This window comes from Paracoccus sp. (in: a-proteobacteria) (assembly GCF_030538495.1).
In the GTDB taxonomy this organism is placed as follows: domain Bacteria; phylum Pseudomonadota; class Alphaproteobacteria; order Rhodobacterales; family Rhodobacteraceae; genus Paracoccus.
The window spans coordinates 57,399-111,716 of the sequence record NZ_JAUNTW010000009.1 but is presented as its reverse complement, the minus strand read 5'-3'; the positions used below and the strand labels follow the sequence as shown (position 1 = coordinate 111,716).

Genomic DNA, 54,318 nt, shown 5'->3' with positions numbered 1-54,318 from the left:
CTTGTGGCGGTTGCCGATGGAATACAGTTCCTCGCCCGGTCGCAGCATCCCGCGTTCCACGACCTGCCCGAACGGAATGCGCGGTTCAGCGCGTTTCGCCCGCGTCGTGGCGATTGCGTCCGAATCAAAGCGGCGCACGCGGGACAGGCGGCGGGTGGCGACCTCGCGATAGGATTCCTCGCGCTCGATCCCGATGAAATCGCGGCCCAGCATTTTCGCGACCGCGCCGGTGGTGCCGGTGCCAAAGAACGGGTCCAGCACCACATCGCCGGGATTGGTCGTGCCGACGATCACGCGATGCAACAGCGATTCGGGCTTTTGCGTCGGATGCGCTTTGTCGCCCGCCGCGTCCTTCAACCGTTCGCCACCATTGCAGATCGGCAGCACCCAATCGCTGCGCATCTGCACACCTTCGTTCAGCGACTTCAGCGCCTCATAGTTAAAAGTGTATTTCGAATTTTCCGACTTCGCCGCCCAGATCAGCGTTTCATGCGCATTGGTCAGGCGTTTGCCGCGGAAATTGGGCATCGGGTTGGATTTGCGCCAGATCACGTCATTCATGATCCAGAAGCCCTGATTTTGCAGCTCGGCCCCCACGCGGAAGATGTTGTGATAGCTGCCAATGACCCAAATCGCGCCGTTCGGTTTCAGCAAACGCCGCGCCGCCGCCAGCCAGTCGCGGGTGAAGGCATCATAGGACGCAAAGCCCGAAAACTGATCCCAATGATCGTCCACGGCATCGACCTTGGAATTATCGGGCCGGTGCAGATCGCCGCGCAATTGCAGGTTATAGGGCGGATCGGCAAAGATCAGATCGACGCTGTTTTCCGGCAGCGCATTCATCTGTTCAATGCAATCACCCGCCAGAATTTGGTTAAGCGGTAACGTCCGCGCAGCCGGGGCTGCGCGCTTGGTTTCGGTTTTGGTCATCTGCGCCTCATGTCACGCCGACTTTGTGTCGGTCTGCCTGTGGATAAAATGATTCAAACCCGATTCGCGGTCAATTTGTTTTTTGAATCAACCGGTTAGATAAATATCTTTACACAAGATGTTGTGGATAGGTTTGAACGACCGTCTATGATGTGGGGTGATCCCCAGATCTAGCAGCGCGGTTTTATGCGCGGGCGTGGGATAACCGGCGTTCACATCCCAGCCATAGCCCGGATGCTGTTGCGCCAAATCCACCATGATGCGATCGCGCAACACTTTGGCCACGATGGACGCCGCCGCAATCGACACGGAACGGGCATCGCCTTTCACCACAGCTTGCGCGGGGGTGGTCAGATCGCGCGGCAGGCGGTTGCCATCGACCAGCACGAAATCGGGGGCGTGGCGCAGGCCCGCCACGGCGCGGCACATCGCCAGATGCGCGGCTTGCAGGATGTTGATGCGGTCGATTTCGGCCACATCGACATGCGCCACGGCCCAATCGCAATGCGTCATGACCCATTCGGCCAGCATTTCACGCCGCGCCGCTGTCAGCTTTTTCGAATCGTTCAGGCCGGGGGGAATGTTGTCGGGGTCTAGCACGACCGCCGCCGCCGTGACGGGGCCGGCAATGGGGCCGCGCCCGACCTCATCCACGCCGGCGATGCGCTGCGCGCCTGCGGTCAGGGCGGCGGTTTCAAAGCTGAAATCAGGTGTCATCATCGGATCGGTTCATTGCGGCCAGCCCGTCAAGGATCCGCGCCATCAGGTCGCGGCGGGCGGCGGGGTTGCGGAAATGCGCGGCCTCGGATCGGGCGGCGGCGGACATGGCGCGACATTCCGCCGGATGCGCGCGCGCCCATGCCAGTTTGTCCTGAATATCATCGCCGTATCGCTGAATGGGGATGTAATGTTCCCACGGCCGGAACCGGCCCGAATAAAACACCTGCCAGCCGTCATCTTCGACCAAAGCGACGCCTTGGGTGTCGATGGCCTGCATGAAGTTCGACGGGTGGTCATATCCGGTCAGGCACAGCTGATAGCGAAACTGATGGAAAAACGCGCGGTCCTGACGCGGCACACAATAGGGGGCCAGCCACGGATCGCGCGCCGCCGCACGAAACCCCCACGCCATCACCACCCCCAGATCAAAGTCAGGATGCTGCCACAGCCGCCGGATCAGCGCGAATCGCGACGTGCGGCACAGCCCGGCCCATGCCGTCGCGCGCCGGTCCACATTGCCGCCCGCAGCCATCAGCCGTTTCAAAAACACATGCGAGGCCGGGCCGGGCCGCACACGATTGCGCCGTTCGCTGCCCGAAATCATGCCGCGCCAGACCACGCGGTCGGCTTTGTCATCCCACGCCACGCGGTCGGCCACGCCGTCAAAGCCGGGCTGGCCGACCTCATGCTGGCCGGGCAGAGGCCACAGCACCACATTTTCCGCGTCCTCGCGCCGGTTGTGACCGATCACGGGTGCGGGCAAGGTCGCGTCATGGGGGGATCCGATCCAACGGGAATCCTCCATATCCATCCAGACGGGGTCGCGGCGGTTCAGGCGCAGGATGTCGTTAATCACGCCTTCGACGCGCAGAGTTTTCGGATGGCGGTCCCCCCGCATCAGGCCGACCGGGCCATCCGCCACGACAAAGGGGCGAAAATGCCCGCCGCGATGCTGCACAAACGCGCCGCCATCCCACGCCCCGGCATGATCCGACAAGGGCGGTTTCGGGGGCATCGCGCCAGCCCGCACCCCACGCAGGCAAAACGCGGCCACATCATCCGCCCAGCCATCGGGAACCGGCGGAGGCTTGGGCGGGTCCAGCATCGCCATATCGGGCAGAGCATCGGCGGGGTCATACCAGCCCTGCGGCACCGCCGGGAAGCTCATCCATTCCGCCAACCGCGCCGCCAGATCGGCGGGGGGCTCGGTCGTCAGATCCACCCGGATCAGGCGCGGGTCATCGCCAAACAGCGCCGTCACCGCCTCCAGATGCGCGGTCAGGTCCGCGTGCCACCGGTCGGCCAGAGCGTCCGGAGACAGCCCCAGATGATGCGTATAACACCGCAACGCCGCGCCATCATCCGCCGCAACCCGGCGCAACAGCCAGTCATCCACATCCGGCACGGTCAGGATAAACACCGCGTCCGGGAAATGCGCGCGCAGGTAATCGGCGTGGTGCCAGCCTTCGATCGGGGGGCGCCAGAAAGGAGTGTGGCGATACAGCCCCGCGATCAGCGCCTGATCCACCTGCCGCAAAGGGGCCGCCCGACAGGCGCGCGCATACAGCACATCCGCCGCCAGCCGGCCTTTTTCATGGCAGGCCACGCCCAGACCCGCCGCGCGGAACATCCGGGACAGCGCCCATTCCCCCGATTGATCCGGCCCGATATGGATAAAGCGCGGCGTCATCCGGCACGCATCAGATCACGGCGGCGCGGCAAAAACGCGGTCAGCACGCCCAGCACCGGCACGACCGACACCCAGACAAACACCGTGCGGATGCCATAGGCATCGGCCAGAACCCCAATCGCCGCCGCCGCAATGCCGCCCATGCCAAAGGCAAAGCCGAAAAACAGCCCCGCAATCATGCCGGTGCGCCCCGGCACCAATTCCTGCGCAAACACCACAATCGCCGGAAAGGCCGAGGCCATAATAACTCCAATGACAAAGGCCAGCCCGCCGGTCGGGATCAGCCCCACATGCGGCAGCGCCAGCGTGAAAGGCAGCACCCCAAGGATCGACACCCAGATCACCGTCAGCGCGCCCACCCGGTCGCCGATGATGCCGCCCAGCATCACCCCCGCCGCCATTCCGGCCAGAAACAGAAACAGCATGATCTGCGCGCCCTGCGGACCCAGCCCGAACTTTTCGATGCTGAAAAACGTGAAATAGCTGCTGATCGCGGCGGTATAGATGTTTTTCGTGAACACCAGAATCGCCAGCACGACAATCGCCCTGATCACCACGCCGCGCGGCAATGGCAGGGCGGTGTCGGGGCGGGCGGTGACGGCGCGGCGGCGTCCCTCGGCCCATTGGCCCACATGCCACAGCGCGGCGGCCCCCAAGGCAGCGGCGACCGCAAACCACGCCGCCGCCGGTCGCCCCAACGGCACCACGATAAACGCCGCCAGCAACGGCCCCAGCGATTGCCCGAAATTGCCGCCCAGCTGGAACAGCGATTGCGCGGTGCCGAACCGCCCGCCGGATGCGATGCGCGCGACGCGCGAACTTTCAGGATGGAACACCGCCGATCCGAAACCAATCAGCATCGACCCCACCAGCAGCGCCCAATAATCAGCGGCATAGGCCAGCAACAGCACCCCGCAAAAGGTGGACGCCATCCCAAAGGGCAGCGACCGCGGTTGCGGGTGGCGGTCGGTCACCGCGCCGATCACCGGCTGCAACAGCGATGCCGTCACCTGAAACGCAAAGGTCAGCATCCCGATCTGCGCATAACTAAGCGAAAATTCCGCCTGCAACAGCGGATAGATCGCCGACAGCATCGACTGCATCACATCGTTCACCATGTGACACAGGCTGATGGCGGTCAGGATGCCCCAGGACACAGGCACCGCGCGCGAATCCGTATGGTGATTGTTCAAAGCCATGCCCGCCACGATAGACAACAAAGGTTAACGAATTGCACCATAAATTCCACGTTTCGCGCCTTTTTTTCGCCCGACCCTGACCATTTCGACAGGTAGTCATACGCATAAACCGCAAGCAAAATAGATACCGTGTTAATAGGTAAAATTTGTTACAATTATGATCAAAATTCCGACCCCAATGGCTCAGTCATTGCGCCCCGCAACAACCCGCCCCGGAGGACGTGGTCTGAACACCTGGCAATCCGTCCGGACCGAAGTTCTGCGCCGCATCCGTTCCGGCGAATGGGCGCCCGGTTCGATGATCCCCACCGAACAGGAACTGTCGGCGGAACTGAAATGCGCGCGGGCCACGGTGAACCGTGCGCTGCGCCATCTGGCCGAAAGCGGCATCATCGAACGCCGCCGCAAGGTTGGCACGCGCGTGGCGATTGCGCCTGAACATCGCAGCACGCTGGACATGCCCGAAATCCGCGACGAGATCGAGGCGACGGGCGCGGCCTATACCTTTCGCATGACCAGCTTTGGTCTGGCGCGGGCAACGCCTGCGGCCATGGACGCGCTGCATGTGGATGCGGGACAGAATCTGTTGCTGATCAAAACCCAGCATCTGGCCGATGGCCGCCCGCATTGCTGCGAAGCGATCTGGCTGAACCCCGATGTGCTGCCCGACATAACGCAGGCAACTTTTGCCGATCTGCCGGTGCGCGAATGGCTGCGTCAGAACATCCCTCTGACCGAGGGGCGCTTTGCCATTCTGGCCGAATCCGCGACCGGGGACTGCGCCACCAATCTGATGGTGGACGAAGGCACCCCGGTGCTGACCATCGAGATGGTGAAATCGCGTGACGCCACGCCCATTGCCTTTGCGCGGCAGTTTTACCCGCCGAATCATCGGCTTGTGTCGGATACCTAAGGTTTTGGCGCGGCTGCGGGGCGAAACACCCCCGTGGCCGTGGCGATCAATGTGCCATCCTGATGGTGCAATTCGCCCGCAATGAACATCGTGCGGCGACCGCCTCCGGTGACGCGGGCCAAGGCTTCGACCAGACCGGGGCGACCGGGCGCCAGAAAATTGACCGTCAGCGAAATGGTGAACAGCGGCGGCAGCGTCGCGCGGTCGATATGCAAGCTGCCCGCCGCGCCCATGCCGCTGTCCAAGAGTGTGGTGATGATCCCGCCATGCAGCACGCCCGCGCGGTTCAGGTGCTGATCGCCCACCTGCAAATAACAGCGCCCCTGCCCGTCCGCGCGCCCGACATCCAGAACAAAGCCGATGTTCCGCTGCGCCCCGGTTTCGTCCTTGATTAACATCTTACATCCCCATCATCTGCGGCAGGCATAACGACAACGCCGGAAACAGGATCAGCGCCGCCAGCACCGCCAGATCGGCCAGCAGAAACGGCACTACGGCGGCGAATATCGCACCATCCCGCCCCGGCAGAGCCGCGCGCGCCACCACAAACACCGCCAGCCCGACCGGAGGCGTGACCAGACCAATTTCCAACAGCTTAATCGTCAGCACCGCCAGCCAGACGGCGGCGGCCCCCTGTGCGTCAATCATCGTGGCCAAAAACGGCATCGCCAGCACCAGCACCGCCAGCGGCTGCATCACCATGCCCAGCCCCAACAGCGCGACGACAACGCCCATCAGCCACAGCCCCGGACCAACGGGCAACAGATCGAACAGCCCCGTCATCGGAATCAGCGTCATCATGACCCGCGCGGCCAGCAGCACCGCCAGAAAAATGCCGCTATGGCGCAGGCTTTGCATCAGGACCGCGCCCCAGCGTTCGGGGGGCAAACGGCCTTGGACCACGCCGATGACCGCCATCAGCGCCACCCCCGCCAGCATCGCGACACCCGCGCCAACGGTCAGCAACCCAATCAACAGCGCGAACACCGCAACCGCTGGCAGCGCCGCCGCAATCGCGTGACGCCGCGCGCCGGGTTCGGCGGGGCTGACCGCTCGGCCACCCCGGCCCCAGATCAGCGCGACGGCCACCATCACCGCCAGCGACATCACCCCCGGCACGATCCCCGCCAGAAACAGCGCCGCCACCGGCGCGCCGGTCAACAGCCCGAACAGCACCAACAGGACGGATGGCGGGATCAACGCGCCCAGCGTGCCGCCTATGGCGACGGATGCCCCCGCCACGCCGGGGCGAATCCCCGCCTGCATCATATCCGGCACGCAGATGCGGCCCATCGTGGTGGCGCAGGCGACCGACGACCCCGACAGCCCGGCAAATCCGCCGCATCCCAGCAGCGCCGCGATCACCGCGCCCCCCGGCATCCCGCGCATCAGCACCGCCGCCGCGTCGTAAATCCGCGTGGACAGCCCGGAATACAGCGCCAGATTGCCGAACAGCGCGACCAGCGGGATCAGCGCCAGCTCCGGCCCCGCCAACCCCGCCAGATCGCGCCAAAACGCCGCGCCCGCATCGGTCAGCGTCACCGCGCCCTGCGCCGCCAACACGCCCACCGACAGCGCCGACACCGCGACTGCCACGGCCAGCACCGGCACCCGCAGGATCAGCAGCACCCCCGCCGCCAGCATTGCCGCCGCACCTGTCACGCCTGTCCCCCCTTTTTTCCCTGCTATGGGTTTAGGTTGACGCGATGGTGAACTCAATCCCGCGTTGATGGCAAGGTTGTGGCGCTTTGCTCTGGAACAGCGCCCTTAAATCCGCGATGTTGCGCGCATCACGAACCGCCCGAGGCCCCCATGACCCCCACCCGCATCACCGGCATTGCCCTGATGGCGTCGCTGACCACCGCCCTGCCCGTCATGGCGCAGGACCGCCCCTTTAGCGCCGCTGATATTCAGGCCGCGCAATATGACGGCGGCGATCTGCCCAGCGGGCGGTCCGCGCTGACGGCCAAGGTGCAGATTCTGCTGGATCGGTCCGGCACCTCGCCCGGCGTCATTGACGGCATCAAAGGCGGGATGAGCCAGTCCGCCATCCGCGCCTTTGAACGCCGTGCGGGGCTGCCGATTGACGGCGTGATGGACCCGCATGTGTGGAACCTGCTGCAAGCCTATGACAGCCGCCCCGTGACGCAAAGCTATACCATCACGGATGCCGACGCGCAGGGGCTGGTCGATTCGATCCCGACCGATTACGCCGAAAAGGCGCAGATGGCGCATATGTCCTATACCAGCGTGGCGGAACGGCTGGGCGAACGGTTCCACATGGACGAACACTTTATCGGATTTCTGAATCCGGGGGTGTCGCTGGTGCCGGGGGCCACAATTGACGTGATGGCCCCGAACCCGCCGCTGACCGCGCAGGTCACGCGCATCATCATTGACCGCGATAACCGCCGCGTCGCCGGATACAATGCGCGCGGCAATATGGTGGTGGATTATCCCGCAACCATCGGATCGGCGGCCACACCGTCGCCATCGGGCAACCACAATGTCGCGAATGTGGCGATTAACCCGAACTATACCTATAACCCTAACGTCAACTTTCAGCAGGGCGACAACACCCGCGCCTTGATCGTGCCGCCGGGGCCGAATGGGCCGGTGGGGACCGTCTGGATCGGGTTGACCAAGCCGACCTATGGCATCCATGGCACCCCCACCCCGTCGCAGCTGTTTCGCAACCAATCCAATGGCTGCGTCCGCTTAACCAATTGGGACGCCGAGGAATTGGCCAAAATGGTGCGCATCGGCGGCACAACGGTTGAATTTCTGCCCGCGGGCACCAGCATTGCCGATGTGACAGGCAGCACGCCCCCCGCGCCGACGCCGCAGCTGAGCCTGCCCGACACGCAGCCCGCTGATCCGCAGCCCGATGGGTTTGTGACCCCGTTGTCGCAATGATCCGGGCGGCGGTTTTTGTGTTGGCCCTGTCCGCCGGGGCGGGGCTGACCGACCGCCCGCCGCAACGCAGCGCACCCATCCCACCAGCCGCAACCCCCGCATGGCAGGATTTGCGCGAATCCGATGCGGATCATGCCGCCTGCCTGCTATCCCTGCGGATTTTAGGTGCGACGTTTCGCGAAACCGATCCGATCCGCGACGACACCGACCCCGATTGCGGCATCGCGCAGCCTGTGCAGATCAGCCATATTCTGCCCGGCCTGCGCCTGACCGGCGATCCGGTGATGCGCTGCGATACCGCGCGGGCCTTGGGCTTTTGGGCGCGCGATTTTCTGCGCCCGGCGGCGGCGACCCTGCCCGGCGCGCCACGCCTGACCGAGATTCAGACCGGAGCCGGATATGACTGCCGCGCCCGCGTCGGCACCGGGCAGGACCGCCCGCGCCTGTCGCAGCACGCCTTGGGCAACGCGATTGATGTGATGGGGTTTGGGTTCGACAGCGGCGACCACTGGCCCATCATCCCGCGCCAAGACAGCGGCGATCTGGCCGAAGCGTATCAAGCCGCCGCCCGCGCCTCGGCCTGTCTGTTTTTCACAACCGTTCTTGGCCCCGGCGCGAATGATGCGCATGACGACCATCTGCATCTGGACGTGATCGCGCGGAACCGTGGCTGGCGCATATGCCAGTAATCAGCGGCTGTGCCGTTCCAGATCCAGATAAGTCGGATCAAAGCGCGCCAGATTGGTCAGCCCCGCCCAGTCCAAAATCGTGACATCCGCACCGGCCCAGCGGATCAGCCCGCGGTCGCGCAGATCGCGCACGGCTCGGTTCACATGGATCGGCGAATAGCCCAGGATATCCGCCAATTCGCGTTGTAATAACGGCAAGGAAAACTGCTGATTCGTCGCTGCCCCTACGGCGTTCAGGCGGGTGTAAATCTCGCACAGCAAATGCGCCAGATGCGCACTGGACCGCAGCGACGCCGCCGCGACCAGCCATTGCCGATGCACCGCCGCGTCAATCAAGGTGGCCAGCCACAACAGCCGCGTCAGATGCGGAAAGTTTTCGGTGATTTCCGTCAGTTCGGCATGGTCGATAAATTCAACCTCGGTCGGGCCGACGGCGACGACGGAATGTTCCAGACCCGCCAGAACAAAGCCGTGCAGATCGACGAAATCCCCCGGCACATGCAGCGCCGTGATGACGCGTTCATCAGGGCGTCCGACCAGTTGATGCGACCGAACCGACATGCCGCGCAGCATCAGACAGCTGCGCCCGATTTTTCTGTCAACGGGGATAATCACCTCGCCGGGGGCGAATTGGACCTGTTCGGTCTTGATGGCCCGCAAACGCGCAAGATCATCGTCACGCAAACTGTCGCGACGTTGCAGGTAGCGAATAAAGTATTCTGTGATCGCCATTCTGCACCCTTCCTGAATCGACTGCGAGACAGTCGCAAATCAGATTTTTTTCTGCAATGGGAACGGCTTGCGTTCTAACATTGATTAAGTGGTCGCTGCCGTCATTTGTTTATTGCGCCCCATTTCACCGCAGTGGCACCCGCAACGCCTGACCCAACGCGGTGAAACTGGCCGCGGTTCCCGGACTGCGCCCGGCGACAAAGGCATCCAGCTGGGGATACAGCTTGACCGCCTCATCCAGTTTGGGGTCCGATCCCGGCGAATACAGCCCCGCGCGAATCATCAATTCCGATTCGGCATAGGCGCCCAATGCCGCCCGCGCCCGCGCGATCATGGCGTTTTCCGCATCATCCGCCGCATCGGGCAGCGACCGCGACACCGACCGCACCACATCGACCGCCGGAAAGCGTCCGCGTTCGGCAATCGCCCGGTCCAGCACCACATGCCCGTCCAACGTGCCGCGCAGAACATCGGCCACAGGTTCGTCCATATCCGATCCCGCGACCAGCACGCTGAAAATCGCAGTAATATCGCCCGCCCCGTCCGGCCCCGGCCCCGACCGTTCCGCCAGCGACATCACCAGATTCGACATCGACGGCGGAAAGCCGCGAAAGCTGGGCGGCTCGCCCCCGGCCAGTGCGATTTCGCGATGCGCTTCGGCAAAGCGGGTGATCGAATCGGCCAGAAACAGGACATGCCGACCCTGATCGCGGAAATATTCGGCCACCGTCATCGCCGCCCATGCACAACGCCGCCGCAGCAATGGCGACTGGTCCGAGGTCGCCGCCACGATCACCGCCCGCGCCATCCCCGACGGTCCCAGCGTTTTTTCGACAAATTCCCGCAATTCGCGCCCGCGTTCGCCAATCATCGCGATAACGACGACATCGGCCTGCACGCCCTTGGCCAGTTGCGACAGCAGCGTGGATTTCCCCACGCCCGACCCCGCGAACAGACCGATTCGCTGACCCTGCACCAGCGGCAACAGCGTATCGAACACCGCCAGTCCCGTGGACAGCCGCGCGCCCAGCCTGCGCCGCGTGGCCGCAGGCGGGGGATCGGCGCGAAACGGCATCGGCATCCGCCCCTGCGGCAGCGCCCGCCCATCCAAAGGCCGCCCCAGAGGATCAACGATTCGCCCAATCCACGAATCACAGGGCGCAATCGACGGCGCGAACAACAATTCCACCTGCGCGCCGACCGACAGCCCGTCAACCGATCCTTCGGGCAGCACTTCGATATGGTCGGGGGACAGGCCGATCACCTCACCCCAGGCCATGCCATTTTGCAGCGAAATCAATACCCTGTCGCCGACCGATGCGTGACCATCCAACCCCTGCACATGAATAATACCCGCGCGGATCGCCTGCACCCGGCCAAAATACCGCGCCATCCGCATCTGGCTGATTTGCAGGGCAATTGAGTCAATCTTGTCCATTTTTTGTCCTTTTCGGCAGGAAATCCGCCCGTCGAAACGGTTTGTAAACCAATAGGGGTTAAGACCGGGTTTATGCAGCAGAGGAGAAACCTCATTGTTCGATAAAATTGAAATGATGCGAATGGCCCGTGCGATGGGTCACCATGTGGCGCAGCGGCAAACCGTTGTGGCGCGCAATATCGCAAACGCCGACACGCCGGGCTATCGCGCCCAAGATATGGCCGCGTTCGAAGACAGCTATCGCCGCACCGCGCCCGACATGCGCGTGACGCAGCCGCGCCACATGACCACGCCCGACTGGGCCAGTCCCGCGCGCCCGATGAATGACCAGACCGCCATGTCGCCCAACGGCAACAGCGTGTCGATTGAAGACGAAATCGTCAAAGCCGCCGAACTGAAACGCGATCACGACCTGTCGCTGGGCATTTACCGTTCGGCGCTGAACCTGATGCGGACCAGCATCGGGCGGCGCGGCTAACAGAAAGGACCGCAGATGACCGACCCTATTTCCCCCCTGCGCCTGTCCGCCTCTGGGATGCGCGCCCAATCCGAACGCCTGCGCCACACGGCGGAAAACATGGCAAATGCCGACACGCCGGGTTATCGGCGCAAGCTGGTCAGCTTTGAACAGGAAACCCGCATGGGCCGCGCCACGGGCGGCGTGACGACGGGCCGCGTTCATCTGGACCGCAGCGAATTGCCCCAGATTTTCAACCCCAGCCACCCGATGGCCGATGCCAACGGCTATTACGCCGGATCCAACGTCGATCTGGTCATCGAACTGGCCGACAGCCGAGAGGCCAGCCGCAGTTACGAAGCCAATCTGCGCATGTTCGAACAAACCCGCCAGATGGGCAGCAGCCTTCTGGATCTTCTTCGCCGCTAAGGAACCGCCATTATGATGAACAGCATCAACGCCGCCAATGCCTATTCCGCCGCCCGCAATGCGGTGCAACCGGGCGCCCCCACCCAATCCGCCGTGCAACGCGCGGGCCAAGCGGCCGAGGATTTCGCCGCCCATATGGCGCAGGTGGACCGCGCCGCCACCGGCGCCATGACCGGATCGGTGGAAACCCACCAGCTGGTCCAAACCATCGCCGAGGCCGAACTGGCCATGGAAACCGTCGTCGCCATCCGTGATAAAGTCGTCGAGGCGTATCAGGAAATCCTGCGGATGCCGGTCTGACCATGACCGAGGCCCTTCTCTTCGACATGTTGCGTCAGGCGCTGTTGATCGCGGTGCGCATCTCTGCGCCGCTGCTCGCAGTCGCGCTGATTACCGGGGTGGTGATCGGCCTGTTTCAGGCCCTGACCTCGGTTCAGGAAATGACGCTGACCTTCGTCCCCAAGGTCGGCCTGATGCTGGTCGTTTTTTGGGTCAGCATGAGCTTTATGACAACCGCCCTGTCGGATTTTTTTCTGGGGCAAATCATCCCTTTGGTCGCGGAGCGTTGAAACATGGATAACGCAATTTATGCCACTCTGACCCGGCAATCGGGGCTGATGCGCGAAATGGGCGTCGTGGCGAACAACATCGCCAATGCCAACACCACCGGCTTTCGCCGCGAAGGCGTGATTTTCGCCGAACATCTGGCGGCTTTGGACCGGCGCGGGGATACTCTGTCGATGGCCCATGCGCGCGGGCGGCTGTTGGATCTGGGTCAGGGGGTGATGACGCAAACGAACGGCACCTTTGATCTGGCGATCGAAGGCGACGGGTTTTTCATGGTCGAAACCCCCGACGGCACGCGCCTGACCCGCGCCGGTGCGTTCATCCCGTCACCCGAAGGTGAATTGATGACCGCCGACGGGTTCCGTCTGCTGGATGATGGGCAGGGGCCGATCATCATTCCCGACAACGCAACATCGGTTGCGGTGGGCGCCGATGGCACGCTGTCCGCGAATGGCGTCGTCTTTGGCCGCGTGGGGGTGTTTGCGCCCGCAGATGGCGCGCAACTGCATCATCAGGGCGGCACCACCTTCACCACCACCGACGACGCCGAGGCCATCGAAAACCCCCGCATCCGCCAAGGTTTTCTGGAAGAATCCAACGTCGATCCCGTTTTCGAAATCACCCGCATGATCGAGGTTCAGCGCGCATACGAACTGGGCCAGTCCTTTCTTGACCGCGAAGACCAGCGCATCCGATCCGTCATCGCCGCGCTAACCCGCTGAGGAACCACATTATGAGAGCTTTGCAAATCGCCGCCACCGGCATGAGCGCGCAACAAACCCGCGTCGAGGTTATTTCCAACAACCTCGCCAACATGTCCACGACCGGTTACAACGCCCGCCGCGCTGAATTTGCCGACCTGCATTATCAGCAGGCGACGCGCCCCGGCACCGTCACCGCCGCCGATGGCACGGTCGTTCCCGCCGGTGTGCAGCTGGGGCTGGGCGTGCGCGCGACCGCCGTCACCGTCAATCTGCAACAGGGGTCGCTGGTCGCCACCGGCGGCGATCTGGACATGGCCATCGACGGGGACGGTTATCTGGAGGTCACGCTGCCGTCGGGAATGTCCGCCTTCACTCGCGACGGCGGGCTGAAACGGTCGCCCGATGGGCTGATCGTGACATCGGACGGCTATCAGGTCGCCCCCGGCATCACCATTCCCGACGACGCGCGTTCCATTTCGATCAACGCCGCGGGCGAGGTTTACGCCTATTTCGGGGATCGGGTGGAGCCGGAAAATCTGGGCCAATTCACGCTGGCCGGTTTCACCAACGAAAAGGGGCTTGAGGCGATTGGGTCGAACCTGTTCATCGAAACCTCTGCATCCGGCGGGGCGCAGGTGGTGACGCCCGGTCAAAACGGGCTGGGAACGCTGCGTCAGGGCTATCTGGAGGAAAGCTCGGTCGATGCGGTGCGCGAAATCACCGAATTGATCAAGGCGCAGCGCGGCTACGAACTGAACGCCAAGGTCATCACCGCCGCCGATCAGATGATGGGCGCAACCGTGCAGGTGCGCTGATGCGTGTGCTGGCAATTCTGGCGCTGCTGGTGCCGGGGCTGGCCGATGCGGGCGTGCTGGCCGCCGCCCGCACCCTGCCCGCTGGCACCGTTCTGACCGCCGCCGATCTGCGCGCCGTGGACAGCACCCGCCCCGGCCTGACCGACCCCGCACAGGCCATCGGTCTGCAAACCCGCATCCTGATTCAGGAAGGCCGCCCGATCCATGCCACGCTGTTGCAGGCCCCGCGTCTGGTCAGCCGCAATCAGATCGTGCGCCTGTCCTTTCAACGCGGCCCGCTGCGGATTGAAACCGAAGGCCGCGCCATGTCCGAAGGCGCGGCAGGCGACCTGATCCGCGTTATGAACCTTGAATCCCGCTCCACCATCACCGCCCGCGTGATGGAGGACGGCACGCTGGCCGTGCTGAACTGACCCAAAGGAAACCCGATGAAACCGCATTACCTGCTGGCCTTTCTGCTGGCGATCAGCGCCTGCGCGCGCGTCGATCATCTGGGCAGCCCGCCCAGCCTGTCATCCCCCCGCGACACCGCAGAGTTTGACGCCATCATCAACCCGCCGATTGATATTCCCGTCGATTCCGGCCGCCCCGAGGCGGCGGCGTCGCTCTATGCCGGGACGCAATCCTCGTTGCTCAGCGACCGGCGGGCGGCGGTGCGGGGCGATATTCTGACCGTTGTGATCCAGATCGACGACCGGGCGGAAATGCAAAACACATCCGGCCGCAGCCGTCAGGCAAATGACACCGCCAGCATGTCGCAGATGATGGGCATCCCGCAACGTCTGTCGGATAAACTGCCCGACGGCGCCAGCTTTGATACGCTGGCCGAGGCGTCGTCAGGATCAACCTATCGCGGCACCGGCAACACGTCGCGGCGCGAACGCCTGACCCTGCGCGTGGCCGCAACCGTGATCGACCGCCTGCCCAACGGCACGCTGCACATCCAAGGCACGCAAGAGGTGCGGGTCAATTTCGAACTGCGCGAACTGACGGTCAGCGGCTTTGTCCGGCCCAGCGACATCGGGCGGAACAACGAAATCGCCTATGACCGAATCGCGGGCGCGCGGATTTCCTATGGCGGGCGTGGCCAGATTACGGATGTGCAGCAACCGCGCATCGGCCAGCAAATCGCCGATATGATCCTGCCCTACTAAGGTTTTGTTATCGTGAAAAAACTCATCCCCATCCTGCTGCCGGTCATCGCGCTGATCGGCGGCGCCTTTGCCGGCGACCACCTGCGCCCCGCCCCCCAAGTGACCGAGGACGCCGAACCCGAAACCCCGCCGCCACCATCCGACACGCCCATCAATGCGGGGTATTTCAAATTCCCGACGCAGTTTTTCGTCCCCCTGACGCGAAACGGCGATATGGGCGCGGTGATGGTGCTGACGGTGACGCTGGAAACCGAAGACGACGCCCTGCCGATGATGCAGAAACAGGAACACCGCCTGCGCGATGCGTTGCTGCGCGAATTGCTGATCCACGGCAATACCGGCGGCTTTGACGGCAACTTCACCGCCGAACGCAATCTGCGGATCCTGCGCGAACGGCTGATCCAAGCCGCACGCCGCGCCACCGACCAGCCCATCACCACCGTGCTGATCGAAGACATCGCCCGCCAAGGCCGCTGACCTATTGCACGCCCCCAACCGGCGCGGCACAAAGGGGCAAAAGGATACCCCATGCCCCAGACCGCGCCCGTTACCATCGTCATGGCGACCTATAACGGGGCGCGGTATATCGGCACGCAATTGGACAGCATCGCGGCGCAGGATGATCCGCATTGGCGGCTGATCGCATCCGATGACGGGTCAACCGACGAAACACCCAACCTGCTGCGCGATTTTCAGCGCCGCCGCCCCGATGGTCAGGTGACGCTGATCCCCGGCCCGCGCGCGGGGGCGACGCAGAATTTCCTGCATCTGGTGGCGCAGGCCCCGGATGGACCCTTGGCGTTTTGCGACCAAGACGATCAGTGGCGGCCCGACAAACTGCGCCGCGCAATAGGCTGGCTGGCCACACAAACCGGCCCCGCGCATTACGCCGCGCGCACGATCATCACCGATGCCGATTTGCAGGTGCTGACCGAATCGCGCCACTTTCTGCGCCCGCTGTCCTTTCGCAACGCCTTGGTGCAGGCGATTATGGCGGGCAATGCCTCGGTCTTTAACGCGGGGGCTGTGGCGCTGTTGAAACGCGCAGGCCCGGCGGCGCAGGCGGCGGGGATTTTGTCGCACGACTGGTGGGCGTATCAGATCACATCGGGGGCGGGCGCGGCGCTGCACCACGACACCACGCCCTGCCTGATGTATCGCCAACACGGCGCGTCCGAGGTCGGCCGCAACGACACCGCCGCCGCTATGCTGTCCCGCTGGCGTCAGTTGATGGCGGGCGATTATGGCGGCTGGCTTGGCCAGAACATCGCGGCGCTGAACGGCGCGCGGGATCTGCTGACGCCGGACAACCGCGACCTGCTGGACCGTTTCGCACGGATGACCACCCTGCCCGGCCCCGCCGCGCTGACCGCCGCGCGCCGGATGGGTCTGTATCGCCAAACCCGCGCGGGAACGGCGGCGCTGTATCTGGCGGCGTTGATGGGGCGGCTGCGGATCACCTGATCGCAGACCGCACGCCCGTTACTGCTGCCGCTATCTGAGTATTTATGCACAGAAGAAACGGCAGGCACCCCTCATTATCTTCTGTGTGCAAATATCCCGCGGGGGTCCGGGGGCGCGAAGCCCCCGGCGGTCGCGGGACGCAGCGGCGCCGAGTGAGTCACGAAAACTTCACACAAACGATAACTTGCCGTCACGCAGCGCGCGTAAAGCCCCTTTGTCGATACAAAGGGGTTACCATGCTGGACGTCAAAAACGTCACGAAAATGTTCGGTCAAAAGGCTGCGGTGGATGATGTCAGTTTCCGCATTGACGGACCGGCCTTCGTGGGGATCATCGGGCGATCCGGCGCGGGGAAATCCACGTTTTTGCGCATGATGAACCGCCTGACCGACGCCAGCAGCGGCGAAATCCGGGTCGAGGGGCGCGATATTCTGGCCTTGCGCGGCGCCGATGCCCGTGCGTGGCAAAGCGATTGCGCCATGATTTTTCAGCAATTCAACCTGGTGCCGCGTCTGGATGTGGCGTCGAATGTCATGCATGGCGTGCTGAACCGCCGTTCCACGCTGCAAACCATGTTTAACCTGTGGTCGCGTGACGACATCGTAAAGGCCTTGGAAATTCTCGACCGTCTGGGCATCGCCGAACAGGCCCCCAAACGCGCCGAAGCCCTGTCCGGCGGCCAGCAACAGCGGGTCGCGATTGCCCGCGCACTGATGCAGGATCCGAAAATCATTCTGGCCGATGAACCGATTGCCAGCTTGGACCCGATGAATGCGCAGATCGTGATGGACACGCTGAAACGCATCAATGTCGAAGACGGCCGCATGGTCATCGCCAACCTGCACACGCTGGACACCGCGCGCCGCTATTGCGACCGCGTGATCGGGATGCGTGACGGGCGCGTCGTCTTTGACGGGCGGCCCGACCAATTATCCACCGGCGTTGCGCGCGACATTTACGGCGCTGATGCCAGCTTTAACGAAGCCGCGACCTCGACCGCGATTCCCACCGACACCCTCGCCGACGCTGATTTTCAGGCGCGGATGATGGCCGACTGATCCAACACCCGGAGAGAACACCATGAAAAAACTGCTGATTGCCCTGACCGCCACCACCGCAATGGCCGGTGCTGTTTCGGCCCAGGACCTGACCGAATTTCGCATCGGCCTGCTGGGCGGCGAAAACGTGCAGGACCGCCTGAACTCGAACGAATGTTTCCGCGCCTATGCCGAAGAAACGCTGGGCGTTCCGGTGCGTCTGTTCACCCCCGCTGATTACAACGGCGTGATTCAGGGCCTGATCGGCGGTTCGCTGGACATGGCGTGGCTGGGCGCGTCGGGTTACGCCGCCGTTTACGTCAACGACCCCGAAGCGGTCGAGCCGGTGATGGTGAAAACCAATCTGGACGGTTCCTACATGTATTATTCCATCGGCTTTGCGCGCGCGGATGCGGGCATCGCCTCGATGGACGACATGAAGGGCAAAAGCTTTGCCTTTGCTGACCCGAACTCGACCTCGGGCTATCTGATCCCCAATGTCGAACTGCCCGAGGCTGGCTATTCGATGACCGAGGGCGAATATTTCAGCAAAATCGGTTTCTCGGGTGGTCATGAACAGACCATCATCGCGGTTCTGAACGGCGATTACGATGCGGGCGTCGTCTGGGCCGATGGTCAGGGCGAATGGGAAGACGGCTACAATTCGGGCGCGCTGCGTCGTGCGACCGATGCGGGCATCGTGGACATGAACGACATCGTGGAAATCTGGCGTTCCAAACCGATCGCCGAAGGCCCGATCGTTCTGCGCAAATCGCTGCCGCAGGACGCCAAAGACAAAATCATCACGCTGCTGGCCGGTCTGCACGAAAACGACCCGCAATGCGCCTATGGCGTGGCGGCGGGCGAAACCGCGGGCTTTACCCCGATTGGTCACGACGCCTACACCACGATCATCGAAATCCGCAAAGCGGAAATGAACTGATCTGACGGGCCACAGGCCGGACCCTGCCACGCGCGGGGTCCGGCTTTTTCATTTGGGGAACGCTGATGACCGCTTCGGCCGGGATTTCGACCATTCGTGATGATTATCTGGCGCTGACACAGCGGCGCCGCATGTATTCGGGCATAACGCTGCTGCTGTTTCTGGTGGTGTTTATTTCCGGCTGGCGGATTGCGGATGGACGCAATGCGGGCGGGTTCTGGGCCGGGATCGGCAAAGTGTTCGATTTCCCCAGCGAACTGGTGTCCGAAGCCTATGAAAAGGCGGGCAATATGCCGCGCCATATGGCGAACGCCTTTCCCGCGCTGATCGAAACGCTGAACATCGCCATCGTCGCCACGCTGCTGGGCTGTATTCTGGGCACGCTGCTGGCGCTGATGGGGACGCGCGGGCTGGCCTATTGGCCCAGCATGGTGCCGGTTGCGCGGCGGGTGTCGGATATTTTCCGCGCTGTGCCGGAAATCGTTATCGCGCTGATTTTGATCTTTATTCTGGGCGGCGGGCCGGTGCCTGCCGTGATCGCCATTGCCATTCACACCGCGGGCGCCCAAGGCAAGCTGTTTTCCGAAGTCAACGAAAACGTCGATCTGAAGCCGGTCGAGGGGCTGGCATCCGTCGGCGCGAACTGGTCGCAACGCATGTGGCTGGGCGTGATCCCGCAGGTGGCGCCAAATTACATGTCCTATTCCCTGCTGCGGCTTGAGGTGAACATCCGCGCATCCGCCATTCTGGGCTTCGTGGGCGCGGGCGGGATTGGTTACGAATTGCGCAACGCGATGACCTTTGGTCAGGGCAAATTCGACGAAGCCGCCGCGATTTTCCTGATGCTGTTTGCCACCATCGTCATTGTTGACCAACTCTCCAGCGTGTTGCGTCACCGCCTGACCCACGGAGCCGCCCAATGACCGCCGCCACCCTGTCCCCCGCACTGGAAACCCGCGTTGTGGATGCATTCCGCCGCAAGCGGTTGTTATCGCTGTCGGTTCCGGTGATTATTCTGGCTTATCTGGCCTATGTCGTCTTTGCCTTTGACCTGCCGGGTCTGGCGCAGCGCGCGCGTCTGGACAACGCCGCGATCATGATGGCCGATGCGGTCAGTCACAAAATCCACGTCACCCGCGACAATCGCCGGGAAACCACATCCGTCAGCATCGAGGGCAGTTCCCGCGCCACTTTTGGCCCCCATCAGATCCCGGAATGGGTGCAGATGCAGGGCGATCACACCGATATTGATCTGGGGTCGGGGCATCGCGTCACCTATGACGGGCCGGTGGTGACCTATGACATTGCGGGTTACGGCGCGGCGGTGATCACCGTGGGCGACCCGATCACGCTGTCCCTGCCCGACGCGCCGTTCCCCGGCACCGTCAATGCGGGCGATAACCGCGTGACGCTGACCACCGATGCGGGGCGCGTGACCGTCACCCGGTCGCGCACAGAAACGCTGCGGTATTTTTATGGCTGGGAAATGTTCTTTTTCGACCTGTCCAGCCCGTTTTCGGGGATGAGCGCGGCGCAGGTTCTGGGGACCGTCATCTCGGGCGATCAACTGGTGGCGGGGCAGTCGAACCTGTCGCTGATGCTGGACAATTTCTGGAACAACAGCATCTGGCGCCACAAAGAGGTGTTCTGGGCGATTCTGGAAACCATCCTGATGGCGTTTCTGGGGACGTTCGGCGCGGCCTTCATCGCGCTGCCGCTGGCATTTTTTGCCGCGCAGAACTTTGCGCCGTCCCGTTGGGTGCGATTCGCGGTGCGGCGGCTGTTTGACTTTGTTCGCGGCGTGGATGCGTTGATTTTCACCATCATTTTGTCGCGCGCCTTTGGCCCCGGCCCGCTGACTGGTGCCTTGGCGATCATGGTGACCGACAGCGGTTCGTTCGGCAAACTGTTTTCCGAAGCCTTGGAAAACGTGGACAAAAAACCGATCGAGGGCATCCAGTCCACCGGCGCTAACGCCATGCAGCGGTATCGGTTCGGCGTGATCCCGCAGGTGATGCCGGTGCTGTTGTCGCAGATGCTGTATTTCCTGGAATCCAACACCCGCAGCGCCACCATCATCGGCGCGATTGTCGGCGGCGGTATCGGTCTGATGCTGACGCAGGCGATCCAAACCACGTCCGATTGGGAAAAGGTGACCTATTACATCATTCTGGTGATCAGCATGGTGATTGCCATGGACAGCCTTTCGGGCTGGCTGCGCCGCAAACTGATCAAAGGCGAATAATATCAGGGGGTTGGGGGACGCCGTTTCCCCAGCCCCAGCAACCGCGCGGCAATCGGCGCGCCTGTGATCACAACGATCAGCCGCGTGACGTGATGCGTGATCACAAACCCCAAATCCGCGCCAACAATGATCGACAGCACGGTGACTTCGGCCTGACCGCCGGGCAGGAAGGACAGGAACCCCTCCATCGGTTGCGCCCATCCGGCCAGCACAGTGATTTCCGCAAACAGCGTCGCCAGTGCCGCCAAGATCAGCACAAAGCCTAAGCCCGTCAGAACAAAGTGCCGCAATTCCCGCAGCGTCACCCCGACATAGTGAATCCCAATCGACAGGCCGATAAAGAACTGCGCGGCTTTGATCGCCTCGGCCGGGGGGCGGGTGGTGATGATGCCGGACAGTGACAGAATGGCGGTGACGATCATCGGCCCGATGATGGCCGCGCCGAACAGGCCGATGCGTTCGCCCCCCTTCCACCCGATCAGAGCCGCCGCCGCCATCAGAACCAACTGAACGCCGCTGGTGTCGGTGATGGATTGCCCCATGGCCCCGGTCAGCGGCGCGTCATACATCCAGACCAGCAGCACCGGCGCCAGCGTCACCAGAACCGCCATCCGCGTGGCATGGATCAGCGACAGCGCGCGAATATCGGCGCCCGCCTCTTGGCCAAAGGCGACCATATCGGGCAGCCCCCCCGGCATCGACGCGTAATAGGCCGTGGGCGTGTCCAGCCCCAGCCGCCGGAAATACGGCACCCCGATCAGCCCAATCGCCGCGACATAGACCGGGACCAAGGCCACGCTGGCCGCCATCTGCGGGATTTGGCCAATAACGGCGGGGGTGATCGACGCGCCGACCGCGACGCCCAGAATGGTGCGCGCAGCAATCGACACCTGCCCCATGCCGCGCAGACGCGCCCCCGACAGCGCCGCAATCAGGCAAAACGTCATCGGCCCGAACAGAAACGGCAACGGCAGGCCCAACAGGTAAAACGTCACGGCCCCCGCCGCGGCCAGCATCAGCGTGCCGGCTTGGGGGATCAGCGATTCGCGGGACAGGATGGGGGATGGCATGATGACCTCTTGCTTGACGGGCGTTGCATACTATTGTATCCAAATGTATGCAATACGGAACACAGCCATGACCGACGATTTTCCACAGGGCCAATCCGCCTATCACCGCCTGCTGGGGGATATTCGGGCGGGGGCGCTGCCGCCCGGCACACGGCTGCGCGAAACCGAACTGGCCGAACGCTTCGGCATTTCCCGCACCCCCGTGCGCGAGGCGATCCGCCAATTGGAAACCGACGGGCTGGTCATCCACCAACCCCGACAGGGCGCGACCATCCGCCGTCTGGACCACGCCGAAATCATCGAACTGTATGAAATGCGCACCGTGTTAGAAGGCACCGCCGCCCGTCTGGCCGCGCGCATGGCGCTGCCCGTGGAAATCGCGGAACTGCGCGATATTAACGACGCTTTGGCGGGGGAACAGGCGGGCGCGGCGGCGCAGGAACTGAACCGGCAATTTCACACCGCCCTGCTGGGCGCGGCGCGCAACCGGTTTTTGGTCAAAACGATCAATGCGTTGCAGAAAACCTTGCTGATTTTGGGGCCAACCACATTGGCCGAGCCGATGCGGGCCGAAACCGCCGCCGCCGAACATGCGGCGGTGATCGACGCGTTACAGGCGCGCGACGGGCTGGCCGCCGAAACCGCGATGCGCGCGCATATCGAATCCGCGCTTGCGGTGCGGATCCGGGCGATGCGGGGGCAGCCGACCCCGCTGGACGATGATTAACCCAGCACCGCCGCCGGAACAAACACCGACCCCGCCAGCAATTTGCGCGCGGTGCGGATCGCGCCGCCGCTGACGATCTGCAATTCCGCGCCCTGCCCCGTGGTGCGCAGCGCAATGTCGATCATGCCGCTGGGATGTTCGATCAGGATCACGCGGTCGTCGCCATCCGGGCGCTGCGCCAGCCCGTCCGACACCGACCCCGCCAGCATCGCGACCGTGGACACGCACAACGCCCCCGTCACCGCAAAGGCGGCATGCGTTTTATGCGGCACGAAATACCGCGCGGCGATATGGCCCCCGTCACGCGGCGCGGCCAGCATGGCCATGCGCGGGATCACCCGGCGCGACACATCGCCCAAGCCCATGCGCTGACCGGCGATGATGCGCATCGCCTCGATCCGGGCAAAGAAATCGCGGTCGGCGTCCAGATCGGCGGGCGTTTCAAACCCGGTCTTGCCCACATCCTCGGCGCGAAAGATCATCATCGGCACCGCAACATCAATCAGCGTCACATCGACGCCGTTAATGGTTTCGCGCAGATGGCCGGTCGGCAGCAGCGCCCCGGTTTTCGACCCGACAATATCCATAAAATTCAGCCGCACCGGCGCGGCGGTCCCCGGCACTCCGGCAATCGCGGTGTCGCCGTCATAGATCACGCCGCCCTTATCGGTTTGCACGATGGCTTCGATCCGGCTGTTGGTGTTCAGGTTGTGAATGACGACGCGGGTTTCGCGCCCCGTTACAGCCACCATGCCGGTTTCAATCGCGAACGGCCCCACGCCCGACAGGATATTGCCGCAAGATGGGCCGGTATCCACAACCGCATCCGTCACGGACACCTGCGCGAACAGAAAATCGACATCCACCCCGTCGCGTGTGGACGGCGCGACCATGGCGACCTTGGAGGTCAGCGAATCGCCGCCGCCGATGCCGTCGATCTGACGCGCATCGGGCGACCCCATCACCGCCAGCAACAGCCGGTCGCGCGCCGCCGGATCATCGGGCAGGTCGGACATGCGGAAAAACGGCCCCTTCGAGGTGCCGCCGCGCATCACCATGACCGGGATGTCGTGCTGTTGTGCCATAGCGTCCCCCCAACGAAAAAGGCCCGCACCAGCGGCGCGGACCCTTTGGATGGCTTAGTTCAGCGGCCAAGGCAACTGGCCATACAGCTGATCTTGCAGCAGCCCCGGCGGCAATTGCAGGTTCAGCGCGGAACTGAGCGTCAGCAGCACCGCCGCCGCCGCCGCCGTCAACAGCACCGTTTGCAGCAGGCTGGATTTCGCAACGATCCGCAGGAACGCGACAAAGAACAGCATCAGCGCCAGGAAATACCCGACCAGCGCAATCGCCACGACAAAGGCGACCAGCCAGCCGATATATTTCTGCGGCGATACGGGGCCGTCATCTTCGGCGCGCAGCTTTTCTTCGCTGTCAAACACCGCGCCGCTAGAGCGGTTGCCCGTGATCTGCGGATACAGAACGAACGCGCTTGCAATCAGGCCAACCGTGGCAACACCCATCGGGAACACTTTGCCCAACATGGTCAGGTTATAGGTGTCGTAGACGGTGAACAGGAAAAACCCGATCAGACCCAGCGTGAATGCGATTTGCGGCCACAGCGGATAGGCGTCCGACACCGTGCCGGCACCCTCGGTCGCGATTTTGCCGCCGTCGCCTTTGGACCGCACGCTCAGCCAGATGGACAGCGCGATGATGGCGGCGATGATCAGCACGATCGGACGGGTAAAGAAATCCCAGCCCGAGAACTGAATCGTCTGATACAGATAGCGTTCGCCCTGCGTGGCCAGCACGAAGCCGATCAGGAAGGCCGGGCGCGGCCAGCCGAAACGGCGCAGCAAAATCCCGATGATGCCCAGACCGATCAGCGCGACCAGATCATACAGCGACCGGTTCGGCTGGAACGCCGCAAACGAAATCACCATGATCATGAAGGGCGCGATCAGCGCGTAACGGATCATGGTAATGCGCGCGATGCCCGGTGCCAGCACCAGACACAGCGCCGTCCCCATCACGTTCGCCAAGGCCAGCGACCAGACGATGGTATAGGTCACGTCCAGATTCTGCGTGACCATGGACGGCCCCGGTTGCAGGCCAATCAGCACCATACCGGCCAGGAAAATCGCCATCGACCCCGAACCCGGAATCCCGAACAGCAGGGTCGGAACCAGACCGCCGCCTTCTTTCGACGACGTGGTGGCCTCGACCGCGATCACGCCGCGGATGTCGCCTTTGCCAAAACCGCTTTTGTCTTTGGACGTCTGCACCACATGGCCATAGGCGATCCAGTCCACGACCGACCCGCCCAAACCGGGGATCATCCCCAGAATCGCGCCCAAGCCCGACAAACGCAGCGTCAGCCAGCGATAGACCCAAGTGTCCTTGATCCCCTGTTTCCAGCCCGCCCCCAAGGCCGAGCCTTTGGTTGCAATCGTGCTGTTTTTGCGCAGCAGATCGCCGATTTCAGGAACCGCAAACAAGGCCAGACCCACGATGACCAGCGGCAGGCCGTTCATCAGATACAGGGTGCCGAACTCCATCCGGTATTCGCCGGTTGCGGGGGCCGACCCGATCGACCCCAGCGCCAGACCGGCGGCGGCGGCGACCAGACCTTTGGCCAGACTTTGCCCCGACAGCACGCCGACCATCGACAGGCCGAACAGCGTCAGCATCAGCAATTCCGCCGCGCCGAATTTCAGGATCAGCGGACGCGCCACCAACACGCAGACGGTCAGCACCATGGCGCCGAACAGCCCGCCGAACAGAGACGCGGTAAAGGCCGCCGACAGCGCGCGCGCCGCCTGTCCCTTTTTCGCCAGCGGGAACCCGTCCAGAATGGTGGCCTGTGACGCCGATGATCCCGGAATCCCCATCAGCACCGATGCGAATGTGTCCGAAATCGCCAGAACCGGCAGAATACCAATCAGCATGGCCAAGGCCGATGTCGCATCCATCCCGTAAACGAATGGCAGCAACAGCGACATGCCGACGATCCCGCCCAGACCGGGCAGAATCCCGACGATCAGGCCGACACCGACCCCGATCATCAGATATTTGAAATGATGAAACGTCAGCACCGTGCTGAGCGCCTCATATACGGCGTCCATAATCATAGGTGTTACCCCCTAACCCGCCGTGCGTCCCGTCCGCAGAGGCCGCGCCGCTGCACAGGGTCGCCGGGTGGCGATGGCCGGATGGCTCCGGCAAGGTGACGAAAAAAACGTGCCGCGCCGGTTATTGCCGGTCAGACGGGACGGAAAAACCGGGCGCCGCGCAGAGGGCGGCACCCGGTCGGTGCTATCAGGATCAGTCCAGCGTCACGCGGTGACGTTCGCGCAGATAATTGCGGACCCATTCACGCGCTTCGGGGTCGATGGTGGTGCCGACTTTATACAGCGTGTCCACGTCGTCGCCGACGGCCTGCTGGTATTCGCCCAGGATTTCACCGGCGCTTGCGACCAGTTCCGGGTCGGCGGCAGCAGCGGCGAAGGCGTCACGATACGCCTTGACGATGTGATCGGGCGTGCCTTTCGGCAGAACGGCAGGCTTTTGCGCCGCGAAACCCGCGATGAAGAACGCTTTATACGCGTCAAAGGCCAGACCCGACGGCTTTTCGCCATGCAGCATTTCATAGGCTTCGACGAAATGCGGGATGTCCGGGAAGGACGGATCGCGCACGATTTCGCCTTCGCTGTTCAGCACGCCATAGGAAAACAGCGGAACAGCGGTCCCCGCCTCGACCAGAGGCACCACGTTGGTCAGGTAAGCCGAGGTGGTTTGATAGTCGATGGTGGCTTCGCCGCGTTCAAACGCCAGACGGCCATCACCACGACCGGTCATGCCGAACACATGGCGCACGTTCAGGCCCAAGACCTCGAACGCCAGCATCGGCACCAGATCCAGCGAGGTTGCGCCCTGGCTGGCGTAGACCAGTTCTTTGTCTTTGATCGCGCCCAGCTCGGATGCGTCTTTCACGCCCAGATTGCCGGGGATATACACCACGCCGCCCGTGGGCGACACCAGAACCGGGGTGAAATCGGCGTAATCGTAACGCACGCGCTTGTCACCCAGCAGGAACGGGAATTGCGTCGACCCCGAGGTTCCCAGAATCTGCAACCCGTTCGGACGCGCGCGGAACGCGAATTCGTTGGTGCCGGTGATGGACCCGCCGCCCGGCACGTTGCGGATGATCACGTTGGGGTTGCCGTCCAGATGGCGCGACAGATACGGCGCCAAGAAACGCGCCCACACATCTGCGCCACCACCTTCGGAAAAGGGAACCCAGAATTCGACGGTCTTACCCGAAAAGCTGACATCCTGGGCGATGACAGGGGTCGAAACGGCCATGGTCAGGCCGGCGACAGCCGCGGCGACAATCCCGCGAATGCGACGCATGGGTGATTGCATCAGGTATCCTCCCGTTGGACCGGCGCATTTTGCGCCTGTGTTATTCATGCGCCGGTTCTGCCATGCGAAGCTGTCAGAAAACTGTCACGGCGTCATTTTCTTGCCGATCACGCCGATTTTTTTGCCAAAGGCAGCCACAGGCAGATCGTGCAACCGCGCGCAGAGGCAACAACCGCCGCGTCTCCGCCCGCGCGGCGGGCAATGGCGCGCACAATGGGCAGGCCCAGCCCCGACCCGCCATCGTCGTTATCAACCACGCGAAAGAATCGGTCAAACACCGATTCGTGCAGGTCAGCGGGGATGCCGGGGCCGTCATCGGTGACGTTCAGAATCACCCGCCCGTCACGCTGCGACAGGTCCAGCCGCAATTCACGGCCCGGCGGGCAGCCGTATTTCAGCGCATTGTCGATCAGGTTATCGACGGCTTCTTCCAGCAACACCGGGTTCACGGCGACGGGCAGCGCAGCATCGGGCGCGTTCAGCGCCACATCCACATCGCGGCGCAGGGCGGCGGGGACATGGCGGCGCGCGACATTCGCCACAATCGCCCCCATATCGACCGGAGCGGGGGGAGGCGTCGCACCGCCATCATCGCTGACCAGATCCAGCCGCAGCAATTGCTGCGTCAGACGCGACAACCGCCGTGCCAGTTCCGCCAGATCGCGCAGGCGGTGCTGGCGGTCATGATCCGTCGCCGCCGCCAGTGCCGATTCCGCCTGCGCCTGAATCGCCGCCACCGGATTGCGCAACTGATGCGCGGCGTTTGAAATAAAGGCGCGCCTGCGGTCCAGCTCTGCCGACAGCCGCGTGAACAGACCGTTGATGGTGGTGACCAGCGGCATCACCTCACGCGGGACGCGGCGGCGGATGGGGCGCAATTCGTTGGTGCTGCGCAGGGCCACGGCATTGCGCAGATCGGTCAGCGGCGACAGCCCGCGATTGATGCCGAACCAGACCAGCCCCGCCACCGACACCACCATCAGCGCCAGCACCACAACCGCCTGCCCCATCATCTGCCAGCCCAGGGCCTGACGCTGCGTCACCGTCTGCCACACCCGAACCGTGGTCCAGCCATCCAGTTCGGGGTCGGTGATGTATTCGCGCAGCACCACCACACGCACCGGGCGCGCATCGTAAACGGCGTTGTAAAACACCGCCATACCTTCGGGATATTCCACCCCGGCGGGTAAGGGCGGCGCGTCGGTGCGCCCGACCACAAACCGCCCCCCGGCCGCATGAACCTGATAATAGATCGTGTCGCCCAAAGCCTCTTGCAGCGATTGCAGCAGGTCATCGGCCAGAACATCGCCGCGCGTCACCATCACCTCGCGCGCGACGGCATGGGCCACGACCTTTAACGTGTCGTCATAGAGTTCGCGCGACACATCCCGCGCCATCCAGTTCAGAATGATGCTGGCCGTCACCGCCAGAACCAACTGAGGCCCAACGATCAGCACAAACAGCCGCGTGCGCAGGCTGCGCGCGCCCCACAGCCGCGCCTTCATGCCGCGCCTGTGCTTTGCAGGATATAGCCAAGGCCGCGAATGGATTTGATCTGAACCCCGCCCGGTTCGATTTTGCGGCGCAGGCGCGACACCAGCAATTCAACCGCGTTCACATCCACATCCGCCCCGGTGCCATAGATGCTGTCGCACAGCGCGGCCTTGGACACCACGCGGTCGGCGCTGTCAAACAACGCCTCCCACAGCGCCAGTTCGCGGCGGGACAGGTCGATCACTCCGTCCGGGCCAGAGAGACGCCGCCCCGCGCGGTCGAACTCTAACCCCGCCATGGTTTCCACGACCTGCCCCCGCCGCCCGCGACGGCGGCCAAGCGCCCGGACGCGCGCGCAGAGTTCGGCCATGTCAAAGGGCTTGGTCATGTAATCATCCGCCCCCGCATCCAGCCCCGCCACGCGGTCATCCAGACTGTCGCGCGCGGTCAGCACCAGCACCGGAATATCCGCGCCCCCTGCCGTCACACGCCGGATCACGTCCAGCCCCCCCAGACGCGGCAGGTTCATATCGACAATCGCCAGATCCGCCCCGGCATGAAGCAAAAATTCCGCTCCGTCCTGACCGTCGCCCAGCCAGTCCACGGAATGACCTTCGTCGCGCAGGGCCTGAGCCACGGCGCGGGCCAGCATCTGGTTATCTTCGATCAGCACGATACGCATGGGCGCAACCTGCGCGCCCCGGCCCATAGACGCAAGCCCACAGACGAAAAAATCGGCTGGCAGGGCCACCCGTCCCGCATTAGGGTTGCGCCATCAGGGGGAATGACCATGCCGATGGGATCGCTGAACCGGCGACAGATGATGGCGCTGCTGGCGGCGGCCCTGCCCGCGCGCGCAATTGGCGCGCAGGACGTGCCTGTGGTGGATTTCACCGGGCAGCGGATCGAATGGATCATCCCCTTTAACGAAGGGGGTGGGTCCGATGTCTGGGCGCGCTTTATGGCGCCTCTGATCCATCGTTACCTGCCCGGCCAGCCCGAAATCGTGCTGCGCAACGAAACCGGCGGCAGCGGCACACGCGGCGCGAACCTGTTTGCATCGCGCGCGCGGTCCGATGGCACTATGGTTCTGGGAACATCGGGGTCCACGCAGATCACCTATCTGCTGCGCGATTTCCGGGTGCGGTTCCATTTCGATGACTGGGATGTGCTGATGGCCACGCCCACGGGCGGCGCGGTTTATATCGCGCCGGAACTGGGCGTGCGGTCATGGCGCGACGCCGCGCAGTTGCAGGGGCAGAGGCTGCGTTACGCCAGCATGGGTCCGGCATCGCTGGATCTGGTACCGATGCTGGCTTTTCGGATGCTGGGTTTCGATGTGCGCTATATCTTTGGCTATACCGGGCGCAGCGACGGGCTGAACGCGATGCAGCAGGGCGCGGCGAATATCGACCATCAGACGACCGCCGCCTATCTGGCCAATGTCGTGCCGCAAATCGCAGCGGGGCGGGCGGTGCCGCTGTTCAGCTGGGGCGTTCTGGACGCGCAGGGGCAAGAACAGCGCGATCCCAGCTTTCCCGACCTGCCGACCTTTGCCGAACTGTATGAACGGATCCACGGTGCGCCGCCATCCGGCCCCGATTATGACGCGCTGCGGGTGTTTGCGACGGCAGGCTTTGCCGCGCAAAAGCTGCTGGTCGTGCCGCGCACCACCCCCGCCGCCATTCAGACCGCCTGGACCGACGCCATCAGCGCCGCCTTGCGCGACCCGATTTATCAGGCTTTGGCGGCGGAACGGCTGGGCGCCTATGACACGCTGGTCGGGCGCGATGCGGCGATGCTGGCGCGGCAGGCCACGCATATCGACCCCGCTTTGCGCAAACATGTTCTGGACATCCTGGCACGCGATTATTCGGTGCGCATGTCGGACTGATCCGGGTTGTATCGGCGCGCAAAAATGACGAAAATACAACAGAACGCCGCTGACTTTAGACATAGGAATCCCGCCATGAGCATCCGCAGCATCCTGACAAACTATACCGGTAACGGCGGCGGTCCGGCCGCGCTGCGCATGGCGATCAAGATGGCGCAGAAATACAACGCGCATCTGACCGCCGCCGTATGGCTGCCGGAAAACCCGCTGCGCCATCAGGCGGGCACCTTTCTGACGCCGGAAATCGCGCGGATCATCGACACCTATGACAGCGATTTTGTGCAGGGGCGTCGCGCCGATTTTCAGGCCGCCGTGGACGCCGCCGGCCTGAGCGACCGCGCCACATTCGAGGTGTATGGCCCCCGCGAACGCACCATCAACGAAGCCGCACGCGGTCATGACGTCGTGGTCATCGGCACGGCATCCGACACCGCCAGAGGTCAGGATTTCGCCGTCCGCCCCGATGTGGTCGCCCTGCGCAGCGGTCGCCCGGTGATCGTGGTCCCGCATGCCTATAACTCGCCCACCATCGTGGAAACGGCGGCGGTCGCATGGGACGGCAAACGCGCCGCCGCGCGCGCTTTGGCCGATGCGATGCATATTCTGGGCACCAAACAGCGCGTGATCCTGATGGGGGTGGGCGACAATCTGCCCGCCGATTACGGGTCAGACGTGATGCGCCTGATGGAACGCCACGGCATCGCCGCCGAGATGAAGATCCTGTCCCCCGGTCCCGACGGCGTGGGCCAGACCATCATCGACGCCTGCGCCGCCGCGCATATCGGGCTGTTGGTGATGGGCGCCTATGAACACAGCAAATTCACCGAAGACCTGCTGGGCGGCACCACCCGCGACATTCTGGAAAACTCGCCGGTTCCGGTGCTGATGTCGCACTGATTGCGATGCCCGACCGCTGTTCACAACGGACGGCGGTCGGGATGGATAAAAGTTTAAGTATATATCATTTGGTTTATCCGCCTGCGGTGTGCATATTCGGCGCAACCAACGGGATACGAAATGAACACGTTCTTTGCGGCGATTCTTGCCATTGTGTTTGGCCTGACGCTGACCGATGCGACGGCGCAAACGACCAGCGAATTGGACGCTGACATTCGAACCGCCCGGGCCATCTGCACCGTTCTGGAACGTCAGGGGTTGCTGTCGCAGCCGTGTTTCTTTCATGGCGCAAAAACCATGACCATGCATATCGACATGGCCCCGGCCGAGGCGCGAAAATTCTGCGCCGGTTTTCCCGCTATTCTGGAACAGCTGAATCTGGGGCGGTTGCGTGGCTGGACGGTGAACATCCGCAGCCCGTTCAGCGGCAATAACAACATTGCCATGTGCAAATTGTGACAGCCGGGGCATATCTTGGGTGATGCCGCATGATGTGGCCGAACCGTTGGGGACGCCATGACGCCGAAACGGTCCGCCGATACCCCGCTGATCTATTCGTGGGTCGAGGTGACGGTTCCGACCTTCGGCCCCTATTACGAAGTCGCGACTGCGTTACAAGCGCTGAACAGCGAGTTCGCTACCCGATAATCAACACAGGCAACGGCGGCGGTGTTCGGCACCGCCACCACCCCTCATTCCCCCCGAACCGCCCGCGCAATCGCCGCAACGTCGATTTTCTGCATCGTCATCATCGCGGCAAAGGCGCGCTGTGCCGGTTTCCCGCCTGCCGCCAAGGCTTCGGTCAGGATGCGGGGTGTGATCTGCCATGACACGCCCCAGCGGTCGCGGCACCAGCCGCAGTCGCTGGCCTGACCGCCGTTCCCGACAATCGCGTTCCAATAGCGGTCGGTTTCGTCCTGATCTTCGGTCGCGATCTGGAACGAAAAGGCTTCGGTCTGTGGAAAGGATGGCCCGCCGTTCAGCCCCATGCAGGCGATGCCCGCGACGGTGAAATCAACCGTCAGCACGTCGCCCGCCTGACCTGACGGGAAATCACCCGGCGCGCGGAACACCGCCCCCACGGCGCTGTCTGGAAAGGTCGCGGCGTAAAACTGCGCCGCGTCCAATGCGCCGCCATCATACCACAGACACACGCGGTTCTTGGCCGGTTGCATCACATCCCCCCTTGTCTGCCACCCGTTGCCCTGCATGATACCACCAGATCAACCCGCAGGATACCGCCATGCCGAAACTGTCCGCCGATACCCCGCTGATCCATCCGGGGGCCGAGGTGACCAATTCCACCTTTGGTCCATATTGCGAGGTGGGGGCCGCGTCGCGGGTGTTGAACAGCGATTTCGCGGCCTATGCCTATTGCGACCGGATGGCGGATATTGCGAACACCTCGGTCGGGGCTTTTGCCAATATCGCGGCGATGACGCGGATCGGGCCGACGGATCACCCGATGCACACCGCATCGCTGCATCATTTCCTGTATCGGTCAAGTTATTACTGGGACGACGCCGACGATGACGCGGATTTCTTTGCCGCCCGCGCGGCGCGGCGCTGTGTGATTGGGCCGGACACATGGATCGGGCACGGCGCGATTGTCAAACCGGATGTGACCATCGGCGCGGGGGCGATTGTTGCCGCCGGGGCCGTGGTGACGCGGGATGTCGCACCCTATCTGATTGTGGCGGGGGTGCCTGCGGTGCCGCTGCGTGAACGCTTTGCGCCCGACATTGCCGAACGGCTGCTGGCGCTGAAGTGGTGGGATTGGGACCATGACCGCCTGCGCGCCGCCCTGCCCGATTTCCGCCGGATGGACGCGCGCGATTTTCTGGACCATTACGAAGGGTAATCGCCCAGCGTCAGGCTGACCCGATCGCCCGCGAACCATGTGCGCCCATATTCGACCGGCGCGCCGCCCGCATCGACATTCACCGCAACCGACCGCAACAGCGGCGCGCCCGGAGACAGATGCAGGGCAACCGCCTGCACCGGGCTGGCCAGCTTCGCGGTAATCCGAGTGCTGGCGCGGGTATAGTCGGCCACGCCGCAGGCCGCCAAGGCCGCTGTGATCGACCCGGTTTCCTGCACCGCCGCCAGCACATCCAGCCGCCCCGGAAAGACCGACCGGAACAGCGCCATCGGTTGCCCATCAGCGAACGAGACCCCTTCGACCACATGCACCGGATCGCCAAGGGGCAAGCACAGCGCCGCCGACTCCGCCCCATCGGCAGGCAGAGTTTCCAGCCGCGTAAACCGGCGCGACGCCGTGCGCCCCGACGCGGCCAGATTTTGGCTTAACCGCACGCGCCGGCCCAGCGGATAATCGGTCGGCTGCGCGGTCACAAACACCCCCGCGCCGCGCCGCGCATGGACCAGCCCCGCATCCGCCAGATCCGACAGCGCGCGCCGCACCGTGTGGCGGTTCACGCCGAAACGGGCGGACAATTCCGATTCCGTCGGCAATTTGTCACCGGGACGGTAATGCCCTGCCGCCAGATCATCGCGCAGGGCGGCTGCAATGGATTGCCACAGAGGGGAACGCGCCATGTCATCAAACTTTCACACTGTTTTGCTTGCCCCCGGCGGGAGAATCGGGATAACGCTTGTCTAGTTGTATAGGTATCTGGACAAATCCGCAAGATGTCTGCTTTCTCTCTCCACGACCGCCGCGACTGGATGTCGCGACTGGCCACGACCTCGGCCCACCGACTGGCGGGGCTGCTGCCCGACCTGCCGCCGCATCACGTTCTGCGCGGCCCGGAAATCGGCACCGTGATGGTGCAGGGCCGCATCAGCGCCACCGGCGCGCCGTTCAATGTGGGTGAAATCACGGTGACGCGCTGTTCGGTGGAACTGGATTGCGGCACCGTGGGTCATGCGCATGTGCAGGGCCGTTCGCGCGACCACGCCACCCGCGCCGCCATTATCGACGCGCTGATGCAGACGGACGCGGCCCCGCGTATTCGCCCGCTGATCGACGCGCTGACCCAAGACGCCGCCGCCACCCGCGACACCCGCGCCCGCCGCGCCGCCGCCACGCGGGTCGAGTTTTTCACCCTGCAACGCGGAGAGGATTGATGAACCACCTGACCGGCGGGCTGACCGATCCCGCGCCGCAATCCGCCGCCGCGTTCCGCATCATCATGCAGGCCATGGCGCGCCCCGGCACCATTCACAGGCTGACCGGCGGCACCGCGCCCGCTCCGGTCGGACCGGCGGCGGCGACCGCGCTGTTGGTTCTGTGCGATCCGACCACGCCGCTGCATCTGGCCGGGGCGGCGGATCACCCCAGCTTGCGCAACTGGGTGTCGTTTCACACCGGCGCGCCCCTGACCGATGCCGAGACCGCACAATTCGCGCATGGCCGTTGGGATGATCTGATGCCGCTGGACCGCTTTCCGGTCGGCCTGCCGGATTACCCCGACCGTTCGGCCACGCTGATCGTCGAACTGGACGCTCTGGACCCCACCGGTACGCGCCTGACCGGCCCCGGCATCCAGGACGCCGCGCATCTGTCGCTGCCCGCGCCCGATGTGTTGGCCGCCAATGCGGCGCGGTTTCCGTTGGGTCTCGATTTCATATTCACCTGCGGCGACCGGCTGGCCTGCCTGCCGCGCAGCACGCAATTGGGGGATGTCTGATGTATGTCGCCGTCAAAGGGGGCGAACGCGCCATCGACAACGCGCATCAGTGGCTGGCCGATGCCCGGCGCGGCGACCGGGACGTGGCGGAACTGACCACCGACCAAATCCGCGAACAACTGACGCTGGCCGTGAACCGCGTGATGGCCGAAGGGTCGCTCTATGATCCCGATCTGGCCGCGCTTGCGCTGAAACAGGCGCGTGGCGACGTGATCGAAGCGGTGTTTCTGATCCGCGCCTATCGCACGACTTTGCCGCGTTTTGGCGCGTCGGATCCGGTGGATACGGGCGACATGTCGGTCAGTCGTCGGATTTCGGCCACGTTCAAGGATCTGCCCGGCGGGCAGGTGCTGGGGCCGACCTTTGATTACACGCATCGCCTGCTGGATTTTGCGCTTGCCGCTGATCCTGATGCGGCGGCGCAGGTCGATGCCGACCCCGCCCCCGTGCCGCATGTGACCGATTTTCTGAACCGCGACGGGCTGATTGAACCCTGCCCCCGCAGCGACGACCCCGCCCCCGACCTGACGCGCGCGCCGCTGGAACTGCCCGCAAACCGCGCGCTGCGCCTGCAATCACTGGCACGCGCGGATGAAGGCTTTATCCTGTCGCTGGCCTATTCCACGCAGCGCGGCTACGGGCGCACCCACGCATTCGTGGGCGAATTGCGTATCGGCATGGTCTCGGTAGACATGCACATCCCCGAATTGGGGTTCAGCGTCCAGATTGGCGAAGTCGAGCTGACCGAATGTGAAACCGTCAACCAATTCAAAGGGTCGCGCACCGAACCGCCGCAATTCACGCGCGGGTATGGTCTGATCTTTGGCCAATCCGAACGCAAGGCAATTGCCGTCAGTCTGGTGGACCGCGCCCTTCGGTGGGACGAACTGGGCGAAGACTTCACCGGCGCCCCGGCCCAAGACCCCGAATTTGTGCTGTCGCATTGCGACAATGTGCAGGCGACCGGGTTTTTGGAACATATCAAACTGCCGCATTACGTTGATTTTCAGGCGGAATTGGAACTGGTCCGCCGCCTGCGCCACGACGCCGAAACAGCCGCATCACAGGGGACAGCACATGATTAACACCATCGTTTTCGACATCGGCAATGTTCTGGTCCGCTGGGATCCCGTGCTGGCCTTTCTGCCCGAATATGGCGACCGCGCGGCGGCGCAGGACTTTCTGGACCGCATCGGGTTTCACGACCTGAACCTGCGCGCGGATGGCGGGGAACGCTTTGCCGATCTGGCGCGCGAATTGCGTGACCCGGACGATGCGGCGCTGCTGGCGGCCTATCCCGAACGCTATGCCCTGACGATTGCGGAACCGATTGCGGGGACATGGGCGCTGATGGACCGGCTGCGCGACCGCGGCCACGCCATCCACGCGATCACCAACTGGTCGGCGGAAACATGGCCCATCGGCGTGAAAACCCATCCCCGACTGGCGACCAGCTTTGGCGTCACCATCGTGTCGGGAACCGAGGCCGTGATCAAACCCGACCCCCGCATTTTCCAAATCCTGTGCGACCGCGCAGGCGTGACGCCCGCCGAATGTCTGTTCATCGACGACAGCGCCGCCAATGTCGCGGGCGCGCGCGCCGCTGGCATGGCCGCGCATCACTTTACCACGCCCGAACTGTTGGAACGCGACCTGACCGAACGGGGGCTGGTGTGAACGAATACAACTTCGCCTATCTGGACGAACAGACGAAACGGATGATCCGGCGCGCGATCCTGAAGGCTCTGGCGATCCCCGGTTATCAGGTGCCGTTTGCCAGCCGCGAAATGCCGATGCCCTATGGCTGGGGGACGGGGGGCGTGCAGTTAACGGCGGCCTGCCTGACCCCCGACGACCGGCTGAAGGTCATTGATCAGGGCGCCGATGACACCACAAACGCCGTCAGCATCCGCAAGTTTTTTCAACGCACCGCAGGGGTGGCCGTGACCGAATCCACGGCGGACGCCACCCTGATTCAAACGCGCCACCGTATCCCCGAAACGCCCCTGACCGATGCGCAGATTCTGGTCTATCAGGTGCCGATCCCCGAACCCTTGCGGTTTTTAGAACCGCGCGAGACGGAAACCCGCAAGATGCACGAATTGCAGGAATACGGGCTGATGCATGTCAAGTTATACGAAGACATCGCCCGCCACGGCCAGATCGCGACGTCATATGCCTATCCGGTGCGGGTGGCGGGGCGCTATGTCATGGACCCGTCGCCCATTCCGAAATTCGACAACCCGAAGCTGTCGGACAATCCGGCGGTGCAGTTGTTCGGCGCGGGCCGGGAACAGCGGATCTACGCGCTGCCGCCCTATACCCCCGTGGTCAGTCTGGATTTCGACGATCACCCGTTTGACCCGTCGAAGCCCGACCATGATTGCGACCTGTGCGGGGCCAGTGACAGCTATCTGGACGAAGTGATCACCGACGACCAAGGCGGGCGCATGTTTGTGTGTTCCGACACCGATTTCTGCGCCAGCCGTCAGGCATCGGGGCATCACGGGCGCCTGTCGCCGCAGGGGGCCGCATGACCGATCAGCCTATCCTGACCGTCACCGGACTGACGCGGCGTTACGGCGCGCGGATCGGCTGTGCGGATGTGTCGTTCAACCTGTATCCGGGCGAGGTGCTGGGCATCGTCGGCGAATCCGGGTCCGGCAAATCCACGCTGCTGTCTTGTCTGGCCGGGTTGCAGCGCCCGGACGGCGGCACGATCACCTATGACAACCGCGACGTGCTGGCTATGTCCGAAACGGAACGCCGCCGGTTGTCGCGCACTGAATGGGCCTTTGTTCACCAACATGCCCGCGACGGGCTGCGGATGGGCGTCAGCGCGGGCGGCAATGTCGGCGAGCGTTTGATGGGCATTGGCGCGCGCCATTACGGCGATATTCGCGCGCAGGCCGTTGATTGGCTGGGCCGGGTGGAAATCGCCGCCGACCGGGTGGATGACCGCCCGACCGCCTTTTCCGGCGGGATGCAGCAACGGCTGCAAATCGCGCGCAATCTGGTGACGGGGCCGCGTCTGGTGTTCATGGACGAACCGACCGGAGGGTTGGATGTCAGCGTTCAGGCGCGGCTGCTGGACCTGCTGCGCGGGCTGGTGCGCGATTTGGGGCTGTCGGTCATCATCGTGACGCATGATCTGGCCGTGGTGCGCCTGTTGGCCGACCGCCTGATGGTGATGAAGTCCGGCCGCGTCGTCGAACAGGGCCTGACCGATCAGGTGCTGGATGATCCGCAGCACGCTTATACGCAGTTGCTGGTGTCGTCGGTTTTGCAGGTGTAACGCTATGATCATTGTCGAAAATCTGTCGAAATCCTTCACCCTGCACAATCAGGGCGGCGCGGTGATCCCGGTCATGGCGGGGGCCAATCTGCATGTTCTGCCGGGCGAATGTGTCGGGCTGACCGGGCAATCGGGGGCCGGAAAATCCACGCTGATGCGGATGATCCACGGCAATTATCTGGCCGATGGCGGGTCGATCCGCATTGCCGGGGTTGACCTGACCCGCGCCCAGCCGCGCCAGATCATCGCGCTGCGGCGTCAGGTTCTGGGCTATGTCAGCCAGTTTCTGCGCGTGGTGCCGCGCGTGCCCACCGAAGAGGTCGTCGCCGAACCGCTGCTGGCGCTTGGCACGCCGCGCGAACAGGCGATCGAGGCCGCGCAGGCGATGCTGTGGCGGCTGAACATTCCGCGGCGGCTGTGGGGGTTGTCTCCGACCACGTTTTCGGGGGGGGAACAACAGCGGGTGAACATCGCGCGCGGGTTTATTCACCCGTTCCCGGTGATGCTGCTGGACGAACCGACCGCCAGTTTGGACGCGGAAAACCGCCAGATCGTGCTGGACCTGATCCGCGATGCCAAAGACCGCAGCGCCGCGATCTTGGGCATTTTCCACGACGAACAGGCGCGGGAACAGGTCTGCGACCGGCTGGTCGATGTGACCGGCTTTACCCCGGACCGCGCGGCATGATCATTGCGGTGGTCGGGCCGTCGGGCGTGGGCAAAGACACGCTGATCGCGGGCGCTATGGCCGCGCGCCCCGATCTGCGGCTGGTCCGGCGCGTGATTACCCGACCCACGGCGGCGGGGGGCGAGGATTTCGACGGCGTCACCGACCCTCAATTCGACGCCCGCCTGCGCGCGGGGGATTTCGCGCTGCATTGGGGCGCGCATGGGCTGCGTTACGGCATCCCGCGCGATGCGCTGACGGGGGGCGGCACGGTGATCTTTAACGGCAGCCGCGCGGCGCTGCCGCAGGCGGTCGCGGCCATCCCCGGCCTGCGCGTCATTCAAATCACCGCCCCCGCCGATATTCTGGCCGCGCGTCTGGCCGCGCGCGGGCGCGAAACACAGGCCGACATCGCCGCCCGTCTGGCGCGCGGCGCTGACGGCATCCCGGCGGGCATCCCGCATGTCACGGTGATGAATGACGGCACGCCGGAACAGGGCATTGCCCGGTTGCTGGCCGCGATTTACCCCGACAGCGGCGAACGGTGGATCAGATGAAACCGGCCCAGTTCATCCTGACCGACCACGCACAGATCGTCGATGGTGAACGGGCGCGGCAGGCGCAGCCAGCCCCGCAGCGCGTCCGCCACAGCGCCACGTTCGGCATCCGGCAGGTGATCGGTCAGCGTCAGATGAAACCGAAACTGATCCATCACAAAGGGATAGCCCCACTGATCCAGCAAGCCGCGCTGATGCGGGGTCAGGCGATCCGGGTTGCGCCGCGCAATGTCGGCGTCATTCAGAGGCGCGCGCAGATCATTCGTGCCGCGCACCACATGGGCGGCCAGATCGTTCAGCGCCCCCTGCCCGCCGACCGGGGTCAGCGCCAGAAACCCGTGCAGATCGACCAGTTCCACCCCGTCAAACCGCAGGGGCGCAAACGCGCGCGCCAGATCATCGGCGCGCGCGATGATCGCGTCCTGCGTCACGCCGTCGCCCGGACGGAATGGCGCGCGGATCGTGCCGTGAAACCCGTATCTGCGCGGGCTGCGCGTCAGATCGGCCACCGGGCGCGGCAGGTCCAGAACGGGATGCGCAACCGCGCGCCCCTGCGCCAGATCCCAGCCCAGCCACGCCGCCATCTGGTCGGCAAAATCCCCCGCCCGTGGCACATAATAGATTGCGTAACGATCCAATTCCGCCCCTTATTGTCACACGGTTGTAATGGTCATGTGGCATTTCACCCGCCTTTGCGCCCCATATCAAGACAGGACCACCCATGACCGACACGATTCTTGCCAATGCCTTGCTGGTTCTGCCGGACGAATCCTTTGTCGGCCAGATCGTCATCCGCGACGGGCATATCGCGGAAATCGGCCACGGCGCGTCGGTCCCGAAGGGCGCGATTGACTGCGGCGGGGATATGGTCATGCCGGGGCTGATCGAACTGCACACCGACAATCTGGAACGGCATTTGCAGCCCCGCCCCAAAGTGGACTGGCCGCATATGTCCGCCATCATCGCGCATGATGCCGAACTGGCCAGCACCGGGATCACGACGGTGTTTGACGCGTTGCGCGTGGGGTCGGTCTTTACGTCCACCAATGCCGGTTATGGCGAATATGCCCGCGCCGTCGCGACCGAGATTCTGGACCTGCGGGCGCAGGGCGCGCTGCGGATCAGCCATTTCCTGCATCTGCGCGCCGAAATCTGTTCGCAAACCTTGATCGAGGAAATGGCCAAATTCGGTCCCGATGATCGCGTGGGCATCGTCAGCCTGATGGACCACACTCCTGGTCAGCGCCAATTCCGCGACATCACCAAACTGCACGCCTATGTCGTGGGCAAAAACGGCGCGACCGATGAACAATTCGCCCAGCATGTCCGCGATCAACAGGAACTGCGCGACCGCGTGGGGGAATTGCACGAAGCAACCGCCGTGGCCGAGGCGCGGCGTTACGGCGCCGTTCTGGCCAGCCATGACGACACCACCCCCGAACATGTCGCCATCAGCGACGGCCATGGCTGCCATTTCGCGGAGTTTCCCACCACCTTCGAGGCCGCCCAAGCCTGCCGCAATCACGGGATTCAGGTGATGATGGGCGCGCCGAACCTGATCCGGGGCGGATCACACAGCGGCAATGTCGCCGCCGCCGATCTGGCGCGGGCGGACCTGCTGGATATTCTGTCATCCGATTATGTGCCGTCGGCGCTGTTGTCGGGGGCGCTGATACTGGGCGATCTGTGGGGCAATCTGGCGCGCGGCATTGCCACCGTGACGCAGGCACCGGCGGCGGCGGTTGATCTGCACGACCGGGGCCGCATCGGCACCGGCGCGCGCGCGGATGTGATCCGCGTCACCCGCATCGGCACCGCCGGCGCGATCCGGGGGGTATGGGTGCAGGGCCGCCGCGTCGGCTGACGGCCCCGCCCTTTTCAGGCCGCGATAAAGTCGCGCACGAAGGCCGTCGCGGGCTTTTCGCGGATGTCCTGCGGGCGGCCCACCTGTTCGATGCGGCCCATCGACATCACGACGACCAGATCGGCCAGCTCCATGGCTTCGTCCTGATCATGGGTCACGAACACGGTGGTCAGGCCGGTTTCGTCGTGAATGTCGCGCAGACCCTGACGCAGTTCTTTGCGCACCTTGGCATCAAGCGCGCCAAAGGGTTCATCCAGCAACAGCATCCGCGGTTCGATCGCCAAGGCGCGGGCCAGTGCCACCCGCTGACGCTGACCGCCCGACAACTGGCTGGGGTAACGGTCGCCAATCTGCGGCAGTTGGATCAGTTCCAACAGTTTGGTCACACGGCGGGCGATCTCGGCCTTATCGGGGCGCGTGGCGCGGGGGCGCGCGCGCAACCCATAGGCGATGTTGTCAAACACCGTCATATGCCGGAACAGGGCATAGCTTTGGAACACGAACCCCGCGCGGCGTTCCTGCACACTCAGCGCGGCGGCGTCCTGTCCGCCCAGCATCACCCGCCCCGAGGTCGGAAACTCCAGCCCCCCCAGAATCCGCAGCAGCGTGGTTTTGCCCGACCCCGACGGCCCCAGCAACGCGACCAAGGCCCCGGACGGGATCGACAGCGACACGGGTTGCAGCGCAGCCGTCGCGCCAAAGGTTTTTGCAATCTCGTCGATTTGAATATGCATCATGGCCCCCTTAGTGGCGGTGATTAGCAGCCAGAGCGTCGGCGTGACGCAGTTCCAGCGCGGTTTTCAGGGTCAGGGTGATCAGCGCAAATCCGGTCAGCAAAGCCGCCATCGAAAAGGCCGCAACCGACAGATATTCGTTATACAGCATTTCGATGGTGATCGGCATGGTCGCCGTCTGGCCACGGATTTTGCCCGACACCACCGCAACCGCGCCAAATTCGCCCATGGCCCGCGCGGTGCAAAGCAGCGTGCCATACAGCAGCGCCCAGCGGATATTGGGCAGCGTCACCGTCCAGAACGTGCGCAGACCCGACGCGCCCAGCGTCAGGGCGGCTTCTTCTTCGGCGCGGCCCTGTTCGATCATCACCGGGATCAGTTCCCGCGCGACAAAGGGAAAGGTGACGAACACCGTCGCCAGCACAATCCCCGGCAGCGCGAACACGATGGGATAACCGCTGGCCACCAGCCAGCCCCCAATCGCGGAATTGGCCCCGAACAGCAACACGATGCACAGACCGGCCACCACCGGGCTGACCGAAAACGGCAGGTCGATCAGAGTGATCAGGAACGCCTTGCCCCGGAAATCGAATTTCGTGATCAGCCAAGCGGCGGCAATCCCGAACAGCGCGTTCATCGGCACAGCAATCGCGGTAATGATCAGCGTCAGGCGAATGGCCGCCTGCGCGTCGCGGTTGCCCAGACTGGCCACGGCAGCGGCCCAGCCGCGCGCCAAGGCTTCGGCAAACACCGCGATCAGCGGCGCGAACACCAGCAGCGACAGCCCGCCCACGGCCAGACCGATCAGCACCCAACGGGTGACGGCGGATTCGTCGGTGGCCGCGCGGAAACGCGGCGCTTTGTGCAGGGTGGCGTCAGACATAACCAATCCTCCGACGGGACCAGACTTGGATCAGGTTGATAATCAGCAGCATACCAAAGGAAATCACCAGCATCGCCAGACCAATCGCCCCGGCGGCGTCATAGTTGTATTCCTCAAGCTGGATAACGATCAGCAGCGGCGCGATTTCGGTGCGAAACGGGATGTTACCCGCGATAAAGATGACGGAGCCATATTCCCCAACCGCCCGCGCCAGTGCCAGCGCAAAGCCCGTCAGCGCGGCGGGCATCAGCATCGGCAGGATCACATGGCGGATCGTGTAATACCGCGACGCGCCCAGCGTGGCCGAGGCTTCTTCGACCTCGCGGTCGATTTCTTCGACCACGGGTTGCACGGTGCGCGTCACAAAGGGCAGGCCGACAAACACCAGCGCCAAGAAAATCCCCCACTGCGTATAGGCGATTTTCCAGCCGATTTGCGCGGCCCACTGCCCGAACAGCCCGTTCGGCGCATAAAGCGCGGTCAGCGCGATCCCCGCCACGGCGGTCGGCAGCGCAAAGGGCAAATCCACGGCCGCGTCAATGATCCGCCGCCCCGGAAAGCGATACCGCACCAGCACCCAGGCCAGCAGCACCCCGAACACCAGATTGAACAGCGCGGCGTAAAACGACAGGCGGAACGACAAAAACAGCGCCGCCCAGACCCGTTCGCGGTTCACGACCGCCCAGACATTGCCGGGACCATAAGACGCGCCTTGCGCCAACAACGCGCCAATCGGCAACAGCACGACCAGCGACAGCATGAACAGCGTAATCCCGGCCGATAATCCAAGGCCGGGAATCGCAGTTTTTTGAACAATTGGACGCATATAACCTCAGCGTGCGGTGTAAATCTGATCGAAAATGCCGCCATCGCCGAAATGTTCCGGCTGCACTTTGGCCCAGCCGCCCAGATCGTCGATGGTCACCAGATCCAGCGCCGGGAAACGGGCCACATCGGCGGGATCGGCGGCGCTGTCATCCCATGCGCGATAGAAATGTTTGAACGCAAGCGCCTGACCTTCGGGCGAATAGAGATAGTTCAGATACCCTTCGGCCAGTTCGCGCTGCGCGTCATTGGCGATGTTGGATTCCACCACGGCAACCGGCGGTTCGGCCAGCACGCTGACGGACGGCACCACGATGTCGAATTTATCTTCGCCCAGTTCTTTCAGCGCCAGATAGGCTTCGTTTTCCCATGCCAGCAGCACGTCACCAATGCCGCGCTGTGCAAAGGTGGTGGTCGATCCGCGCGCGGCGGTGTCCAGAACCGGCACATTTTTGAACATCTGGCCCACAAATTCGCGCGGGTCATGGCCGTTGCGTTCGGCCCAGACCCATGCGCCCAGATAATTCCACCGTGCGCCGCCGCTGGTTTTCGGGTTGGGGGTGATCACCTCGATCCCCGGTTTGACCAGATCGCCCCAGTCGTTGATCTCTTTGGGGTTCCCCTGACGCACCAGAAACACGATGGTCGAGGTATAGGGGCTGGAATTATGCGGCAGTTTGGATTGCCAATCTTCCGGCAGGCGGCCGGATTGCGCGATTCGGTCGATGTCCGATGCCAAAGCCAGCGTCACGACCTGCGCGTTCAGCCCGTCCACGACCGCGCGCGCCTGTGCGCCCGACCCGCCATGGCTGGTTTCAATGCGCGGCGCATCTTTGCCCTGCGCGGCCCAGTGTTTGGCGAAGGCGTCGTTGAAATCGCGATACAATTCGCGCGTGGGGTCATAGCTGACATTCAGCAGATTTTCCGCCTGTGCCGGCGTCAGTGCCAGAAAGCCGGCGATCAGCGCGGCAATGGGTGCGGTGGTCATACGAAACATGGTCGATCCCTTTTTCTGAACGGCAGCGTCGCTTGCCAATTACCGCAATAACGACAGAACAAGTCGTTATTGGCAACAAAAAAATTACGTCAATTTTGGTCGTGATTAGGGAATTTCGTTTTTTGCACCCGGATCAACAGAAAATATCAAATGCCAACGATCTGATTCGAAATCTGATCGGACCCCAACATATCTTCCAGCGTCAGGGATTCGATCAGCAGCAGATAGGACCAGAACACTTCGGCAAAGACTTTGCGCAGGCGGCAGGTGGCTTCGTCCGTGCAGTCTTCGCACCGCTGATAGGCGCGGCGCGACAGGCAGGGCAGCGGCGCAATGGGGCCGTCGATCAGGCGCAGCAATTCGGAAATGGACACCTCGGCCGGGGGTTTAATCAGGCTGTATCCGCCCGACCGCCCGCGAATGGATGCCACCAGCCCGGCATTGCGAATCTCCAACAGAATCTGTTCCAGAAACCGTTTCGGCGTGCCGGACCGCTGGGCAATGGTTTCGATGGTCAGGGGTTCGGGATGGTCGCGCGCGGCCTCATCCCCCAGAACCAGCAGGGCTTTCAGCGCGTATTTCATTTTCTGCGTAATCATGGCCGCGTCCGGGGGCGAAATCTTGATCGGGTTACGCAGGTATAGGGACTTTGCCCCCCCCGCGCCAGCCCCGCGAATACGGTTGAGCGTCCCCCGACCCCGCGCTAAGGATATTGCGTCAGACCGGGGGAAAACGACATGACCAATCAAAACGACCGCAAAGCCCGCATCACACCCGAAGAGGCACTGGCCTATCATATGGAGCCGCGCCCCGGTAAGTTTGATGTGGTGCCATCCACCCCCATGACCACGCAGCGCGATTTGTCGCTGGCCTATTCCCCCGGCGTCGCCGTCCCGGTCGAGGCCATCGCCGAACGTCCTGAAACCGCCTATGATTACACGACCAAGGGCAATCTGGTGGCCGTCATTTCCAACGGCACGGCCATTCTGGGACTGGGCAATCTGGGTGCCTTGGCCAGCAAACCCGTGATGGAGGGTAAGGCGGTTCTGTTCAAACGCTTTGCCGATGTGAACGCCATCGACATTGAACTGGACACCGAAGACCCCGACGCCATCATCAACGCCGTGCGTCTGATGGGGCCGACCTTCGGCGGCATTAACCTTGAGGACATCAAGGCGCCCGAATGTTTCATCATCGAACAGCGCCTGAAGGAACTGATGGACATCCCCGTGTTCCACGACGACCAGCACGGCACCGCCGTGATCTGCGCCGCCGGGTTGCTGAACGCATTGGAACTGTCCGGCAAACGGATCGAGGATGTGAAAATCGTCCTCAATGGCGCGGGGGCAGCGGGCATCGCCTGTCTGGAGCTGCTGAAAGCCATGGGCGCGCGGCACGAAAACTGCATCATGTGCGACACCAAAGGCGTGATCTATCAGGGCCGGACTGAAGGCATGAACCAATGGAAATCCGCCCATGCCGTCGTGACGGACGCCCGCAGTCTGGATGACGCGATGCGTGGCGCGGATGTGTTTCTGGGCGTGTCGGCCAAGGGCGCGGTGACGCAGGCCATGGTCGAAAGCATGGCGGAAAACCCGGTCATCTTTGCCATGGCCAACCCCGATCCCGAAATCACCCCCGAAGACGCGCACGCCGTCCGCCCCGACGCCATCGTCGCCACCGGGCGCAGCGATTACCCCAATCAGGTGAACAACGTGCTGGGCTTCCCCTATCTGTTCCGGGGTGCCTTGGACATCAACGCCCGCGCGATCAATGACGACATGAAAATCGCCTGCGCGCGCGCTTTGGCCGAACTGGCGCGCGAAGATGTGCCAGACGAAGTCGCCATAGCCTATGGCCGCAAACTGCAATTCGGGCGCGATTACATCATCCCGACGCCGTTTGATCCGCGCCTGATCCATGTGATCCCGCCCGCCGTCGCGCGTGCGGGCATGGACACCGGCGCGGCCCGTCGCCCGATCATCGACATGGACGGCTATGTCCAGTCGCTGAAAAACCGCATGGACCCGACTGCCGCCATTTTGCAGGGCATCCACGCCCGCGCGCGTCAGAAACAGGCACGCATGATCTTTGCCGAAGGCGACGATCCCCGCGTCCTGCGCGCCGCCGTCGCCTGGAGCCGTGGCGGCATGGGGCAATCGCTGGTCGTGGGCCGCGAAGACGAGGTGCGCGCCGATCTGGAAACGCTGGGTCTGGGCGACGCCTATCGGGAAATCACCGTCGTCAATTCGCACAACACGCGGCATTTGGACGCCTATCACGAATTTCTGTATCAGCGCCTGCAACGTCAGGGCGTGGATCGCGACGATGCGCTGAAACTGGCGCGGCGCGACCGTCATATCTTTGCCGCGCTGATGCTGGCGCATGGGCATGGCGACGGGCTGGTGACGGGGGCCACGAAAAAGAACGCGCCCGTTCTGGCGCAGATCGGCCATGTGTTCGATGTCCGCCCCCAAGATGACGTGGTGGGCATCACCGCCCTGCTGCACAAAGGCCGCATCGTGCTGATGGGCGACACGCTGGTTCACGAATGGCCCGAACCCGAAGATCTGGCCAATATCGCCACCCGAGGCGCCGCCGTGGCCCGTGAATTGGGTCTGGACCCGCGCGTGGCGTTCCTGTCGTTTTCGAACTTTGGCTATCCGGTCAGCGAACGCGCGTCGAAAATGGCGCAGGCCAGCCATGTTCTGGACGCGCGCGGCGCGGATTTCGAATACGAAGGCGAAATGACCGTCGATGTGGCGCTGAATATGGAGGCGGCGGCGCGCTATCCCTTCAGCCGGCTGTCGGGGCCTGCGAATGTGCTGGTGGTGCCGGCGCGTCATTCGGCGTCGATTTCGGTCAAGCTGTTGCAGGAAATGGCGGGCGCGACCGTCATCGGCCCGATCCTGACCGGCGTATCCAAGCCCATTCAGATTTGTTCGACCAATTCCACCGTCAGCGACATTCTGAACATGGCCGCGATTGCCGCCGGGGGTGTGGGATCGGCAACCTGACCGCCCGCCGACAGGTCGCGATATGAGTATTTTTGCACAGAAGAAACCGGCAGATGCTTGAGATTTTTCTGAAGACTCTGCCCTTTTTTGGGGTGATCGCGACCGGCTGGCTGGCCGCGCGGCTGCGGCTGTTCCCCGCCGAAGGTGCGGTGTGGCTGACGAAATTCGTGTTCTATTTCGCGCTGTCGGCGATGCTGTTTCGGTTCGCGGCGGGCGTGGATATTGGCGCGCTGTTTGATGCGCGATTTGTCGCGGCTTATGTGATTGGCACGATGCTGGTCTGGGCTGTGGTGATCGGCGCGGCGCGAGCGCGGGGTGCGGATATGCGTGACGCCGCGATGACCGCCCATGCCGCCATGTCCGGCAATACCGGCTTTCTGGGCGTGCCGATGTTGGTGGCGCTGCTGGGACCGGCGGCGGCGGGGCCGGTGCTGTTGGTGCTGACCATCGATATGGTGGTCTTTGCCACGTTTTTCACATTGATCATTAATGCGCTGCGTCATGGCGGGTTGCGCCTGTCCGCCATGGGTCCGGTGCTGCGCGGCGTGGCGTCTAACCCGATGGTTTTGTCCATGGGCGCGGGGCTGATCTGGGGCGCGGCGGATGTGCCGATGCCCGCCCCCGCGGCCGAGTTTCTGGCCCTGCTGGGTGCCGCCGCCACCCCCGGCGCGTTGTTTGCCATTGGCGCGGGGCTGGCCGGGCGGCGGATTGAAAACCTGCCCTCGGCCGCCGCAATATCGGGGGCGAAACTGGCGCTGCATCCGCTGGCGGTTGGGGGCTTGGCCTTGGCGTTTGGGGTTGAACCCTTTGCCGCCGGTGTCATGATCGTGGCGGCGGCGCTGCCTGTGGCCGGGAATGTCTATATGCTGGCGCAGTTTTTCGGCATCGGCCAGCAGCGCGTTTCAGCGGCGATCCTGATTTCGACCGCGCTTAGTATTCTGACCATCCCGCTGGTGATGGTCCTGATCGGCATCTAAAGGGGGAAAACCATGCGCAGCATCGACGATCTGAACCTGACCAATCTGTTGCTGGATGTGGACGCGGACGGCATCGCCACCGTCACGCTGAACCGGCCCGACAAACGCAACGCACTGGATTTGGCGACGATTGACGAATTGGTGGATGTGTTCACCACCCTGCCCCGCGCCGGGATCCGCGCCGCGATTTTGCAGGCCAAGGGCGATCATTTTTGCGCCGGTCTGGATTTGGTCGAACATCACCGCGAAAACCGGTCGGCCAGCGATTTTATGCAGGTCTGCCTGCGCTGGCACGAAGCGTTTAACAAAATGGAATATGGCGGCGTTCCCGTCATCGCCGTGTTGCAGGGCGCGGTCGTAGGCGGCGGTCTGGAACTGGCATCCGCCGCGCATATTCGCGTGGCGGGGCCGGACACCTATTTTGGCCTGCCCAAAGGGCAGCGCGGCTTGTTCACCGGCGGCGGCGCGACGATCCGCGTGGCCGATCTGATCGGCAAAGCGCGGATGATCGACATGATGCTGTCGGGGCGTCTCTATCGCGGGGACGAGGCCGTGAATGTCGGCCTGTGTCAGTATCTGGTCGATGACCCGGCGGCCAAAGCGTGGGACATCGCCCGCGCCGCAGCAGCGAACCCGCCTCTGTCCAATTTCGCGATTTGCAGCGCCATCAGCCATATGCAGAATATGAGCGCGCTTGACGCCGCCTATGCCGAATCGGTGGTCGCGGGGGTGGTGAACACGCAGGACGCCGCGCGCGAACGGCTGGCGGCCTTTGCGGGCGGTCGGGCGGCGAAGATCAAGCCCGACTGACCGCGCCCAGCACACGATCCAGCGATTGCAGAAACCGCGCCCGGTCGGCGCGGGAAAAGGCCGCGCCTCCGCCCTGATGGAATGGGTTTGCGGCGCGGATGTCGGCCATCAGGTCGCGCGTGGCCAGACGCGGGCCGATATTGGCCGCCGTCAGCACCTGCCCGTCATGCTGGATCACCGCCGCCCCGGCCTTCAGGCAGCGATCGGCCAGCGGCAAATCCGCCGTCACGACGACATCGCCCGGACCGCAGCGTTCCGCGATCCACATATCGGCCACGTCCGGGCCACTGGCCACGATCTGCACCGTCACCAGCGGATTTTCCGACAGGCGCAGCCCGCCATTGCACACCAACACCATCGGCACCCGCAGCCGCGTGGCGACCCGTTCACATTCACCCTTCACCGGGCAGGCGTCGGCGTCGATATACAGCGTCATTGCTGTTCCCTCAGATAATCGCGGAACATGGGCAACAGCACCTGCCACCAGTCGAAACTGTCTTCCAGATTGCGGCGCGTGGTGCCATGATCCAGATTAATGTCCATCATCAACACCGGGTCGCCGTCCCCGTCCAGACAGGCGCGGGCAAACCGCTTTTCCCGGTTCCAAGTGTCAGATGATCAGCGGTGATGTCACCGACATTGGTCCAATAGGTATAAAACTGCACCGCTTTGCAATCGCGGTTTTCCGTGCAGTTATTGAAGAACAAGATATAGGGGATGCCATCAATCCGGCCCTCGATTTTGGGATCGCCGATAGCGTCCACCCCCAACCGGGCCGAGCCGAAGCCTCGCATCAGGTTCAGGATCACGTCCGGGTCGGTCGCGTCCACAATGTCCTGCGCCACAGCCGCCACCGGCGCGGCCAAACAGGCGATCCGTCCCAGTCGTCGCAGCATCGCATCCCCCATATGAAAAACGCCCGCCCCAAAGGGCAGGCGCATCCGCATCAATCGCGCAGCAATTCGTTGACGGATGTTTTCGACCGCGTTTTTGCGTCCACCCGTTTCACGATGACGGCACAATACAGGCTGACGCCGTTTTTCGACGGCATCGACCCCGACACGACGACGGACCCGGCGGGAACTTCGCCATACATCACCTGCCCGGTGTCGCGGTCCACGATTTTCGTCGATTGGCCGATGTAAACGCCCATGCCCAGAACCGAGCCTTCGCGGATGATGCAGCCCTCGACCACCTCGGACCGGGCGCCGATGAAGCAGTTATCTTCGATGATGGTGGGGCCAGCTTGCAGCGGTTCCAGCACGCCGCCAATACCGACGCCGCCCGACAGATGGACGTTGCGCCCGATTTGCGCGCAGGAACCGACCGTGGCCCAGGTGTCCACCATCGTGCCTTCGCCGACATGCGCGCCAAGGTTGACGAATGACGGCATCAGCACCGCGCCCTTGGCGATATAGGCGCTGCGGCGCACAATCGCGCCCGGCACCGCGCGGAACCCGGCTGCGCGCCAATCGGCATCGGACCAGCCCTTAAACTTGCTGTCCACTTTGTCCCACCAGTTGCTGCCTTGGGGACCGCCGGACATTTCCTCCATGTCGTTCAGGCGGAACGACAGCAGCACGGCCTTTTTCGCCCACTGGTTCACATGCCAGTCATCGCCGCGCTTTTCGGCCACGCGCAGGGTGCCGCTGTCCAATTGGCGCAGGGTTTCGTCCACGGCATCGCGCACCGGGCCGGTGGTGGCCGATGTGATGTCGTCGCGGGCATCCCATGCGGATTCGATGGCGGATTCAAGATCGGTGGTCATTGGGGTATTTCCTTCGCGGGTGGCATCTGTTCCCCTGTGGCTATAAGCATCAGGCAAAGCCCGCGCAATCCGCAGCAACAAGGACCGCCCATGACCGACATCTCCGAGGACGACCGCGCCCACACCTTCCCCCACAGCGACGAAGACGCCGCCCGCGCCGATCGCACCCCCGACACGCCCCAGACCCGCGCGCCCGCCTATCGTCTGGCCTATACCGACCGCGAATTTCTGACGCGCCCGGAATTGCGCCCGGTGCGGTTGCAGCTGGAATTGCTGAAACCGCAGATGCTGATGGATGAACGCGGCATTGAATCCACCGTCGTGATGTTCGGCGGCGCGCGCATCCCGTCGCCCGATCAGGCGCATACCGCGCGCACCCCCACCATGGCCGCGCTGTCGAAATATTACGACGAGGCCCGCGCATTCGCCCGCCTGATGACGCAGCGCAGCCTGACCACGGGCGGGCGCGATTACGTCATCTGCACCGGCGGCGGCCCCGGCGTGATGGAGGCCGGCAATCGCGGCGCCGTCGATGCGGGCGGCGATTCCATCGGTCTGGGCATTGTGCTGCCGCATGAACAGGCACCGAACGAATATGTCACGCCGGATTTGTCGTTCAATTTCCACTACTTCGCCGTGCGGAAAATGCATTTCCTGATGCGCGCGCGGGCGATCACGGTGTTTCCGGGCGGCTTTGGCACGCTGGACGAATTGTTTGAAACGCTGACCCTGATTCAGACCCGCCGCATGGCGCGCATCCCGATTTTGCTGTTTGGCCGCGAATTCTGGGACAGCATCCTGAACTGGGACGCCTTGGCCGAAACCGGCACCATCAGCCCCGAAGATCTGGACCTGTTCACATATGTCGAAACCGCGGATCAGGCGGTGCAGGTGATCGACGACTGGACGTAACGAAAACCCCCGCAGCGGGCGCGACCGGCTGCGGGGGGTTTCGTTACTGCTGCGCCGCCTCAGCCGCGATCTGGGCGGCGGTTTTGCGCCCGCGTTCGGTCGCGGATTTCAACTGACCACAGGCCGCCATAATGTCTTCGCCGCGCGGGGTGCGAATGGGGCTGGCGTAACCGGCCTTATAGATGATGTCGGCAAACGCCTCGATCCGTTCCCAGCTGGACCGCTTATAGGGCGCGCCGGGCCATTCATTGAACGGGATCAGGTTGATTTTCGCCGGAATCCCCGCGATCAATTTGACCAGACGCCGCGCATCCGCATCGCTGTCATTCACCCCGTCCAGCATCACATATTCAAAGGTGATCCGTTCGCTGTTCGACAAACGCGGATAATCCCGCAGCGCGTTCAGCAAGGTTTCAATATTCCAGCGTTTGTTGATCGGCACCAACTGATCGCGCACCGGATCGGTGGTGGCGTGGAACGACACGGCCAGCAGACAGCCGATTTCCTCGGCCGTGCGGGCGATTTCGGGAACCACGCCGCTGGTGGACAAAGTGATGCGGCGCCGCGACAGCGACAGCCCTTCGCCATCCATCACCACCTGCATCGCATCGCGCACATTGTCGAAATTATACAGCGGCTCACCCATGCCCATCAGCACCAGATTGCTGACCAGACGGGTTTCATCCTTGGGCGCACCGGGTTGCGGCCATTCGCCCAGATCATCGCGCGCCAGCATCAACTGACCGACGATTTCCCCCGCCGTCAGGTTGCGCACCAGTTTCTGCGTGCCGGTGTGACAGAACGAACAGGTCAGCGTGCAGCCCACCTGACTGGAGACACACAACGTCCCGCGCCCTTCTTCGGGGATGTAAACGGTTTCGACCTCATGCCCGCCAGCGATGCGCAGCAGATATTTGCGCGTGCCATCGGCGCTGACCTGACGAGTCACGACCTCGGGCAAGGCAATATCAAACCGTTCGGCCAGCAGCGCGCGGTAATCCTTGGCCAGATTGGTCATCTCGGCAAAATCGCGCACGCCCCAGTGATACACCCACTGCCACACTTGGCCGACCCGCATTTTGGCCTGCTTTTCAGGCGTCCCCGCCTCGATCAACGCGGCGCGCAACTGGTCCCGCGTCAGGCCAACGATATTCACGCGGCCCGTGTCGGGCAGCTTGCGGGGGATGGTCATAACATCCTGAGTAATCGGGGCAGACATGGGCATACCAGTATTTTGGGCGGAAAGACCCATAAATATGCGAAACGGGGCCGAAAATCAACGGCCCCTGCTTCTTCTGTGCGGAAATATCCCGTCGAACGCCCGCCCCCGTGGGGCGGGCTGGTGGGGGGCTGGCCCCCGGCGCGTTACTGACAGCGCGACCGCGCGGTGTTGGTCGCCGCCGTGATCCCCATCAGGCTGAACGTGTCTTTCGTCGTGGTTCCGCGCGCCGAACGACCGGTCACAACCACGGTTGACCCCGCCCGCAGCGCCCCGATCAACGCCTGATCGTCGGACGGGCTGCCGGTCCACGCGCTTTCGCCTTCGGTGAACAGGTTGAATTTGCGCCCGCCCACGTCAACCTCGACCGTTGAATCGGGGGCAAAGGGATAACCGCCGGTAAACGACACTTCGCCATTCTGACCGGGGCGATAGGCGACATACAAACGAATGTCCCCGCGCGACACCTCGACCGGCTGCCCGCCGCGGGTGTTCTGGCTGGACCGAGGCGGCGACACCGCCCAACATTCACGCGGATTATCCGCCGCGAAAACCGTCCAGGCGTCATTCGTCGCGACAACATTGGTC

63 protein-coding genes (2 of these 63 running past the window's edge) are annotated in these 54,318 nt (G+C 63.6%); 35 read left to right on the top strand and 28 right to left on the bottom strand.

The window, feature by feature from the left end; translation table 11 throughout:
* From Q4G20_RS10365 to Q4G20_RS10350, 4 genes are all read right to left on the bottom strand, one after another.
* Nucleotides 1–930 carry the 5' portion of a site-specific DNA-methyltransferase gene (locus tag Q4G20_RS10365; protein ID WP_303343371.1) on the bottom strand. It extends 204 nt beyond the left edge of the window, so 930 of the gene's 1,134 nt are visible here — the first part of the coding sequence; its start codon is at nt 928–930; the stop codon falls past the left edge of the window.
* Nucleotides 931–1,017: 87 nt separating this feature from the next.
* Nucleotides 1,018–1,650, bottom strand: coding sequence for a ribonuclease HII (locus Q4G20_RS10360; protein ID WP_303343370.1), 633 nt, complete (start codon nt 1,648–1,650; stop codon nt 1,018–1,020).
* Nucleotides 1,637–3,340 carry a glycosyl transferase family 90 gene (locus Q4G20_RS10355; RefSeq protein ID WP_303343369.1) on the bottom strand — a complete coding sequence of 568 codons (1,704 nt, stop codon included), beginning with the start codon at nt 3,338–3,340 and terminating at the stop codon, nt 1,637–1,639. The genes Q4G20_RS10360 and Q4G20_RS10355 overlap by 14 nt, the downstream gene beginning before the upstream one ends.
* Nucleotides 3,337–4,539, bottom strand: coding sequence for an MFS transporter (locus tag Q4G20_RS10350; protein WP_303343368.1), 1,203 nt, complete (start codon nt 4,537–4,539; stop codon nt 3,337–3,339). The genes Q4G20_RS10355 and Q4G20_RS10350 overlap by 4 nt, the downstream gene beginning before the upstream one ends.
* Before the next feature lie 178 nt (nt 4,540–4,717).
* Between Q4G20_RS10350 and Q4G20_RS10345 the strand changes: the two genes are divergently transcribed.
* Entirely contained in the window at nt 4,718–5,452 is a 735-nt protein-coding gene (locus tag Q4G20_RS10345; RefSeq protein ID WP_303343367.1) for a GntR family transcriptional regulator, read from the top strand.
* Here Q4G20_RS10345 and Q4G20_RS10340 read toward each other — a convergent pair.
* Together Q4G20_RS10340 and Q4G20_RS10335 are read right to left on the bottom strand one after the other, a co-directional pair.
* Entirely contained in the window at nt 5,449–5,850 is a 402-nt protein-coding gene (locus tag Q4G20_RS10340; RefSeq protein ID WP_303343366.1) for a PaaI family thioesterase, read from the bottom strand. The two genes, Q4G20_RS10345 and Q4G20_RS10340, sit on opposite strands and share 4 nt — an antisense overlap.
* A 1-nt stretch (nt 5,851) precedes the next feature.
* Nucleotides 5,852–7,114, bottom strand: coding sequence for a TRAP transporter large permease subunit (locus Q4G20_RS10335; RefSeq protein WP_303343365.1), 1,263 nt, complete (start codon nt 7,112–7,114; stop codon nt 5,852–5,854).
* Nucleotides 7,115–7,264: 150 nt separating this feature from the next.
* Here Q4G20_RS10335 and Q4G20_RS10330 point away from each other — a divergent pair, with 150 nt between their 5' ends.
* Nucleotides 7,265–8,368, top strand: a complete 1,104-nt coding sequence (locus tag Q4G20_RS10330) for a L,D-transpeptidase (RefSeq protein ID WP_303343364.1) — start codon at nt 7,265–7,267, stop codon at nt 8,366–8,368.
* 20 nt (nt 8,369–8,388) lie between these two features.
* Nucleotides 8,389–9,057, top strand: a complete 669-nt coding sequence (locus tag Q4G20_RS10325) for an extensin family protein (protein ID WP_303343363.1) — start codon at nt 8,389–8,391, stop codon at nt 9,055–9,057.
* On the opposite strand, the gene Q4G20_RS10320 is transcribed toward Q4G20_RS10325, so the two are convergent.
* The gene (locus tag Q4G20_RS10320; RefSeq protein WP_303343362.1) at nt 9,058–9,789 is read right to left on the bottom strand and encodes a Crp/Fnr family transcriptional regulator; all 732 of its coding nucleotides are present in this window, start codon (nt 9,787–9,789) and stop codon (nt 9,058–9,060) included. It lies immediately after the preceding gene.
* Between the two features lie 124 nt (nt 9,790–9,913).
* Nucleotides 9,914–11,227 carry a FliI/YscN family ATPase gene (locus tag Q4G20_RS10315; RefSeq protein WP_303343361.1) on the bottom strand — a complete coding sequence of 438 codons (1,314 nt, stop codon included), beginning with the start codon at nt 11,225–11,227 and terminating at the stop codon, nt 9,914–9,916.
* A 94-nt stretch (nt 11,228–11,321) separates the two neighbouring features.
* Between Q4G20_RS10315 and Q4G20_RS10310 the strand changes: the two genes are divergently transcribed.
* The 14 genes from Q4G20_RS10310 to phnE (Q4G20_RS10245) all read left to right on the top strand — a co-directional run bounded on the left by Q4G20_RS10310 (nt 11,322) and on the right by phnE (Q4G20_RS10245) (nt 21,042).
* Complete coding sequence (locus Q4G20_RS10310) at nt 11,322–11,705, top strand: FlgB family protein (RefSeq protein ID WP_303343360.1); 384 nt, start codon at nt 11,322–11,324, stop codon at nt 11,703–11,705.
* 15 nt (nt 11,706–11,720) lie between these two features.
* Nucleotides 11,721–12,113 carry a flagellar basal body rod protein FlgC gene (gene flgC, locus Q4G20_RS10305; RefSeq protein ID WP_303343359.1) on the top strand — a complete coding sequence of 131 codons (393 nt, stop codon included), beginning with the start codon at nt 11,721–11,723 and terminating at the stop codon, nt 12,111–12,113.
* A 12-nt stretch (nt 12,114–12,125) separates the two neighbouring features.
* On the top strand, nt 12,126–12,413 hold the full coding sequence (gene fliE / locus Q4G20_RS10300) for a flagellar hook-basal body complex protein FliE (protein WP_303343358.1): 288 nt from the start codon (nt 12,126–12,128) through the stop codon (nt 12,411–12,413).
* A 2-nt stretch (nt 12,414–12,415) separates the two neighbouring features.
* Nucleotides 12,416–12,682 (top strand): flagellar biosynthetic protein FliQ, encoded by a 267-nt coding sequence (locus Q4G20_RS10295; RefSeq protein ID WP_303343357.1) that lies wholly within the window; start codon nt 12,416–12,418, stop codon nt 12,680–12,682.
* 3 nt (nt 12,683–12,685) lie between these two features.
* Entirely contained in the window at nt 12,686–13,402 is a 717-nt protein-coding gene (locus tag Q4G20_RS10290) for a flagellar hook-basal body complex protein (protein WP_303343356.1), read from the top strand.
* A gap of 11 nt (nt 13,403–13,413) precedes the next feature.
* Nucleotides 13,414–14,199: a flagellar basal-body rod protein FlgG gene (gene flgG / locus Q4G20_RS10285; RefSeq protein ID WP_303343355.1), complete on the top strand. Its 786-nt coding sequence runs from the start codon at nt 13,414–13,416 to the stop codon at nt 14,197–14,199.
* Nucleotides 14,199–14,612, top strand: coding sequence for a flagellar basal body P-ring formation chaperone FlgA (flgA, locus tag Q4G20_RS10280; RefSeq protein WP_303343354.1), 414 nt, complete (start codon nt 14,199–14,201; stop codon nt 14,610–14,612). The genes flgG and flgA overlap by 1 nt, the downstream gene beginning before the upstream one ends.
* Nucleotides 14,613–14,627: 15 nt before the next feature.
* The gene (gene flgH / locus Q4G20_RS10275; RefSeq protein WP_303343353.1) at nt 14,628–15,353 is read left to right on the top strand and encodes a flagellar basal body L-ring protein FlgH; all 726 of its coding nucleotides are present in this window, start codon (nt 14,628–14,630) and stop codon (nt 15,351–15,353) included.
* A 12-nt stretch (nt 15,354–15,365) separates the two neighbouring features.
* The gene (locus tag Q4G20_RS10270; RefSeq protein WP_303343352.1) at nt 15,366–15,830 is read left to right on the top strand and encodes a hypothetical protein; all 465 of its coding nucleotides are present in this window, start codon (nt 15,366–15,368) and stop codon (nt 15,828–15,830) included.
* A gap of 51 nt (nt 15,831–15,881) precedes the next feature.
* Nucleotides 15,882–16,817, top strand: coding sequence for a glycosyltransferase (locus tag Q4G20_RS10265; RefSeq protein ID WP_303343351.1), 936 nt, complete (start codon nt 15,882–15,884; stop codon nt 16,815–16,817).
* A gap of 236 nt (nt 16,818–17,053) precedes the next feature.
* On the top strand, nt 17,054–17,875 hold the full coding sequence (gene phnC, locus Q4G20_RS10260; RefSeq protein WP_303343350.1) for a phosphonate ABC transporter ATP-binding protein: 822 nt from the start codon (nt 17,054–17,056) through the stop codon (nt 17,873–17,875).
* Between the two features lie 22 nt (nt 17,876–17,897).
* Complete coding sequence (phnD, locus tag Q4G20_RS10255; RefSeq protein WP_303343349.1) at nt 17,898–18,797, top strand: phosphonate ABC transporter substrate-binding protein; 900 nt, start codon at nt 17,898–17,900, stop codon at nt 18,795–18,797.
* A 65-nt stretch (nt 18,798–18,862) separates the two neighbouring features.
* Entirely contained in the window at nt 18,863–19,720 is an 858-nt protein-coding gene (gene phnE / locus Q4G20_RS10250; RefSeq protein ID WP_303343348.1) for a phosphonate ABC transporter, permease protein PhnE, read from the top strand.
* Nucleotides 19,717–21,042 carry a phosphonate ABC transporter, permease protein PhnE gene (gene phnE, locus Q4G20_RS10245; protein ID WP_303343347.1) on the top strand — a complete coding sequence of 442 codons (1,326 nt, stop codon included), beginning with the start codon at nt 19,717–19,719 and terminating at the stop codon, nt 21,040–21,042. Before phnE (Q4G20_RS10250) ends, phnE (Q4G20_RS10245) begins: the two co-directional genes overlap by 4 nt.
* A gap of 2 nt (nt 21,043–21,044) precedes the next feature.
* Here the strand turns inward: phnE (Q4G20_RS10245) and Q4G20_RS10240 are convergent, their stop codons facing one another.
* Nucleotides 21,045–22,112: an AbrB family transcriptional regulator gene (locus Q4G20_RS10240; protein ID WP_303343346.1), complete on the bottom strand. Its 1,068-nt coding sequence runs from the start codon at nt 22,110–22,112 to the stop codon at nt 21,045–21,047.
* A gap of 67 nt (nt 22,113–22,179) precedes the next feature.
* Between Q4G20_RS10240 and Q4G20_RS10235 the strand changes: the two genes are divergently transcribed.
* Nucleotides 22,180–22,839, top strand: a complete 660-nt coding sequence (locus Q4G20_RS10235) for a GntR family transcriptional regulator (protein WP_303343345.1) — start codon at nt 22,180–22,182, stop codon at nt 22,837–22,839.
* Here Q4G20_RS10235 and Q4G20_RS10230 read toward each other — a convergent pair.
* The 5 genes from Q4G20_RS10230 to Q4G20_RS10210 form a co-directional block, all read right to left on the bottom strand.
* Nucleotides 22,836–23,924, bottom strand: a complete 1,089-nt coding sequence (locus tag Q4G20_RS10230) for a 4-oxalomesaconate tautomerase (protein ID WP_303343344.1) — start codon at nt 23,922–23,924, stop codon at nt 22,836–22,838. The two genes, Q4G20_RS10235 and Q4G20_RS10230, sit on opposite strands and share 4 nt — an antisense overlap.
* Nucleotides 23,925–23,978: 54 nt before the next feature.
* A complete protein-coding gene (locus Q4G20_RS10225) occupies nt 23,979–25,973 on the bottom strand; it encodes a tripartite tricarboxylate transporter permease (RefSeq protein WP_303343343.1) in 1,995 nt (664 codons plus the stop codon).
* Between the two features lie 193 nt (nt 25,974–26,166).
* Entirely contained in the window at nt 26,167–27,267 is a 1,101-nt protein-coding gene (locus Q4G20_RS10220; RefSeq protein WP_303343342.1) for a tripartite tricarboxylate transporter substrate binding protein, read from the bottom strand.
* Between the two features lie 107 nt (nt 27,268–27,374).
* Nucleotides 27,375–28,772, bottom strand: coding sequence for a sensor histidine kinase (locus Q4G20_RS10215; RefSeq protein WP_303343341.1), 1,398 nt, complete (start codon nt 28,770–28,772; stop codon nt 27,375–27,377).
* Nucleotides 28,769–29,443 carry a response regulator transcription factor gene (locus tag Q4G20_RS10210; RefSeq protein ID WP_303343340.1) on the bottom strand — a complete coding sequence of 225 codons (675 nt, stop codon included), beginning with the start codon at nt 29,441–29,443 and terminating at the stop codon, nt 28,769–28,771. Before Q4G20_RS10210 ends, Q4G20_RS10215 begins: the two co-directional genes overlap by 4 nt.
* A 102-nt stretch (nt 29,444–29,545) precedes the next feature.
* Between Q4G20_RS10210 and Q4G20_RS10205 the strand changes: the two genes are divergently transcribed.
* The 3 genes from Q4G20_RS10205 to Q4G20_RS10195 all read left to right on the top strand — a co-directional run bounded on the left by Q4G20_RS10205 (nt 29,546) and on the right by Q4G20_RS10195 (nt 32,011).
* A complete protein-coding gene (locus Q4G20_RS10205; protein ID WP_303343339.1) occupies nt 29,546–30,655 on the top strand; it encodes a tripartite tricarboxylate transporter substrate-binding protein in 1,110 nt (369 codons plus the stop codon).
* 75 nt (nt 30,656–30,730) lie between these two features.
* Complete coding sequence (locus Q4G20_RS10200) at nt 30,731–31,552, top strand: universal stress protein (protein ID WP_303343338.1); 822 nt, start codon at nt 30,731–30,733, stop codon at nt 31,550–31,552.
* Between the two features lie 120 nt (nt 31,553–31,672).
* A complete protein-coding gene (locus tag Q4G20_RS10195; protein WP_303343337.1) occupies nt 31,673–32,011 on the top strand; it encodes a hypothetical protein in 339 nt (112 codons plus the stop codon).
* A gap of 233 nt (nt 32,012–32,244) precedes the next feature.
* Here Q4G20_RS10195 and Q4G20_RS10190 read toward each other — a convergent pair whose 3' ends face one another.
* The gene (locus tag Q4G20_RS10190) at nt 32,245–32,727 is read right to left on the bottom strand and encodes a VOC family protein (RefSeq protein ID WP_303343336.1); all 483 of its coding nucleotides are present in this window, start codon (nt 32,725–32,727) and stop codon (nt 32,245–32,247) included.
* Nucleotides 32,728–32,795: 68 nt separating this feature from the next.
* Here Q4G20_RS10190 and Q4G20_RS10185 point away from each other — a divergent pair, with 68 nt between their 5' ends.
* Nucleotides 32,796–33,413 carry a chloramphenicol acetyltransferase gene (locus tag Q4G20_RS10185; RefSeq protein ID WP_303343335.1) on the top strand — a complete coding sequence of 206 codons (618 nt, stop codon included), beginning with the start codon at nt 32,796–32,798 and terminating at the stop codon, nt 33,411–33,413.
* On the opposite strand, the gene phnF is transcribed toward Q4G20_RS10185, so the two are convergent.
* The gene (gene phnF / locus Q4G20_RS10180) at nt 33,401–34,111 is read right to left on the bottom strand and encodes a phosphonate metabolism transcriptional regulator PhnF (protein ID WP_303343334.1); all 711 of its coding nucleotides are present in this window, start codon (nt 34,109–34,111) and stop codon (nt 33,401–33,403) included. The two genes, Q4G20_RS10185 and phnF, sit on opposite strands and share 13 nt — an antisense overlap.
* A 93-nt stretch (nt 34,112–34,204) precedes the next feature.
* Here phnF and phnG point away from each other — a divergent pair, with 93 nt between their 5' ends.
* Genes phnG through phnN form a run of 8 tightly spaced genes read left to right on the top strand, consistent with a single transcriptional unit; the run spans nt 34,205 to nt 39,724 of the window.
* Nucleotides 34,205–34,642 (top strand): phosphonate C-P lyase system protein PhnG, encoded by a 438-nt coding sequence (gene phnG, locus Q4G20_RS10175; RefSeq protein ID WP_303343333.1) that lies wholly within the window; start codon nt 34,205–34,207, stop codon nt 34,640–34,642.
* Complete coding sequence (phnH, locus tag Q4G20_RS10170) at nt 34,642–35,205, top strand: phosphonate C-P lyase system protein PhnH (RefSeq protein ID WP_303343332.1); 564 nt, start codon at nt 34,642–34,644, stop codon at nt 35,203–35,205. Before phnG ends, phnH begins: the two co-directional genes overlap by 1 nt.
* Complete coding sequence (locus Q4G20_RS10165; RefSeq protein WP_303343331.1) at nt 35,205–36,290, top strand: carbon-phosphorus lyase complex subunit PhnI; 1,086 nt, start codon at nt 35,205–35,207, stop codon at nt 36,288–36,290. The genes phnH and Q4G20_RS10165 overlap by 1 nt, the downstream gene beginning before the upstream one ends.
* Complete coding sequence (locus Q4G20_RS10160) at nt 36,283–36,882, top strand: HAD-IA family hydrolase (RefSeq protein ID WP_303343330.1); 600 nt, start codon at nt 36,283–36,285, stop codon at nt 36,880–36,882. Before Q4G20_RS10165 ends, Q4G20_RS10160 begins: the two co-directional genes overlap by 8 nt.
* Complete coding sequence (locus Q4G20_RS10155; protein ID WP_303343329.1) at nt 36,879–37,742, top strand: alpha-D-ribose 1-methylphosphonate 5-phosphate C-P-lyase PhnJ; 864 nt, start codon at nt 36,879–36,881, stop codon at nt 37,740–37,742. Before Q4G20_RS10160 ends, Q4G20_RS10155 begins: the two co-directional genes overlap by 4 nt.
* Complete coding sequence (phnK, locus tag Q4G20_RS10150; RefSeq protein WP_303343328.1) at nt 37,739–38,500, top strand: phosphonate C-P lyase system protein PhnK; 762 nt, start codon at nt 37,739–37,741, stop codon at nt 38,498–38,500. Before Q4G20_RS10155 ends, phnK begins: the two co-directional genes overlap by 4 nt.
* Nucleotides 38,501–38,504: 4 nt before the next feature.
* Nucleotides 38,505–39,188, top strand: a complete 684-nt coding sequence (phnL, locus tag Q4G20_RS10145; RefSeq protein ID WP_303343327.1) for a phosphonate C-P lyase system protein PhnL — start codon at nt 38,505–38,507, stop codon at nt 39,186–39,188.
* Nucleotides 39,185–39,724: a phosphonate metabolism protein/1,5-bisphosphokinase (PRPP-forming) PhnN gene (gene phnN / locus Q4G20_RS10140; RefSeq protein WP_303343326.1), complete on the top strand. Its 540-nt coding sequence runs from the start codon at nt 39,185–39,187 to the stop codon at nt 39,722–39,724. Before phnL ends, phnN begins: the two co-directional genes overlap by 4 nt.
* Here phnN and Q4G20_RS10135 read toward each other — a convergent pair.
* On the bottom strand, nt 39,691–40,362 hold the full coding sequence (locus Q4G20_RS10135) for a DUF1045 domain-containing protein (RefSeq protein WP_303343325.1): 672 nt from the start codon (nt 40,360–40,362) through the stop codon (nt 39,691–39,693). The two genes, phnN and Q4G20_RS10135, sit on opposite strands and share 34 nt — an antisense overlap.
* Nucleotides 40,363–40,445: 83 nt before the next feature.
* Between Q4G20_RS10135 and Q4G20_RS10130 the strand changes: the two genes are divergently transcribed.
* Nucleotides 40,446–41,588: an alpha-D-ribose 1-methylphosphonate 5-triphosphate diphosphatase gene (locus Q4G20_RS10130; RefSeq protein WP_303343324.1), complete on the top strand. Its 1,143-nt coding sequence runs from the start codon at nt 40,446–40,448 to the stop codon at nt 41,586–41,588.
* A 14-nt stretch (nt 41,589–41,602) separates the two neighbouring features.
* Here Q4G20_RS10130 and Q4G20_RS10125 read toward each other — a convergent pair whose 3' ends face one another.
* The 5 genes from Q4G20_RS10125 to Q4G20_RS10105 all read right to left on the bottom strand — a co-directional run bounded on the left by Q4G20_RS10125 (nt 41,603) and on the right by Q4G20_RS10105 (nt 45,626).
* Nucleotides 41,603–42,322, bottom strand: coding sequence for a sulfate/molybdate ABC transporter ATP-binding protein (locus Q4G20_RS10125; RefSeq protein ID WP_303343421.1), 720 nt, complete (start codon nt 42,320–42,322; stop codon nt 41,603–41,605).
* A gap of 10 nt (nt 42,323–42,332) precedes the next feature.
* Entirely contained in the window at nt 42,333–43,205 is an 873-nt protein-coding gene (gene cysW, locus Q4G20_RS10120; RefSeq protein ID WP_303343323.1) for a sulfate ABC transporter permease subunit CysW, read from the bottom strand.
* The gene (gene cysT, locus Q4G20_RS10115) at nt 43,198–44,031 is read right to left on the bottom strand and encodes a sulfate ABC transporter permease subunit CysT (RefSeq protein WP_303343322.1); all 834 of its coding nucleotides are present in this window, start codon (nt 44,029–44,031) and stop codon (nt 43,198–43,200) included. Before cysT ends, cysW begins: the two co-directional genes overlap by 8 nt.
* A 6-nt stretch (nt 44,032–44,037) precedes the next feature.
* Complete coding sequence (locus tag Q4G20_RS10110; protein ID WP_303343420.1) at nt 44,038–45,018, bottom strand: sulfate ABC transporter substrate-binding protein; 981 nt, start codon at nt 45,016–45,018, stop codon at nt 44,038–44,040.
* Between the two features lie 155 nt (nt 45,019–45,173).
* Nucleotides 45,174–45,626 carry an Rrf2 family transcriptional regulator gene (locus Q4G20_RS10105; protein ID WP_303343321.1) on the bottom strand — a complete coding sequence of 151 codons (453 nt, stop codon included), beginning with the start codon at nt 45,624–45,626 and terminating at the stop codon, nt 45,174–45,176.
* A 138-nt stretch (nt 45,627–45,764) separates the two neighbouring features.
* Here Q4G20_RS10105 and Q4G20_RS10100 point away from each other — a divergent pair, with 138 nt between their 5' ends.
* From Q4G20_RS10100 to Q4G20_RS10090, 3 genes are read left to right on the top strand one after another with little or no spacing between them, the layout of a single operon-like run.
* A complete protein-coding gene (locus tag Q4G20_RS10100; protein WP_303343320.1) occupies nt 45,765–48,044 on the top strand; it encodes an NADP-dependent malic enzyme in 2,280 nt (759 codons plus the stop codon).
* Nucleotides 48,045–48,097: 53 nt separating this feature from the next.
* A complete protein-coding gene (locus tag Q4G20_RS10095; RefSeq protein WP_303343319.1) occupies nt 48,098–49,021 on the top strand; it encodes an AEC family transporter in 924 nt (307 codons plus the stop codon).
* Nucleotides 49,022–49,033: 12 nt separating this feature from the next.
* Nucleotides 49,034–49,831, top strand: coding sequence for a crotonase/enoyl-CoA hydratase family protein (locus Q4G20_RS10090; RefSeq protein ID WP_303343318.1), 798 nt, complete (start codon nt 49,034–49,036; stop codon nt 49,829–49,831).
* Here Q4G20_RS10090 and Q4G20_RS10085 read toward each other — a convergent pair.
* Genes Q4G20_RS10085 through dapD form a run of 4 tightly spaced genes read right to left on the bottom strand, consistent with a single transcriptional unit; the run spans nt 49,818 to nt 51,599 of the window.
* The gene (locus tag Q4G20_RS10085) at nt 49,818–50,267 is read right to left on the bottom strand and encodes a YaiI/YqxD family protein (protein WP_303343317.1); all 450 of its coding nucleotides are present in this window, start codon (nt 50,265–50,267) and stop codon (nt 49,818–49,820) included. The genes Q4G20_RS10090 and Q4G20_RS10085 overlap by 14 nt on opposite strands.
* Nucleotides 50,264–50,383 carry a hypothetical protein gene (locus Q4G20_RS10080; protein WP_303343316.1) on the bottom strand — a complete coding sequence of 40 codons (120 nt, stop codon included), beginning with the start codon at nt 50,381–50,383 and terminating at the stop codon, nt 50,264–50,266. Before Q4G20_RS10080 ends, Q4G20_RS10085 begins: the two co-directional genes overlap by 4 nt.
* Nucleotides 50,377–50,727, bottom strand: a complete 351-nt coding sequence (locus Q4G20_RS10075; protein WP_303343315.1) for a hypothetical protein — start codon at nt 50,725–50,727, stop codon at nt 50,377–50,379. Before Q4G20_RS10075 ends, Q4G20_RS10080 begins: the two co-directional genes overlap by 7 nt.
* A gap of 50 nt (nt 50,728–50,777) precedes the next feature.
* Nucleotides 50,778–51,599 (bottom strand): 2,3,4,5-tetrahydropyridine-2,6-dicarboxylate N-succinyltransferase, encoded by an 822-nt coding sequence (gene dapD, locus Q4G20_RS10070; RefSeq protein WP_303343314.1) that lies wholly within the window; start codon nt 51,597–51,599, stop codon nt 50,778–50,780.
* Between the two features lie 90 nt (nt 51,600–51,689).
* Here dapD and Q4G20_RS10065 point away from each other — a divergent pair, with 90 nt between their 5' ends.
* Nucleotides 51,690–52,511 carry an LOG family protein gene (locus Q4G20_RS10065; protein ID WP_303343313.1) on the top strand — a complete coding sequence of 274 codons (822 nt, stop codon included), beginning with the start codon at nt 51,690–51,692 and terminating at the stop codon, nt 52,509–52,511.
* Nucleotides 52,512–52,554: 43 nt separating this feature from the next.
* Here Q4G20_RS10065 and rlmN read toward each other — a convergent pair whose 3' ends face one another.
* Both rlmN and Q4G20_RS10055 read right to left on the bottom strand, forming a co-directional pair.
* Nucleotides 52,555–53,736: a 23S rRNA (adenine(2503)-C(2))-methyltransferase RlmN gene (gene rlmN, locus Q4G20_RS10060; RefSeq protein ID WP_303343312.1), complete on the bottom strand. Its 1,182-nt coding sequence runs from the start codon at nt 53,734–53,736 to the stop codon at nt 52,555–52,557.
* 140 nt (nt 53,737–53,876) lie between these two features.
* Nucleotides 53,877–54,318, bottom strand: partial view of an invasion associated locus B family protein gene (locus Q4G20_RS10055; protein WP_303343311.1) — the 3' portion only. The gene runs 80 nt beyond the window's last position; the window shows 442 of its 522 coding nt (coding positions 81–522); its start codon lies off the right edge, out of view; the stop codon is at nt 53,877–53,879.

Bases quoted from the DNA above. Each gene is read 5' to 3' on its own strand.
- Q4G20_RS10095 (WP_303343319.1), top strand. From the start codon at position 48,098: ATGCTTGAGATTTTTCTGAAGACTCTGCCCTTTTTTGGGGTGATCGCG.
- Q4G20_RS10225 (WP_303343343.1), bottom strand. From the start codon at position 25,973: ATGATTATGGACGCCGTATATGAGGCGCTCAGCACGGTGCTGACGTTT.
- flgA (WP_303343354.1), top strand. From the start codon at position 14,199: ATGCGTGTGCTGGCAATTCTGGCGCTGCTGGTGCCGGGGCTGGCCGAT.
- Q4G20_RS10265 (WP_303343351.1), top strand. From the start codon at position 15,882: ATGCCCCAGACCGCGCCCGTTACCATCGTCATGGCGACCTATAACGGG.
- Q4G20_RS10195 (WP_303343337.1), top strand. From the start codon at position 31,673: ATGAACACGTTCTTTGCGGCGATTCTTGCCATTGTGTTTGGCCTGACG.
- Q4G20_RS10125 (WP_303343421.1), bottom strand. From the start codon at position 42,322: ATGCATATTCAAATCGACGAGATTGCAAAAACCTTTGGCGCGACGGCT.
- flgH (WP_303343353.1), top strand. From the start codon at position 14,628: ATGAAACCGCATTACCTGCTGGCCTTTCTGCTGGCGATCAGCGCCTGC.
- Q4G20_RS10200 (WP_303343338.1), top strand. From the start codon at position 30,731: ATGAGCATCCGCAGCATCCTGACAAACTATACCGGTAACGGCGGCGGT.
- Q4G20_RS10215 (WP_303343341.1), bottom strand. From the start codon at position 28,772: ATGAAGGCGCGGCTGTGGGGCGCGCGCAGCCTGCGCACGCGGCTGTTT.
- flgG (WP_303343355.1), top strand. From the start codon at position 13,414: ATGAGAGCTTTGCAAATCGCCGCCACCGGCATGAGCGCGCAACAAACC.
- Q4G20_RS10065 (WP_303343313.1), top strand. From the start codon at position 51,690: ATGACCGACATCTCCGAGGACGACCGCGCCCACACCTTCCCCCACAGC.
- Q4G20_RS10075 (WP_303343315.1), bottom strand. From the start codon at position 50,727: ATGCTGCGACGACTGGGACGGATCGCCTGTTTGGCCGCGCCGGTGGCG.
- Q4G20_RS10105 (WP_303343321.1), bottom strand. From the start codon at position 45,626: ATGATTACGCAGAAAATGAAATACGCGCTGAAAGCCCTGCTGGTTCTG.
- phnE (WP_303343348.1), top strand. From the start codon at position 18,863: ATGACCGCTTCGGCCGGGATTTCGACCATTCGTGATGATTATCTGGCG.
- Q4G20_RS10190 (WP_303343336.1), bottom strand. From the start codon at position 32,727: ATGCAACCGGCCAAGAACCGCGTGTGTCTGTGGTATGATGGCGGCGCA.
- Q4G20_RS10205 (WP_303343339.1), top strand. From the start codon at position 29,546: ATGACCATGCCGATGGGATCGCTGAACCGGCGACAGATGATGGCGCTG.
- phnK (WP_303343328.1), top strand. From the start codon at position 37,739: ATGACCGATCAGCCTATCCTGACCGTCACCGGACTGACGCGGCGTTAC.
- phnC (WP_303343350.1), top strand. From the start codon at position 17,054: ATGCTGGACGTCAAAAACGTCACGAAAATGTTCGGTCAAAAGGCTGCG.
- Q4G20_RS10235 (WP_303343345.1), top strand. From the start codon at position 22,180: ATGACCGACGATTTTCCACAGGGCCAATCCGCCTATCACCGCCTGCTG.
- phnN (WP_303343326.1), top strand. From the start codon at position 39,185: ATGATCATTGCGGTGGTCGGGCCGTCGGGCGTGGGCAAAGACACGCTG.
- Q4G20_RS10350 (WP_303343368.1), bottom strand. From the start codon at position 4,539: ATGGCTTTGAACAATCACCATACGGATTCGCGCGCGGTGCCTGTGTCC.
- phnG (WP_303343333.1), top strand. From the start codon at position 34,205: ATGTCTGCTTTCTCTCTCCACGACCGCCGCGACTGGATGTCGCGACTG.
- rlmN (WP_303343312.1), bottom strand. From the start codon at position 53,736: ATGCCCATGTCTGCCCCGATTACTCAGGATGTTATGACCATCCCCCGC.
- Q4G20_RS10315 (WP_303343361.1), bottom strand. From the start codon at position 11,227: ATGGACAAGATTGACTCAATTGCCCTGCAAATCAGCCAGATGCGGATG.
- phnE (WP_303343347.1), top strand. From the start codon at position 19,717: ATGACCGCCGCCACCCTGTCCCCCGCACTGGAAACCCGCGTTGTGGAT.
- Q4G20_RS10340 (WP_303343366.1), bottom strand. From the start codon at position 5,850: ATGTTAATCAAGGACGAAACCGGGGCGCAGCGGAACATCGGCTTTGTT.
- Q4G20_RS10330 (WP_303343364.1), top strand. From the start codon at position 7,265: ATGACCCCCACCCGCATCACCGGCATTGCCCTGATGGCGTCGCTGACC.
- Q4G20_RS10090 (WP_303343318.1), top strand. From the start codon at position 49,034: ATGCGCAGCATCGACGATCTGAACCTGACCAATCTGTTGCTGGATGTG.
- Q4G20_RS10085 (WP_303343317.1), bottom strand. From the start codon at position 50,267: ATGACGCTGTATATCGACGCCGACGCCTGCCCGGTGAAGGGTGAATGT.
- Q4G20_RS10345 (WP_303343367.1), top strand. From the start codon at position 4,718: ATGGCTCAGTCATTGCGCCCCGCAACAACCCGCCCCGGAGGACGTGGT.
- phnD (WP_303343349.1), top strand. From the start codon at position 17,898: ATGAAAAAACTGCTGATTGCCCTGACCGCCACCACCGCAATGGCCGGT.
- fliE (WP_303343358.1), top strand. From the start codon at position 12,126: ATGATGAACAGCATCAACGCCGCCAATGCCTATTCCGCCGCCCGCAAT.
- Q4G20_RS10110 (WP_303343420.1), bottom strand. From the start codon at position 45,018: ATGACCACCGCACCCATTGCCGCGCTGATCGCCGGCTTTCTGGCACTG.
- Q4G20_RS10165 (WP_303343331.1), top strand. From the start codon at position 35,205: ATGTATGTCGCCGTCAAAGGGGGCGAACGCGCCATCGACAACGCGCAT.
- cysT (WP_303343322.1), bottom strand. From the start codon at position 44,031: ATGCGTCCAATTGTTCAAAAAACTGCGATTCCCGGCCTTGGATTATCG.
- Q4G20_RS10240 (WP_303343346.1), bottom strand. From the start codon at position 22,112: ATGCCATCCCCCATCCTGTCCCGCGAATCGCTGATCCCCCAAGCCGGC.
- phnF (WP_303343334.1), bottom strand. From the start codon at position 34,111: ATGGCGCGTTCCCCTCTGTGGCAATCCATTGCAGCCGCCCTGCGCGAT.
- Q4G20_RS10290 (WP_303343356.1), top strand. From the start codon at position 12,686: ATGGATAACGCAATTTATGCCACTCTGACCCGGCAATCGGGGCTGATG.
- Q4G20_RS10295 (WP_303343357.1), top strand. From the start codon at position 12,416: ATGACCGAGGCCCTTCTCTTCGACATGTTGCGTCAGGCGCTGTTGATC.
- Q4G20_RS10130 (WP_303343324.1), top strand. From the start codon at position 40,446: ATGACCGACACGATTCTTGCCAATGCCTTGCTGGTTCTGCCGGACGAA.
- Q4G20_RS10185 (WP_303343335.1), top strand. From the start codon at position 32,796: ATGCCGAAACTGTCCGCCGATACCCCGCTGATCCATCCGGGGGCCGAG.
- Q4G20_RS10360 (WP_303343370.1), bottom strand. From the start codon at position 1,650: ATGATGACACCTGATTTCAGCTTTGAAACCGCCGCCCTGACCGCAGGC.
- Q4G20_RS10355 (WP_303343369.1), bottom strand. From the start codon at position 3,340: ATGACGCCGCGCTTTATCCATATCGGGCCGGATCAATCGGGGGAATGG.
- Q4G20_RS10100 (WP_303343320.1), top strand. From the start codon at position 45,765: ATGACCAATCAAAACGACCGCAAAGCCCGCATCACACCCGAAGAGGCA.
- cysW (WP_303343323.1), bottom strand. From the start codon at position 43,205: ATGTCTGACGCCACCCTGCACAAAGCGCCGCGTTTCCGCGCGGCCACC.
- phnL (WP_303343327.1), top strand. From the start codon at position 38,505: ATGATCATTGTCGAAAATCTGTCGAAATCCTTCACCCTGCACAATCAG.
- Q4G20_RS10160 (WP_303343330.1), top strand. From the start codon at position 36,283: ATGATTAACACCATCGTTTTCGACATCGGCAATGTTCTGGTCCGCTGG.
- phnH (WP_303343332.1), top strand. From the start codon at position 34,642: ATGAACCACCTGACCGGCGGGCTGACCGATCCCGCGCCGCAATCCGCC.
- flgC (WP_303343359.1), top strand. From the start codon at position 11,721: ATGACCGACCCTATTTCCCCCCTGCGCCTGTCCGCCTCTGGGATGCGC.
- Q4G20_RS10320 (WP_303343362.1), bottom strand. From the start codon at position 9,789: ATGGCGATCACAGAATACTTTATTCGCTACCTGCAACGTCGCGACAGT.
- Q4G20_RS10210 (WP_303343340.1), bottom strand. From the start codon at position 29,443: ATGCGTATCGTGCTGATCGAAGATAACCAGATGCTGGCCCGCGCCGTG.
- Q4G20_RS10230 (WP_303343344.1), bottom strand. From the start codon at position 23,924: ATGGCACAACAGCACGACATCCCGGTCATGGTGATGCGCGGCGGCACC.
- Q4G20_RS10220 (WP_303343342.1), bottom strand. From the start codon at position 27,267: ATGCAATCACCCATGCGTCGCATTCGCGGGATTGTCGCCGCGGCTGTC.
- dapD (WP_303343314.1), bottom strand. From the start codon at position 51,599: ATGACCACCGATCTTGAATCCGCCATCGAATCCGCATGGGATGCCCGC.